Annotated in this window: 46 protein-coding genes, 3 tRNA genes and 5 pseudogenes (1 of these 54 running past the window's edge); 21 read left to right on the plus strand and 33 right to left on the minus strand. The window is 67.0% G+C overall.

All coding sequences use genetic code 11. The annotated features are described in order from the left end of the window. Both BN4348_RS45890 and lipQ read right to left on the minus strand, forming a co-directional pair. Positions 1-202: wax ester/triacylglycerol synthase family O-acyltransferase (locus tag BN4348_RS45890; protein WP_235852762.1), on the minus strand; the 202-nt coding region annotated here is incomplete at its 3' end. Between the two features lie 139 nt (positions 203-341). Further along, positions 342-1,589: an esterase LipQ gene (gene lipQ / locus BN4348_RS45895; protein ID WP_066914262.1), complete on the minus strand. Its 1,248-nt coding sequence runs from the start codon at positions 1,587-1,589 to the stop codon at positions 342-344. A gap of 183 nt (positions 1,590-1,772) precedes the next feature. On the opposite strand from lipQ, the gene BN4348_RS45900 reads away from it, so the two are divergent. Beyond that, a tRNA-Arg gene (locus tag BN4348_RS45900) sits at positions 1,773-1,846 on the plus strand. 92 nt (positions 1,847-1,938) lie between these two features. On the opposite strand, the gene BN4348_RS45905 is transcribed toward BN4348_RS45900, so the two are convergent. Further along, complete coding sequence (locus tag BN4348_RS45905; RefSeq protein ID WP_084454259.1) at positions 1,939-3,870, minus strand: PE domain-containing protein; 1,932 nt, start codon at positions 3,868-3,870, stop codon at positions 1,939-1,941. Positions 3,871-4,479: 609 nt separating this feature from the next. On the opposite strand from BN4348_RS45905, the gene BN4348_RS45910 reads away from it, so the two are divergent. Next, the gene (locus BN4348_RS45910; protein WP_084454260.1) at positions 4,480-6,210 is read left to right on the plus strand and encodes a SulP family inorganic anion transporter; all 1,731 of its coding nucleotides are present in this window, start codon (positions 4,480-4,482) and stop codon (positions 6,208-6,210) included. Between the two features lie 111 nt (positions 6,211-6,321). Here BN4348_RS45910 and BN4348_RS45915 read toward each other — a convergent pair whose 3' ends face one another. Next, the gene (locus tag BN4348_RS45915; protein ID WP_142308718.1) at positions 6,322-6,660 is read right to left on the minus strand and encodes a hypothetical protein; all 339 of its coding nucleotides are present in this window, start codon (positions 6,658-6,660) and stop codon (positions 6,322-6,324) included. A gap of 132 nt (positions 6,661-6,792) precedes the next feature. Here BN4348_RS45915 and BN4348_RS45920 point away from each other — a divergent pair, with 132 nt between their 5' ends. Both BN4348_RS45920 and BN4348_RS45925 read left to right on the plus strand, forming a co-directional pair. Further along, positions 6,793-7,080 (plus strand): hypothetical protein, encoded by a 288-nt coding sequence (locus BN4348_RS45920; protein WP_142308719.1) that lies wholly within the window; start codon positions 6,793-6,795, stop codon positions 7,078-7,080. Positions 7,081-7,227: 147 nt separating this feature from the next. Further along, positions 7,228-7,659, plus strand: coding sequence for an Hsp20/alpha crystallin family protein (locus BN4348_RS45925; RefSeq protein ID WP_066914272.1), 432 nt, complete (start codon positions 7,228-7,230; stop codon positions 7,657-7,659). 24 nt (positions 7,660-7,683) lie between these two features. Here the strand turns inward: BN4348_RS45925 and BN4348_RS45930 are convergent, their stop codons facing one another. Together BN4348_RS45930 and BN4348_RS45935 are read right to left on the minus strand one after the other, a co-directional pair. Further along, positions 7,684-8,028 (minus strand): hypothetical protein, encoded by a 345-nt coding sequence (locus BN4348_RS45930; protein WP_066914274.1) that lies wholly within the window; start codon positions 8,026-8,028, stop codon positions 7,684-7,686. Positions 8,029-8,473: 445 nt separating this feature from the next. Further along, on the minus strand, positions 8,474-9,118 hold the full coding sequence (locus tag BN4348_RS45935; RefSeq protein WP_066914276.1) for a TetR/AcrR family transcriptional regulator: 645 nt from the start codon (positions 9,116-9,118) through the stop codon (positions 8,474-8,476). A 72-nt stretch (positions 9,119-9,190) separates the two neighbouring features. On the opposite strand from BN4348_RS45935, the gene BN4348_RS45940 reads away from it, so the two are divergent. Both BN4348_RS45940 and BN4348_RS45945 read left to right on the plus strand, forming a co-directional pair. Beyond that, positions 9,191-10,606, plus strand: a complete 1,416-nt coding sequence (locus BN4348_RS45940) for an ABC1 kinase family protein (RefSeq protein ID WP_235852763.1) — start codon at positions 9,191-9,193, stop codon at positions 10,604-10,606. After that, positions 10,593-11,774: a cytochrome P450 gene (locus BN4348_RS45945; RefSeq protein WP_066914277.1), complete on the plus strand. Its 1,182-nt coding sequence runs from the start codon at positions 10,593-10,595 to the stop codon at positions 11,772-11,774. Before BN4348_RS45940 ends, BN4348_RS45945 begins: the two co-directional genes overlap by 14 nt. Positions 11,775-11,777: 3 nt before the next feature. On the opposite strand, the gene BN4348_RS45950 is transcribed toward BN4348_RS45945, so the two are convergent. The 6 genes and pseudogenes from BN4348_RS45950 to BN4348_RS45965 form a co-directional block, all read right to left on the minus strand. Beyond that, on the minus strand, positions 11,778-12,509 hold the full coding sequence (locus tag BN4348_RS45950) for a DUF732 domain-containing protein (RefSeq protein ID WP_066914279.1): 732 nt from the start codon (positions 12,507-12,509) through the stop codon (positions 11,778-11,780). A 266-nt stretch (positions 12,510-12,775) separates the two neighbouring features. Beyond that, positions 12,776-16,099: an SDR family NAD(P)-dependent oxidoreductase gene (locus BN4348_RS62185; protein ID WP_066914282.1), complete on the minus strand. Its 3,324-nt coding sequence runs from the start codon at positions 16,097-16,099 to the stop codon at positions 12,776-12,778. Beyond that, positions 16,081-16,923 carry an SDR family NAD(P)-dependent oxidoreductase gene (locus tag BN4348_RS61620; protein ID WP_235852764.1) on the minus strand — a complete coding sequence of 281 codons (843 nt, stop codon included), beginning with the start codon at positions 16,921-16,923 and terminating at the stop codon, positions 16,081-16,083. The genes BN4348_RS62185 and BN4348_RS61620 overlap by 19 nt, the downstream gene beginning before the upstream one ends. Positions 16,924-17,009: 86 nt before the next feature. Beyond that, positions 17,010-17,291, minus strand: a pseudogene (locus BN4348_RS63130) (SpnB-like Rossmann fold domain-containing protein); the annotation flags it as partial. A 45-nt stretch (positions 17,292-17,336) separates the two neighbouring features. After that, positions 17,337-23,045 (minus strand): annotated as a pseudogene (locus BN4348_RS61625) (fatty-acid--AMP ligase); the annotation flags it as partial. Between the two features lie 180 nt (positions 23,046-23,225). Then, positions 23,226-23,792: a TetR/AcrR family transcriptional regulator gene (locus BN4348_RS45965; RefSeq protein ID WP_066914288.1), complete on the minus strand. Its 567-nt coding sequence runs from the start codon at positions 23,790-23,792 to the stop codon at positions 23,226-23,228. A gap of 63 nt (positions 23,793-23,855) precedes the next feature. Between BN4348_RS45965 and BN4348_RS45970 the strand changes: the two genes are divergently transcribed. Then, positions 23,856-24,284, plus strand: a complete 429-nt coding sequence (locus tag BN4348_RS45970; RefSeq protein ID WP_066914290.1) for a nitroreductase family deazaflavin-dependent oxidoreductase — start codon at positions 23,856-23,858, stop codon at positions 24,282-24,284. 9 nt (positions 24,285-24,293) lie between these two features. On the opposite strand, the gene BN4348_RS45975 is transcribed toward BN4348_RS45970, so the two are convergent. Further along, complete coding sequence (locus BN4348_RS45975; RefSeq protein ID WP_066914292.1) at positions 24,294-24,539, minus strand: hypothetical protein; 246 nt, start codon at positions 24,537-24,539, stop codon at positions 24,294-24,296. Between the two features lie 130 nt (positions 24,540-24,669). On the opposite strand from BN4348_RS45975, the gene BN4348_RS45980 reads away from it, so the two are divergent. After that, positions 24,670-25,440 (plus strand): enoyl-CoA hydratase, encoded by a 771-nt coding sequence (locus BN4348_RS45980; protein WP_066914294.1) that lies wholly within the window; start codon positions 24,670-24,672, stop codon positions 25,438-25,440. An 89-nt stretch (positions 25,441-25,529) separates the two neighbouring features. Here BN4348_RS45980 and BN4348_RS45985 read toward each other — a convergent pair whose 3' ends face one another. The 4 genes from BN4348_RS45985 to pdhA all read right to left on the minus strand — a co-directional run bounded on the left by BN4348_RS45985 (position 25,530) and on the right by pdhA (position 29,479). Further along, on the minus strand, positions 25,530-26,030 hold the full coding sequence (locus BN4348_RS45985; protein ID WP_235852765.1) for a DUF4189 domain-containing protein: 501 nt from the start codon (positions 26,028-26,030) through the stop codon (positions 25,530-25,532). A gap of 193 nt (positions 26,031-26,223) precedes the next feature. After that, positions 26,224-27,363 (minus strand): dihydrolipoamide acetyltransferase family protein, encoded by a 1,140-nt coding sequence (locus tag BN4348_RS45990; RefSeq protein ID WP_066914296.1) that lies wholly within the window; start codon positions 27,361-27,363, stop codon positions 26,224-26,226. Further along, the gene (bkdB, locus tag BN4348_RS45995; RefSeq protein WP_066914298.1) at positions 27,360-28,391 is read right to left on the minus strand and encodes a 3-methyl-2-oxobutanoate dehydrogenase subunit beta; all 1,032 of its coding nucleotides are present in this window, start codon (positions 28,389-28,391) and stop codon (positions 27,360-27,362) included. Before bkdB ends, BN4348_RS45990 begins: the two co-directional genes overlap by 4 nt. Next, positions 28,388-29,479, minus strand: a complete 1,092-nt coding sequence (gene pdhA, locus BN4348_RS46000) for a pyruvate dehydrogenase (acetyl-transferring) E1 component subunit alpha (protein ID WP_066914299.1) — start codon at positions 29,477-29,479, stop codon at positions 28,388-28,390. Before pdhA ends, bkdB begins: the two co-directional genes overlap by 4 nt. 386 nt (positions 29,480-29,865) lie before the next feature. Here pdhA and BN4348_RS46005 point away from each other — a divergent pair. Beyond that, positions 29,866-30,282, plus strand: a pseudogene (locus BN4348_RS46005) (IS110 family transposase); the annotation flags it as partial. 1 nt (position 30,283) lies between these two features. Here BN4348_RS46005 and BN4348_RS46010 read toward each other — a convergent pair. From BN4348_RS46010 to BN4348_RS46045, 8 genes and pseudogenes are all read right to left on the minus strand, one after another. Next, positions 30,284-30,808, minus strand: a pseudogene (locus tag BN4348_RS46010) (HpcH/HpaI aldolase/citrate lyase family protein); the annotation flags it as partial. Further along, complete coding sequence (locus tag BN4348_RS46015) at positions 30,808-31,326, minus strand: MaoC family dehydratase (protein WP_096866162.1); 519 nt, start codon at positions 31,324-31,326, stop codon at positions 30,808-30,810. The pseudogene BN4348_RS46010 and the gene BN4348_RS46015, both read right to left, overlap by 1 nt. Beyond that, the gene (locus BN4348_RS46020) at positions 31,308-32,474 is read right to left on the minus strand and encodes an acyl-CoA dehydrogenase family protein (protein WP_066914303.1); all 1,167 of its coding nucleotides are present in this window, start codon (positions 32,472-32,474) and stop codon (positions 31,308-31,310) included. Before BN4348_RS46020 ends, BN4348_RS46015 begins: the two co-directional genes overlap by 19 nt. Further along, positions 32,471-34,453 (minus strand): acetyl/propionyl/methylcrotonyl-CoA carboxylase subunit alpha, encoded by a 1,983-nt coding sequence (locus BN4348_RS46025; RefSeq protein WP_066914305.1) that lies wholly within the window; start codon positions 34,451-34,453, stop codon positions 32,471-32,473. The genes BN4348_RS46020 and BN4348_RS46025 overlap by 4 nt, the downstream gene beginning before the upstream one ends. Positions 34,454-34,457: 4 nt before the next feature. Beyond that, on the minus strand, positions 34,458-36,044 hold the full coding sequence (locus tag BN4348_RS46030) for a carboxyl transferase domain-containing protein (protein WP_066914308.1): 1,587 nt from the start codon (positions 36,042-36,044) through the stop codon (positions 34,458-34,460). Then, positions 36,041-36,685, minus strand: coding sequence for a 3-oxoacid CoA-transferase subunit B (locus tag BN4348_RS46035; protein ID WP_066914310.1), 645 nt, complete (start codon positions 36,683-36,685; stop codon positions 36,041-36,043). Before BN4348_RS46035 ends, BN4348_RS46030 begins: the two co-directional genes overlap by 4 nt. After that, positions 36,682-37,428 carry a CoA transferase subunit A gene (locus BN4348_RS46040; RefSeq protein WP_066914312.1) on the minus strand — a complete coding sequence of 249 codons (747 nt, stop codon included), beginning with the start codon at positions 37,426-37,428 and terminating at the stop codon, positions 36,682-36,684. Before BN4348_RS46040 ends, BN4348_RS46035 begins: the two co-directional genes overlap by 4 nt. A 91-nt stretch (positions 37,429-37,519) precedes the next feature. Then, on the minus strand, positions 37,520-39,163 hold the full coding sequence (locus tag BN4348_RS46045) for an AMP-binding protein (protein ID WP_084454265.1): 1,644 nt from the start codon (positions 39,161-39,163) through the stop codon (positions 37,520-37,522). A gap of 70 nt (positions 39,164-39,233) precedes the next feature. Between BN4348_RS46045 and BN4348_RS46050 the strand changes: the two genes are divergently transcribed. Together BN4348_RS46050 and BN4348_RS46055 are read left to right on the plus strand one after the other, a co-directional pair. Further along, a complete protein-coding gene (locus BN4348_RS46050; RefSeq protein WP_066914315.1) occupies positions 39,234-39,875 on the plus strand; it encodes an SACE_7040 family transcriptional regulator in 642 nt (213 codons plus the stop codon). A gap of 70 nt (positions 39,876-39,945) precedes the next feature. Continuing rightward, a complete protein-coding gene (locus tag BN4348_RS46055; RefSeq protein ID WP_066914318.1) occupies positions 39,946-40,743 on the plus strand; it encodes an MmpS family transport accessory protein in 798 nt (265 codons plus the stop codon). Positions 40,744-40,852: 109 nt separating this feature from the next. Here BN4348_RS46055 and BN4348_RS46060 read toward each other — a convergent pair whose 3' ends face one another. After that, on the minus strand, positions 40,853-42,169 hold the full coding sequence (locus BN4348_RS46060) for an MFS transporter (RefSeq protein ID WP_066914320.1): 1,317 nt from the start codon (positions 42,167-42,169) through the stop codon (positions 40,853-40,855). Between the two features lie 43 nt (positions 42,170-42,212). Here BN4348_RS46060 and cmrA point away from each other — a divergent pair, with 43 nt between their 5' ends. After that, on the plus strand, positions 42,213-43,019 hold the full coding sequence (gene cmrA, locus BN4348_RS46065; RefSeq protein WP_066914327.1) for a mycolate reductase: 807 nt from the start codon (positions 42,213-42,215) through the stop codon (positions 43,017-43,019). Positions 43,020-43,022: 3 nt separating this feature from the next. Here cmrA and BN4348_RS46070 read toward each other — a convergent pair whose 3' ends face one another. Beyond that, on the minus strand, positions 43,023-44,579 hold the full coding sequence (locus BN4348_RS46070; RefSeq protein ID WP_066914329.1) for a helicase HerA-like domain-containing protein: 1,557 nt from the start codon (positions 44,577-44,579) through the stop codon (positions 43,023-43,025). Between the two features lie 101 nt (positions 44,580-44,680). On the opposite strand from BN4348_RS46070, the gene orn reads away from it, so the two are divergent. Further along, a complete protein-coding gene (gene orn, locus BN4348_RS46075) occupies positions 44,681-45,328 on the plus strand; it encodes an oligoribonuclease (protein ID WP_066914331.1) in 648 nt (215 codons plus the stop codon). Between the two features lie 53 nt (positions 45,329-45,381). Further along, a tRNA-His gene (locus BN4348_RS46080) sits at positions 45,382-45,457 on the plus strand. Here the strand turns inward: BN4348_RS46080 and BN4348_RS46085 are convergent. The 3 genes from BN4348_RS46085 to BN4348_RS46095 all read right to left on the minus strand — a co-directional run bounded on the left by BN4348_RS46085 (position 45,446) and on the right by BN4348_RS46095 (position 48,057). Further along, positions 45,446-45,772 carry a hypothetical protein gene (locus BN4348_RS46085; protein ID WP_066914333.1) on the minus strand — a complete coding sequence of 109 codons (327 nt, stop codon included), beginning with the start codon at positions 45,770-45,772 and terminating at the stop codon, positions 45,446-45,448. The two genes, BN4348_RS46080 and BN4348_RS46085, sit on opposite strands and share 12 nt — an antisense overlap. 62 nt (positions 45,773-45,834) lie before the next feature. Beyond that, positions 45,835-47,034: a L,D-transpeptidase gene (locus BN4348_RS46090; protein ID WP_084454261.1), complete on the minus strand. Its 1,200-nt coding sequence runs from the start codon at positions 47,032-47,034 to the stop codon at positions 45,835-45,837. A gap of 120 nt (positions 47,035-47,154) precedes the next feature. Further along, positions 47,155-48,057, minus strand: a complete 903-nt coding sequence (locus BN4348_RS46095; RefSeq protein WP_066914338.1) for a DMT family transporter — start codon at positions 48,055-48,057, stop codon at positions 47,155-47,157. Between the two features lie 251 nt (positions 48,058-48,308). On the opposite strand from BN4348_RS46095, the gene BN4348_RS46100 reads away from it, so the two are divergent. Both BN4348_RS46100 and BN4348_RS46105 read left to right on the plus strand, forming a co-directional pair. Then, positions 48,309-49,547 carry a GNAT family N-acetyltransferase gene (locus tag BN4348_RS46100; RefSeq protein ID WP_066914341.1) on the plus strand — a complete coding sequence of 413 codons (1,239 nt, stop codon included), beginning with the start codon at positions 48,309-48,311 and terminating at the stop codon, positions 49,545-49,547. A 112-nt stretch (positions 49,548-49,659) separates the two neighbouring features. Beyond that, positions 49,660-49,732 (plus strand) — tRNA-Lys (locus BN4348_RS46105). 73 nt (positions 49,733-49,805) lie between these two features. Here the strand turns inward: BN4348_RS46105 and BN4348_RS46110 are convergent. Together BN4348_RS46110 and BN4348_RS46115 are read right to left on the minus strand one after the other, a co-directional pair. After that, positions 49,806-52,742, minus strand: coding sequence for an MMPL/RND family transporter (locus BN4348_RS46110; protein WP_066914343.1), 2,937 nt, complete (start codon positions 52,740-52,742; stop codon positions 49,806-49,808). Continuing rightward, positions 52,739-53,161 carry an MmpS family transport accessory protein gene (locus BN4348_RS46115; protein ID WP_211145735.1) on the minus strand — a complete coding sequence of 141 codons (423 nt, stop codon included), beginning with the start codon at positions 53,159-53,161 and terminating at the stop codon, positions 52,739-52,741. Before BN4348_RS46115 ends, BN4348_RS46110 begins: the two co-directional genes overlap by 4 nt. A 516-nt stretch (positions 53,162-53,677) precedes the next feature. Between BN4348_RS46115 and BN4348_RS46120 the strand changes: the two genes are divergently transcribed. Continuing rightward, positions 53,678-53,896 (plus strand): ferric uptake regulation protein, encoded by a 219-nt coding sequence (locus BN4348_RS46120; protein ID WP_066914418.1) that lies wholly within the window; start codon positions 53,678-53,680, stop codon positions 53,894-53,896. Between the two features lie 176 nt (positions 53,897-54,072). Next, entirely contained in the window at positions 54,073-55,833 is a 1,761-nt protein-coding gene (locus BN4348_RS46125; protein WP_066914347.1) for a DUF3556 domain-containing protein, read from the plus strand. Here the strand turns inward: BN4348_RS46125 and BN4348_RS46130 are convergent. Beyond that, positions 55,820-56,047 (minus strand): DUF3618 domain-containing protein, encoded by a 228-nt coding sequence (locus BN4348_RS46130; protein ID WP_066914420.1) that lies wholly within the window; start codon positions 56,045-56,047, stop codon positions 55,820-55,822. The two genes, BN4348_RS46125 and BN4348_RS46130, sit on opposite strands and share 14 nt — an antisense overlap. Before the next feature lie 94 nt (positions 56,048-56,141). On the opposite strand from BN4348_RS46130, the pseudogene bcp (BN4348_RS46135) reads away from it, so the two are divergent. The 3 genes and pseudogenes from bcp (BN4348_RS46135) to bcp (BN4348_RS46145) all read left to right on the plus strand — a co-directional run. Then, a pseudogene (gene bcp / locus BN4348_RS46135) lies at positions 56,142-56,507 on the plus strand (thioredoxin-dependent thiol peroxidase); the annotation flags it as partial. Between the two features lie 41 nt (positions 56,508-56,548). Then, the gene (locus tag BN4348_RS46140) at positions 56,549-57,205 is read left to right on the plus strand and encodes a hypothetical protein (RefSeq protein ID WP_142308721.1); all 657 of its coding nucleotides are present in this window, start codon (positions 56,549-56,551) and stop codon (positions 57,203-57,205) included. Beyond that, positions 57,202-57,504, plus strand: the 5' portion of a protein-coding gene (gene bcp / locus BN4348_RS46145) for a thioredoxin-dependent thiol peroxidase (RefSeq protein ID WP_066914352.1). 171 nt of this gene lie beyond the right edge of the window; 303 of the gene's 474 nt are visible here — the first part of the coding sequence; it begins with the start codon at positions 57,202-57,204; the stop codon falls past the right edge of the window. Before BN4348_RS46140 ends, bcp (BN4348_RS46145) begins: the two co-directional genes overlap by 4 nt.

The raw sequence follows: 57,504 nt of genomic DNA on the forward strand, positions 1-57,504 counted from the left end.
CGACCTTCTGCCGCAGCCGCAGCACCCGCCGCGAGGCGTTTTCGAATCGGGTGCGAAACCGGTCCCAGTCCGGCGTCGAATCGAGTAGTTCGAGCGCCATGATCCCCGACCGGGTGCGGGGATTCGCTTCACCCCGATGCATCAGATAATCGACGGGTCCGAGCTCGTCGGACAACTTAACGGCCCCGACGGACTCAGCCATGATGAACTCGACGCGCCAACGTTGTCACCGCCGACCAAGCCTCCTGCCTCGGAGCCGCGAACCGGATTGCAAACCCAACGCTAGTCGGGATGCCGCGGCGGTGAAAGGCGCGATCCGCCGCGCGAAACTTGGCGCCCGCTCAGCTAGCGGACGTTGCCGGCACCGGCACCGAATCCATCAGCGGGTAGGCGCGGCGCCCGTAGACGACGCCGAGGAAGTCGGCGACGGCGTCGGCGGCCAGCTGCGATCGGACCGTCGGGGTGATGTCGAAGGCATGGTGCGCGTTGGCGAGTTCGGCGTAGGCCACCGTGGCGGCCCCGGCGTCGCGCAGCGCCGCGGTGAAGGCGCGGGCCTGGCCGCTGGGCACCAGTTCGTCCTTCTCGCCGTGCAGCACGAAGAAGGGCGGGGCCTGGTTGTGCACGTAGGTGATCGGCGACGCCGACCGGAACCGGTCGGGGTTTTCGGTGTAGCGGGTCTTCAGGACGAAGTGCTCGAGGAACGGCAGCATCAACTCGTGCATGTTCTCGGCGTCGGTGAAGTCGTACACGCCGTAATACGGCGCGACCGCCTGGACACTGGTGTCGGCGCCCTCGAAGCCCGGTTGAAACGTCGGGTCGTTCGGGGTGAGTGCGGCCAGCGACGCCAGGTGCCCGCCCGCCGATCCGCCGGTGATCGCGATGAAGTCGGGGTCGCCGCCGTAGTCGGCGATGTTCTCGCGGACCCACGCGATCGCCCTCTTTACGTCGATGAGGTGCGTCGGGAACGTGCAACGCGGGCTTCTGCTGTAGTTGATCGAGACGCAGATCCAGCCGAGTTCGGCCATGTGGCTCATCAGCGTATAAGCCTGATGCCGTTTTCCGTTGACGGACCAGGCGCCGCCGGGGACCTGGATCAGGACCGGCGCACGGCGTCCGGGCGCCATGTCGTGACGTCGCCAGATGTCGAGCAGGTGTTCGTCGCCGCCCGGACCGTAGGAGATGTCGGAGGTTTGCGCCGCGTAGCGGCGGTGCGGCCCGGGCCTGCGCAGGAGGCCCCCGCGCGAGGCGCACTCGGACTGGGCGCACGCCGGGTGGCGCACCTGGTCACGGAAGTCCGGGCCAAAGCACCCCTCGAGCGCGGCGGTGAGGGCCTGGTCGGCCTTCTGCGCGGCCCACGAGGCGCCGACGCGGCCGATGGCCGGCGGCGTGACCCGGGACAACGCGTGGCCGGTCACCACGTGCGGGGGAAACTCCGTGGAGAGCCAGCCGGCGACCCAGCCGACCGCCGACGGCGAGCCACGCAGCAATAATGCGCCGGCTCGGCAGGTATCCCTGGCGTCGGCGGCCAGGCGTAGTGCCTGCGCACCGGCCTGCGAACACCGCGAAGTCAAGTTCAAGGCCACGCTCATCAACGCACCCCTCGACGTTATGCACACGCTTCGTTGCGGTTAACGGCTGCTTATCAACCGGTGTTGTCCGTGTGTCGAGGCTCACACGATAACCGATAAGCGCTCCGCTGTAAGACTTTTCGGGCGCGTCGCGCTCGGCGAGTCCTTCGGGCGTGTCGCGTTCGATAGACTGACCTGCACATTGCCTCCGTAGCTCAGGTGGATAGAGCAAGGGCCTTCTAATCCCTAGGTCGCACGTTCGAGTCGTGCCGGGGGCACTTGTCGGTGTGTATGACCTCGCCTGATGCTGGACATTTTGGTTCCAGGCGCCCGGCTTCGGCGGCGGCAATATGTGGCACAAATCGGCGTCTCACGAGCGGAAGAAACCCGACAACCCCGTGCCCGTGTTGAAACCGCCCGAATTGCCGATGCTGGTGCCTGAGGTGTTGTTGTTGTCGAAGCCGGTGTTGTAACCGTCGCCGTAGTTCCCGAAACCTGTGTTGAAGCCGCCGGCGCCCGAGTTGAAGAAGCCGATGTTGGTGCCGCCGTCGCCTCCGTTGTCGAAGCCAACGTTGCTGCCGCCGCTGCCGTAGTTCCCGTAGCCCACGTCGCCGGAGCCGCTGCCCGAGTTGAAGAAACCTGTGTTGTAGGTGCCGCTGCCCGAGTTGAAGAAGCCCTCGTTGTATCCGACGTCGCCGAAGTTCCCGTAGCCCGAATTGAAGCCGCCGGCGCCGGAGTTGAAGAAGCCCGAGTTGCCATCGCTCGAGTTGAAGAATCCCGAGTTGCCCGTGCCGGTGTTCCCGAAACCCGAGTTGCCGCTGTAGCTGCCCGTGCCGCCAAAGCCGGTATTGACGTTGCCGGAGTTCCACAGGCCGGTGTTGGTGTTGCCCGAGTTGAACAAGCCCGTGTTCGCCGAACCCGAGTTGAAGAACCCGGTGTTGCCGGCCAGCAGCCCCGCCGTGGTGGCGCCGCCGCTGTTGCAGCCGCCGGTGTTGCCGACGCCCGCGTTGGCGAAGCCGAGGTTGTCGGTGCCCGCGTTGGACCAGCCCATGTTTAACGTGCCCGCGTTGGCGAAGCCCACGTTGTCGGTGCCCGCGTTGAACAAGCCCGTATTTTCGTCGCCCGCGTTAAAGAAGCCCGTATTGCCGGACAGGGTCACCCCGTCGAAGTTGGCGCCGCCGCCGGGGTTGAAGCCGCCGGTGTCGTAGTTGCCGGCGTTGAACACGCCGGTGTCGAACACGCCGGTGTTGAACATGCCGGTGTCGGTCGTACCCGAGTTGGCAACGCCCCAGTTGTGACTGCCCGTGTTGAACACGCCGGTGTTGCCGGTGCCCGAGTTGAACAGCCCGGTGTTGCCAGTGCCCGAGTTGAACAGGCCGGAGTTTCCGGTCCCCGAATTCCAGCCGCCGAAGCCCACCTGGTTGTCGCCGGTCAGCCCGATGCCGATGTCATGGCTGCCGGTGTTCGCCAAGCCGATGTTGCCGTCGCCGGCGTTGCCGAAGCCGACATTGAAGCTGCCGTTGTTGCCGAAGCCCAAGTTGAAACCCGCACCGTTGGCGTTCAGCCCGCCCAAACCAATCTGGTTGTTGCCCGTCAGCCCGATGCCGATATCACCACTGCCCTTATTCCCGACGCCTATGTCGTAGTTGCCGAGGTTGCCGAGGCCCACGTTGTAGCTGCCGGAGTTGCCCACGCCCACGTTTAGGAAGGACAGGTTGCCGCGGGCAGCTGCGATCGTTTCTCCGTTGCCGAAGCCGATGTTGCCGCCCCCGACGTTGCCGAAACCGAGGTTGAACATCCCGATGTTGCCGTTGCCCACGTTGAACGAGGACAGGCCCGCCGAGCCCGCATACGCGTTTCCGTTGCCGGCGCCGAAGTTGTAGGAGCCCCAGTTGCCAAAGCCCACGTTGAGGTTGCCACCGCTATTGCCGCCGCCGAAGTTGAAGCTGCCGATGTTGCCGCCGCCCACGTTGCCGTTGCCGATGTTTCCGATGCCCAGGTTGGGTAGGTGCTGCAGCACGTTGGCCGCCTCGGTGTTCGCATACGAGGCCGCGCCCGCCACCAAGTTCTGGACGAACTGCGCATGAAAATCCGCCGCCTGGGCGCTAAGCGCCTGATACGACAGGCCGTGTGCGTTGAACAGCGCCGTGATAGCCGTCGAAACCTCATCGGCGGCCGGCGCAAGAACCTCCGTACTGCCGGCCGCCGCCGCCGTCGTTGCCGCGATGATGTTCGATCTAATGCTCGCCAAATCTGTCGCCGCCGCAGCCACCACGTCCGGCTGCGTACTAACAAATGACATCGCCTGTCTCCCAACGTCTCATGACAACCCACGGTGACCCGGCGGTCTCGGGGGGTTCCAAGAGCCGGACGCGACGAGAAGGCTAGCCTAGCCTAACTAGAATGAGCAAATATTCTGATGCGGGCGGGTCGCAAATGTCGATTGTTCCTTGAAGCTTAAAGTCCGCTGTGAATACAGCACTAATGTGCTGGGAATGCTGGCCATTGTGGCCGCACGATGCGCCCAGATCCCAAACAATCTTGCCCGAACGGCGCTGACGGTCTTGTAACCCCAGGGTGGCCAAGCGCCAACAAGCGGGAGCTGTGCATGTCAACTCGTGTATTCGGCAAGGGCCACCGTGATAGCCGCGATGACTATCAAGCTGATGCCTTCGCGAGCCGGGTTGGGGTTAATCGTCGTAGCGGCCCCGCAATTCGGCATCCACACTTGCGGCGCGGATTTCATGGCGACCGCGGAGAAGTGGAGCACGCCGCTGTAACGACTGTCATGCGATAGTCCGTTCCGCACCCGTATTTCCGTCCTCCTGTCATGGAGTCGGATCCATGCTGCACGAATTTCCGGCAGCACTTCACCCCAAACGCTTCAAGCCGCTGTTGAGAGGGCTGACCCATGCAACAGAACCTGACCGTTCCGACCGAAAAGCCCCGCAATGGCCTGGCCGGTCTCAAGTACTGGCGCTATGACCTTCGCTCGGGTTTCACGGTGGCCATGATCTCACTGCCGTTCTCGATGGGAATCGCGATCACCTCAGGTGCGCCGCCGATCTGCGGGATCACCTCAGCGATCATCGCCGGATTTATTCTCCCGTTCCTGGGCGGCTCGTATGTGACGATTAGCGGCCCGGCCGCGGGACTGGCGCCGGCGCTGTTCGCTGGCATGGTCACACTGGGAGCCATCCGCCTGGGCGGGGGCACCTCGAAATCCGAGTTGCTCGCAGTGGGATACCCCTTGGTTCTGGTTGCCATCGCCTTCGCGGGCGTGTTGCAAGTGATCCTTGCCAAGTTGAAGGTGGCGCGCCTCAGTGCCATCTTCCCGGCTGCGGCCATCCAGGGCATGCTGGCCGCGATCGGCCTGATGATCATCGCCAAGCAAATCCCTCTCTTCATGGGCGTGAAGTTCGAGGCCCACGAATTCTGGGCGATCCTCGGCGAAGTGCCCCGCCATGTCCAGTCGATGAACCACCAGGTCGTTGCCCTCGGGATCGGTTCCCTGGCAGCGCTTTTCGTGCTGTCGGCCCTGCCCGGGCGGCTGCTCAAAGTCATGCCGCCCCCGGTCTGGGTTTTCGTCGTCGGCACGGTCATTAGCGCGTTGGCCCTGAAGCTGGACAAGCAGCATCTGATCAACGTGCCCAGTTCGCTCAGGCACGGGGTCGTCTTCCCACAGTTCGGTGATGTATTCAGCCATGCCGAACTGTGGCTTCCCCTCGCGTATCTGGTCGTCACCCTGCTATTGATCGACGGGACCGAGTCCCTGGCGACGATCGCGGCCGTGGACAAAATCGACACCTTTCGCCGCCGCTCCGACCCGGACCAGACCTTGCTGGCCATGGGCGTTTGCAACGTTGCCTCCAGCGTGCTCGGTGGCCTGACCATCATCCCCGGCATCGTCAAGAGCACGGCGAATATCCTGGGAGGTGGGCGGACCCAATGGGCCAACTTCTACAACGCCTGCTTCCTGCTGGCGTTCGTGCTGCTCGGCAGCGACCTGATCGACATGGTCCCGCTGACGGTCCTGGCCGCGATCCTGGTCTTTATTGGCTACAAACTGTGCAAGCCGGCGGTATGGCGCAACGTCGCCCGGGTCGGGACGGAGCAATTCGTCGTCTTCACCACCACCTTGCTCGTGACCGTCACGACGGACCTGCTCATCGGCATCGCCGCCGGCATCATCTTGGAATTGGTACTGAACCTGTGGTACGTGGGCCTGTGGCACAGCCTGCGCGACGGCGCGGAATCCGCCAAGCCGAATCTAGGCGTCCGCTTCCTCAGTCTCTTCCGCAATCCGGTGTCGCAGCGGGAATTCGATAACGGCGCCTACCATCTGTACTTGGATGGTCCCCTCGTGTGCTTCAACCTATTTCACGTGATTCGGGAGCTGAGGCAGCTTCCGACGGATACACGGGAGGTGCATCTGCACTTGAGCTCGCGCGTGCCCCTCGTCGATCACACGACAGGTGAGTCCCTCCGTTATTTCCTCGAGGAGTTCAGCGGCCAAGACCAGAGTCCGACGCTGGTGGTCGAGGGATGGGACCATATGCGGCCCCTGTCTAAGCACGAGACGAGCACGCGGATCGCTCTGGCCAGCCTTGAGGAGTTAGGGAGCCCTCAACCAACGGATTGACGGCCGGCCCACGCAAATTTGAAGTGATGCACCGATTCGTAAAGACCGCACGTTCGAGTCGCACCGGAGTCGATGAGTTCGCTCTCGCGCAGGCTCACTGTGGCGAGCAAGTCACCCGTCGGCGGCGTCTGCGGCGGCGATCAACGCCCTGCCCAGCTTGCGCGCTTCGGTAGCCGTGATGACCGGGGTACAGGCGCCGTCGATGATGATGGCGCGCTCGGCATGCCCATCGGCGTATTGCCGCCCGATGACGGACACCACGATATCGCCCGTATCGGCACAGCGCCCGTGGTTGGCGACGTGCCTGATTCTCCACTCCGGGCCGTCGAACACCCTGAAGGCTGCCCCGATGCTCTCCCACTCGTCGACCCAGGTTGCCCCGGTGGGCGCTGCAAGGTCGAGTTCCATGGCTAGATCGTTGACGCGATCCCGTGCGCGGGCTGTCGTCATGGTTGTTCTCCTAGGGTGGTGTAGTCAGTTGACTACACCACACCCCATGTAATGTAGTCAACTGACTACACCGGAGAAGCGTCCGATGCGTCCGTGATTGTGGTCACGCTGCCGCGAGGGAGAATGGCGGCCATGAACGAAACCGAGAACCTCGGCATCGATGTTTCCCTCTTCTGCCCGGCACAGCATCACGTCGGCAACCTCAGGCAGTTTGCGGCCGAGATCGGCTACCAGCCCAGGGGTGGACAGCTCGGCGCGTGGCCGCCACACCGGTCGGACTCGTGGTGGGAAGTCCGGTGCCCCGACGGCTGCCCCGGCGTGTTGGGCGGCGCCGTTGATCCCATCCGCCAAGAGGTGAAGAGGCTCGCCGACGACCCCAAACGGACGATTGCCCACTACACGCTGAAGCGGGTGGGCTGAGCAAGCCGACGGTGGCTGGGTTCGGACGCAGCCGAGGGGTTTAACTCCCAACGAATCTCTTGGCAACATCGACGCACGGTCTAGCACCGGCGGCGGCACAGTGGTTCGATCGAAATCGAAAGGGATGCAACGATTTCAGGAGAATTCATGGCAACTCTGCCAGTCCAGCGTCAACCCAGAACCCTGGTGCCCGATCTCGCCGAGCTCTTCAGTGGCACTCCCCTGTTGGCGGGCCTGCGTCCGCTCTTCGACCGCAACCTCCTGCGCGTCGAGGACGAGATGGATGACGGCCGCTACCAGGTGCGCGCCGAAATTCCCGGCGTCGACCCCGCGAAGGACATCGACATCACCGTGCACGACGGGATGCTCACCATCAAGGCCGTGCGCAGCCAGGCCGTCGAATCCCGCGGCCGGTCCGAATTCAGCTATGGGGCTTTCGCTCGCTCCGTCCCGCTGCCCGCCGGAGCCGACGTCGACGACGTCCACGCCACCTACGAAAAGGGCATTCTGGCGATCTCGGTGCCGGTGCCCAACGGAGCGCCGACGGGGAAACGGATTGAGGTCGAAACTCGGGAGTGATTCCGCGGCCGCTGCGCCGCGGGGTCAGGTCGGGGGCGGGGGAGGTTGGTCGCGCGGAATCGCCCCGTCGCAGCCACCGGGCGGTGGCGGCCCCGGGAGAGGTTCGTCGCCGCCGACACAGTCGTAGTAGAACTGAGGGCCGACGATCCAGGTCTTCATCCACTGGTGCCAAAACGACCCGTCGGGATACTTCTCGCCGTCGCACACGGCCAAATTGCCGTAGCCCCATCGACCACCCGGGCAGAACCCCTTCGTCATGTCCGGCTGGTGCGGGTCGGGCGGGTCAGCGGTGGCAACCGCAGTGGAAAACACACACGCCGCGGCACAACCCGCTAACGCAGCGCCAAGGCGGGTAAGCGTGAACTTCATTCCGACTCCCTTAAACCGTTGAATCAACACAGCCGAGATGCTGATGACGTAGTTGGATGGAGCTTCCCGAGGAAATCTAAAGTTCGCTTCGTTCTGATCAAGAGCTGACACTTTTTCGTTAGCTGACGACCTAGTTTTCGATAGTTTACGACGCGACGGATTGACGATGTCAACTCGAAAACGTGTGTGCTCAGCGTCGGTTAGTGGTTGGCGGATCTATTTCGATTGCTCCGTGACATTTTGTCGGATTGGCTCTCAAGCCACCTCGAGAGGCTTCCATCGACAAAGGCAGTTCGCCGGAATCCGCCGGCGCCGCATGACCAAGTCAAATGCGTTATCTCCGAACGGATTAGAAAACCCCCATTCGAGTCGCGCCGGAAGCATCGAGGCAGATCCGACCGACATCTCCGCATGTGGTCACGATCACCACGACGCTTTCAAAGTCTCACTGGGCCCGTTCCGCGGGTCGCTCCGGAGGGGGCGGGTCGGGGGTTGAAAGCGACTGAATTCGAGCGGTCAGGACGGCTGTCCATTCGCTGAGATATCCGTCGTCGGGTATTTGTGCCTGGGGCTGGCGGAAGAGGCTGGTCGCAAAGCGTGCTCCGAGAATGCCGTTGACCCCGAGCGCCGCCAGGACGCTGCGATCTTGTGGGGCCACTTTTGGCGCCCAGGCGCCGATCCAATCCGCCAGTTCCGCATTGAGTCCATCGATGAGCGCGGCATAGGCGGTGTCGAGGCGAGCCGATTGGCCGGCCGGTGTCCGGGCGGCGATCTGCAGCAATTGGATCTCCTCGTCAATGACGCTGAGCAGATACCGGCCCAACACGGTCAGTTCGGCGTGTAAGTCGCCGAGCCCTGCGAACAGCGCACGAATATCACGCATGGCGTGGCGCCGGTCGAGCTGACGGTCAATCCCGGCGTCCAGCAATGCATCCTTTGATCTGAAGTGGCGGTACAGGGCTCCCGAGCCCGCGGCCAGTCCTGCCGCGGCTTCGATCTGGGAGACGCTTGTGGCCTCAAACCCCTTGGCGCTGAACAGCCGCATCGCTTCGGTGACCAGGCGTTCCCGGGTCGAAACGGGTGCAGTCATTGACCTCTCCAAAGTGATCACTTACATTTGGCAAGAGCTTACTACATCCAGCGGGTTTTGTGGGAGGGCCAGATGCCGCAGCACGACAAGCCTGTGCCGCAAGGGCGTGTCCGCCGGACGATGCCGTTGGCCGGTTTTGCTGCCCGCGCCGCAGGAGGCCGGCTGATCGCCGGATTGCGAGAGCGGACCGGCGATTATGGCGCGGTCGAGCGATTCCACGAACGCACCGCGGACCGCTACACCGACCTGCTGGGTCACTCCAAGGGTGTCCTGATGAAAGCCGGCCAGATTCTGTCGATGGTCGACGCCCGGGCCGTGGGCACCGGCGGATACTGGCCCTACCAGAAGGCCCTGGCGCGACTACACGCTGACGCGCCGCCAATGCACCCAACGCTCGTCCATAAGATCCTTCAGGACGAGCTGGGCTCGGCCGTTCGGCACTTCGCCGAATTCTCCGATGAGCCGATGGCCGCGGCATCGGTAGGCCAAGTACACCGCGCGGTGCTGTCCGACCGCCGCGAGGTAGTCGTCAAGATCCAGTATCCCGGTGTGGCCCAGGCGATCCGAGACGACCTGGCGAACACCGAGCTGCTGGCGACGTTCCTGCGGTTTGTCACCGCGGCGTCGGGGATCAAGGTCGATATTCGCGCACTGGCGTGCGAAGCCGCGGCGCGCATTGGCGAGGAGGTCGATTACCGTCATGAAGCGGCCACCATGACCACGTTCAGCGAGCTCTACCGCGGCCACCCCTTCATCCGCATCCCTGAGGTCATACCTGAAGCTTCCGGCGATCGAGTGCTAACGATGAGCTATCTAGACGGCATGGACTACCCGGCCGCGCAACTGGCCGATCAGGATCTGAAAAACGCTTGGGCCGAGGTGATCACACGGTTTATCAATGGCAACTACCGCCACGCCAACCTCGTGCACGCCGACCCCCACCCCGGCAACTACCGATTCAACCCCGACGGCAGCGTCGGCTTCCTGGATTTCGGCTGCGTCCAAAAATTCCCCGAGAAGCAGCGGCGGCTCTGGGTGGCAGCCATACGCGCTTCGATGGAGGAACGAAAGCGCGACTTTCGTGACCTGTTGGTTCAAGTAGGGGCGGTCAGCGCGGAATCGTCACTGACCGCCGACGATCTGCAGCAATGGATCGTAGAGACAGCAGCCGTGGACTACACCGCGAACGAGCCAGTGACGTTTATGCCCGACGCCACGGGACGCACGATCAGCGGGATGTTCGACATCCGTGACTCCAATCATGTGGTGGCCCGCATGTCGGCTCCGCCGTGGTTGGTTTTTACCAGTCGGATCGAACTCGCTTGGGCCAGTGTGGCTGTCGGATTGCAGGCGACGCTGCCTATCCGAGCCATCATGGACGACCTTGACGGTGTCGCCGAACCGAGCACCGAGTTGGGCAAGCTGCACCATTCCTGGGTGCGCGAGCGTGGTGTGCCCGGAGCATTCGACCATCATGACCACCCCTGACGTCCGTTCCAGTGTTCGGCTGCCATGGGATGCCGCAGACCCCTACCCGTTCTATGAGGAGTGTCGCCACGAAGGCGACGTGGTGTGGAACGACAGTGCCGCGGCCTGGCTGATCCTCGGCTACCACCCTGCACGAAAGGTCTTGGGCGGGCATGGCTGGACGAGCAACCCACTGGCGAACCCCAACATTACGGTCGGCTTGCCTGCAACGGACCCAGATACCCTGCGCCACAACATTTTATTCACCGATGGTGTGGACCACCTGCGGCTGCGCAGCTCGGTTCGAGACATCTTCACCCGGCCTTTCATCGCGGGGCTGCGTGACGGTATCGCCACAATCGCCGCCGACACGATTGATTCCATTCCCGCCGGATTCGAGTTCGACTTCGTGACCGAGATCGCACAAAGTCTGCCTATCGCGGTCGCCGCTGCTTGGATGGGATTAGACATCGACACCGCCCGACTGCTTCGCGAGGAATCTCCCGCAATCACCCGAATGCTCAGCGACTCAAGCGACATTGCCGCCATCGAAAACGGCGCAGAAGCGCTGGCCACGCTTCTCACCGAATTCCTACCGCTGGCCGCGGACCGTCGCCGCCATCCCGGAGATGACCTGCTCAGCTTCATTGCCGCAGATATTGATCTCGCACTCGACGACGTCGTCACCACCGCGATCGTCATTGCGGTTGCTGGCCATGAAACCACCGCAAACCTGCTCGGCAACATTATGATTCGTCTCTTCACACCGACGCATCACCATGCCCGACCAATCGATAAAATCGACACCCTCGACGATCGATTGGTCACCGAGCTGCTCCGCCTCGACGGCCCCGTCCAAGCCGTAGCACGCACCGCCACAAAGAACCATGTCCTTGGCGACGTGATCATCGACGGGGGCGAACCTGCCCTCGTCGTACTTGCCGCCGCCAACCGCGACCCGGCCGTCTTCAACGAACCCGACCAACTCCAAACGAACCGGCCCGGGCCGGCGCCACTGACCTTCGGCTACGGGGCCCACTACTGCTTGGGAGCAGCATTAGCCCGCCTCGAAACCGCTACAGCACTACAACATGTCCTGGCTCGCCACCCCACACTCTGCGGCAACCCAACATGGCGGGACAACACCGCCATCCGCGGACCGCAGGCCCTTCGGTGTGTCTTTCATTGACGCCTAACGCTTGTGACCAATCGGCTGAGCGAATAGTTGCCTNCCGCCGGGGCCACCCGGCTGAGGACCGACTGCAGGAGGCGGCGGCTCTTGTGGCGGCTCCGCTGCCTGTTGCGGTGGCGGCGGCGGCTTTTGGGCTGGAGGCGGCGGCTGTTTTGGTCGTGGCGGCGCCGCCACCGGCTGGCGTGGTGTGCGGATCTGCGCCGCCGGGGGCGGTGTCGCCGGAATCTGTGGCGGTTCGGGATCGGTGATCTCTCCAGACGGAAGCGACCCGATCAAGGTTGCCAGCCGTGCCTGCCGCGGCTCCCGCACATCGCTTCGCGTCGACCCATTCCATCCCGTGCGATTGGTTCGGATCGAAGCGATCTTGCCCTGGTCTTGGGGGCAGTACGCCCCCACTGCCGCGGTGATGAAACGGGCCTCGGTGCGCGCGAGGCGGCCAGGGGCGTATTCGCGCTCGGCCGGGTCGATGCCGAACGCATTGTTCACCATCGCGTCCACGAGTCCGGCCGCCGGCATGCCGGCGTCGAGAGTGCGACAGACGTCATGGGCCGTGTCGATGAGGTTCGGCACACCCTGCAGGGCAGGGATGCCCTCTTGATCGAGCAGCGCCAAGAAGCGGTCGTCTTGACTTTGGTCGGCCGCGGCTGTGCCACCGCGCAGAATTGCAGCGCCAGCGAGCAACGCGATTGCGGTTATCAGGGCACCGGAGCGGCCGGTGGTGCCGATGAACATGGAAGGGCATCCGTTCTGGATAGGGCCGTCATCGACGGGCGAATTGGCATTTGAACCGCGTACGTGCGCCGCCCCTCCGGTTCCACAGCGCACTGCTACACCTTGAATCCGTTTACCTTGCGTTCACCTTTTGTTCATCATTCATTTTCCATGATAAATCAACACGATTTCGCCGTAAATAGCCGATTTCGCCGGCCTCGTCGGCTCAGCCCAAACACACTGTGGTGCAGGAGAAAACAGCCCAGCTAAGGCCGGTTGCTACACGCTCAGCAGTCGATCTCGACATTCAAATCGAATTCGGCGAACGCGGCCGAAACGTTCTTGCGCAGCTCTTCTTTCGTATTCGGTCGGTCGAGCAGATAGGCAGAGATCCTGATGAACATCTTCCCTTGGCCGCGCCCCGATCCCAGGAACAGTTGCCCGCCCATGGCCTCGAGCGTGCTCATCTTGATGTCGGGCTCGAGGTTTCTCAGGTACGCATAGTCGGCGTCGGTGCCGTCGGGCCGGTTCGCCGCCGGGGACAGATCACCGACATTGGAGCACGTGACGGGAAGGGTGGAGCCGCCGGCTGCCATCCCCGCTACCTTTCTGGCCGCCCACACCGGTGTCAGCGCGGCGAGCGGCAGCGGCGCCAACCACTCGTTGTCGGGGTCCTCCATCGCGGCGAGGATTCCTTGCGTGATCGTGGCTTGCATGTCCCCGAGGTCCGTCGCCGCGCGCGTGGGATCCACCGTCACGTCGACGCTCGTGAGCGCATTGCCGCGGGTATCGTCTTCGGTCCTTAGCGACACCAGGAATCGCAGGGTGACCGTTCCGTCGTCCTGGACGCGCCCGACCCGCACCGCGAGCCGGCACGCGATTCCCGCCACCAGCGAGTTACTGCTTGCACCAAGACTCTTCGCGCGCGCATCCCATTCCGCCAGGTCGATGTACGCGGTCAGGGCCGGCACCTCTACCGTCTGATCGCCGTTGGACGTTTTCGGAGACGGTGGCGCGGCCTTCATCGACGATCTGAGCTCTTGGCGGTCGCGCCGGGCCCTTCGCGCCACGGCGCCCAACGCGTGCGCCACGTCGGGCAGGTCTTTGACGGTCTGCCGGAGATCCTCGCGCAACGCCCGGCGCAGCGTGCGCGATCCCGCAGGCGGATAACCGAATTCGCGCGTCCTGCCCTCGGCGGCGTCCTCGATCGCCCGGCCGAACGCGATGGCGTCGACGATCGTGTGTGACGCCACCAGACTGACCGCGGTCCCACCGTCCTCCAGCGGAAGCACCCCGAGATGCCAGCCGGGTCCCCACTCCGGGTCAAGAGGCAGACGCGCCCGCTCGTCGGCCCAGGCGTTCACCTCGGCGCGCGGCCGCGGCGTCGCGGCGAAATCCATGTCGGCCGACGCCGGAGCCATGACCCAGCGATCACGCGCGAACGGCAGCGCGGACCGTTCGATCCTGCGTCCCAACAACCCGCGTCCGAGATTGCGGTGAAAACGCCGTAATCCCTGGACGTCGACGGGGCGGTTGTAGATCCACGTGACCTGAATCAGAGCGCCGTGCACCGCGCGCAGCGCGAGAAACGCCGCTTGGTCCAGGTACGCGAGCCTATCGTCCACCGGCGCAACGCCATTCGTGCTGACCTGCGCCGCCGCGACGGCGGCTGCGGTGGTGTCGGTGAGCAGGTCGGCCAGGTGGGCGGCGAGCGCCGCGGGGCTCGGGTGGTCGAGGGCCACGGTCGCGGGCAGGACGAGGCCGGTGTGTTGGTTGAGGGTGTTGCGCAGCTCCAGGGCGGTCAGCGAGTCGATGCCCAGGTCTTTGAAGGGAAGGTCGGGATCGAGCGCGGCCGGGTCGGGGTGGGCCAACACGGCGGCGGTGGTGGCGGTGACCATCGCGGTGAGTATGTCGAGCCGTTGCCGGGGAGTTTCGGCCGCCAACCGGGCGGCCAGGGTGCGGGGGCTGGCGGTGGCGGCTTGGGGACGGATGTGGGTCAGGGCGGACAGGATCGGGTCCAGCGTGTTGTGACGCGCCTGCCGCGTCAACGCGCCAGTGTTGAACGGGGTGGCGACCACGTTGGGCCGCTGACTGCTGAGTGCGGCGTCGAACAGAGCCAGGCCGTGCTCGCTGGTGATGGGGGTCAGACCGGTGCCGGCCAGCCGGGTCAGGTCGGCAGTGGTGAGGTGGGCCGTCATGCCGGACGGGGTTTGCCAGTAGCCCCAGGCGACGCTGGTGGCCGCGCGTTGGGTGTGCTGGCGGCGGCGGGCCAGCGCGTCCAGGAAGGCGTTGGCCGCAGCGTAATTCGCCTGCCCGGGGCTACCCAAGATGCCCGCGGCCGAGGAGAACAACACGAACGCGGCCAGGTCGCGGTCGGCGGTCAGTCGATCCAGCTGCCAGGCGGCATCGGCCTTGGCGGCAAGGACGGCGTCGAGTTGTTCGGGGCTGAGGTCGGTCACGACGGCGTCGTCGAGTACGCCGGCGGCGTGGATGACCGCGGTCAGCGGGTGGGCGTCGGCGACGGTGTCGAGCGCCGCGGCCAGCTCCGCGGGATTGCCGGTGTCGCAGGCGATGAGAGAAACCCGGGCGCCCAGCTGGGTTAGGCGCTGCTGAAGTTCCGCCGCACCAGAGGCGGCCGGGCCGCTGCGCGACAGCAGCAGCAGGTGCTTGATGCCGTGGTGGGTGATCAGATGCTCGGCGAACAGCGCGCCCAGCATCCCGGTGCCCCCGGTGATCAGCGCGGTGCCCTCGGGGTCCAGCACCGCCGGCGGGATCAGGACGATCTTCCCGGTATGCATCCCTTGGCTCATGTCGCGGAAGGCTTGGGGCGCGTTGATTAGGCCGTAGCTGGTGGTGGGCAACGGCTGCAGCGCACCGGCGCCGAACAGCGTCAGCAGGGCCGCCCACGCCGGCCGCAGCGATTCCGGTGGGGCACTGGACAAGTCGTAGACCCGGTAGTCGACCCCGGGATGGGCCGCGGCGATGTCGCCGGGCACCCGGATGTCGGTCTTGCCGATTTCGACGAAACCGCCGCCGCGGGGCAGCAATTGCAGCGAGGCGTCGACGAAATCCCCGGCCAGGCTGTTGAGCACGACGTCCATGCCCTGCCCGTCGGTGGCGGCCTTGAAGGTGTCGACGAAATCCAGCGTGCGCGATGACGCGATGTGGGTCGGGTCGACCCCCAGCCCGCGCAGCACATGCTGTTTGTCGGGGTGCGCGGTGGCGAACACCTCGGCACCGAGGTGGCGGGCGATCTGGATGGCGGCCTGCCCCACCCCGCCGGCGCCGGCGTGGATGAGCACCCGCTGCCCGGCCGACAGCCCGGCGATCTCGACCAGGGAGATGTAGGCGGTCAGATACACGATCGGCGCGGAGGCGGCCTGGGTGAACGACCAGCCGGCCGGAACGGGTACCACCATGGCCTCGTCGGTGATCGCGGTGGGCGCGAACGCGTTGTGCGGAAACAGCCCCATCACCGCATCCCCGGGACGCACCGACGTCTCGGGCCCGGCTTCGAGGACCACCCCGGCGGCTTCGCTGCCCATGCCGTCGTCGGCGATGGCGCCCAGCGCCACCACCACGTCACGGAAGTTCAGCCCCGCGGCGCGCACCTGAACGCGGATCTGCCCAGGCGCCAGCGTGTCTGGCGCANCGCGGCCAAGACCGCATCGAGTTGGTCGGCGGTCATGTCGCTCACCGCGGCGTCCTCCAGCAGCCCGGCGGCGTGGACGACGGCGGTCACTGGATGCTGAGGAGGAACACCGTCCAGCGCTGCGCTCAGGTCGGTGGAGTTGGCGGTGTCGCAGGCGGTGATGGTGACGTGAGCGCCCAGCTGGGTCAGGCGCTCCTGAAGTTCCGCCGCACCAGAGGCGGCCGGGCCGCTGCGCGACAGCAGCAGCAGGTGCTTGATGCCGTGGTGGGTGATCAGATGCTCGGCGAACAGCGCGCCCAGCATCCCGGTGCCCCCGGTGATCAGCGCGGTGCCCTCGGGGTCCAGCACCGCCGGCGGGATCAGGACGATCTTCCCGGTATGCATCCCTTGGCTCATGTCGCGGAAGGCTTGGGGCGCGTTGATTAGGCCGTAGCTGGTGGTGGGCAACGGCTGCAGCGCACCGGCGCCGAACAGCGTCAGCAGGGCCGCCCACGCCGGCCGCAGCGATTCCGGTGGGGCACTGGACAAGTCGTAGACCCGGTAGTCGACCCCGGGATGGGCCGCGGCGATGTCGCCGGGCACCCGGATGTCGGTCTTGCCGATTTCGACGAAACCGCCGCCGCGGGGCAGCAATTGCAGCGAGGCGTCGACGAAATCCCCGGCCAGGCTGTTGAGCACGACGTCCATGCCTTGGCCGTCGGTGGCGGCCTTGAAGGTGTCGACGAAATCCAGCGTGCGCGATGACGCGATGTGGGTCGGGTCGACCCCCAGCCCGCGCAGCACATNCCGGCCGGCCGCGCCGCCGCGACGGCCGACAGCTTGCCCGCGCTGGCCGCGCAGTCATCGGTGTCGAGCAACGTGATCCGGTCGGGATGCTCGTTTTGGGCGGTGTGGATCAGCGCCCACGCCGCGGCATGGGCCAGATCGGGCACACCGTCAAAAGCGTTCACGCTGACCGCATGGCGGGTCACGACCACCAGCTGGGTATGGGCGGCGTCGGACCGAGCCAACCAACCCTGCAACTGAGCCAACACATCGCGGGTCAGGCCGTGCACCTGCCGCAGCGGATCGGCCTCGTCGGCGTGCGGCAGCGGCCAGATCACCAACGCCGGGGGCTCGGTCGCCGAGGTGAGATCGCCAACGACGGACACCGCCGGCGGTTGGCTCCCCGAGGGACCGGCTAGCTCGGGCGCCGACGGCCAGGTCAGCTCGAACAGGCTGTCGGATAGCCCGGCCATCGAAGGCCGGCCGATCTGGTCGGAGACCGCCCGCAACGTCAACGCGCCGATGGTGATCACCGGCGCGCCGGTGGGATCGGTGGCGCGCAGCTCGAACGTGTCCTCGCCGGTGCGGGTCAGCTGCACGTGCAGCTGACTCGCGGCGGTGGCATACAGGGTGACCCCGGTGAACGCGTACGGCACCCGCAGCGACGCCGGGTCGGTGTCGTCGGTGCGGTCCAACACGGCGGCCAGCGGGTGCAGGGCGGCGTCGAGCAGGGCGGGATGGATACCGAATCCGGCGACATCCGTCCCGGCGGGCAACGCCACCTCGGCGTAGACGACGTCGGGCCGCGCCGGGTCGGTGCCGACGCCCCGCACCGATCGGAACGGGCCGCCGTAGCGGTAGCCCCGCTCGGCCAGCCCGTCATAAAAGTCGTCCTGGTCGAGCGCCTCCACCCCCGGCGACGGCGTGGCCGGGACGCCGGCGGCGGGCTGATCGGCGCTCAGCGCGCCGCTGGCGTGCAACGTCCACACGCCGCCAGGCTGACCGCCGGTGCGGGAGTGCACGGTGAACGGGCGCCGCCCCTGCTCGTCGAGCGGTTGCACCAGGATCTGCAGATCGGCCGGAGCCTGCTCCGACAGAGTCAGGGCGGTATGCAGCACCAGCTCGTCGATCACCGGGCAGTCCGCCAGCTCGCCGGCCCGCAGGAGCACCTCGACGAACCCCGCGGCCGGGAACAGCACGGTGTCGTTGACCTGATGGCCGGCCAGCCAGCCCTGGGTGCCGGTCGACAGCCGCCCGCTGACCATGACCTGGTCTTGGTCGGCCAGCCCCACGACGGCGCCCAACAAGGGGTGTTCCGCGCGGTCCAGGCCGAGCCCGCCGGCGTCGCCGCTCGGGGCGGGGGCGAGCCAGTAGCGGCGGTGGTCGAAGGGGTAGGTGGGCAGCTCGACGGTGCGCGCGTGCGGGTACAGCGCCGACCACGACGGGCCGTGGCCGTGATTGTGCAGCTGCGCCAGCGCGGTGGCCAGGCTGTCTTGGTCGGGGCGGTCGCGGTGCAACGTGATGACCACCGACGATTGCGTCCGCCCCGCGACCAGGGCCAAGGTGTCGGTGATCGCCGGGGCCAACACCGGGTGCGGGGACAGCTCCACGAACGTGCACTCGCCGGCGGCCAGGCGCTCGAGCACCCGGTCGTGGAAGGCGACCGGCTCGCGCAGGTTGCGATACCAGTAGTCGGCGTCCATGGTGGTGGTGTCGAGCGGGTCAGCCGAAAGCGCCTGTCCCACTGTGGAATACAGCGGGATGCGCGACGGTACCGGAGTCAGGCCGGCCAGCCCGGCCAGCAGGCGCTCGCGTGCCGGTTCCACCTGAGCGGAGTGCGAGGCGTAGTCGACCGCGATGTGCCGGATGTGCAGACCGTCGCGTTCACCGGCGGCGGTGAACTCCTCCAGCGCGGTGGGGTCGCCGCTGATGATGGTGTGCGAGGGGCCGTTGATCGCCGCGATGCTCAGCGCCGCGCCCCAGGGTTGCAGGCGTGGCTGCAGTTGCTCGGCGTCCAGCAGGACCGACGCCATGCCGCCGCTGCCACGCAGGTCGCTGAGCGCTTGGCTGCGCAGCGCCACCACCTTGGCGGCCTCGGGCAACGGAAGCACACCGGCGATGTACGCCGCGGCGATCTCGCCCTGGGAGTGGCCGATCACCGCGTCGGGGACGATGCCGTAGCTGGCCAGCACCTCCGCGAGCGACACCATCATCGTGAACAGCACGGGCTGCACCACGTCGACGCGGTCCAGCGCCGGCGCCGACGGGTCCTGGCGCAAGACGTCGCGCACCGACCAGTCGGTGAACGGGCGCAACGCGTCGTCGCAGGCGTCGACGGTGTCGGCGAAGGCGCGGTGGTGTTCGTAGAGCTCACGTCCCATGCCGGGGTATTGGGCGCCTTGGCCGGGCAAGACGAACACCGTCTTACCGCGCAGGTGGGCCAGGTAATGGTGGCTGGTCAGCTGCGGGTGCGGTTGGCCGGTGCGCAGGGCGTCCAGCGCGGCCAGCAGGTCATCGCGCGGGTCGGCGCCCGCCACCGAACCCGTGATGACCGCCCGGTGGGAGTGATGGGTGCGGGTGGCGCCCAGGCTGTAGGCGACGTCGGTGAGGTCCAGGTCGGGATGGGAGACCAGGTGTTGGCGCAGCCGGTCGGCCTGCGCGCTCAGCGCCGCCGGGGTGCGCGCCGACACCGGCCACATCAACAGCCCGAACTCGGCACCGTCGTCGGTCCGCTCGTCCGGTGCGGCGGCCGGGGCCTGTTGCAGGATCACGTGCGCGTTGGTGCCGCTGATCCCGAACGAGGACACCGCCGCGGTGCGGGGATGGTCGGTGTGCGGCCACGCCACCGGCTCGGTGAGCAGGCGCACGGTGCCGGCCGACCAGTCGACGTGCGGGCTGGGCCGATCGACGTTCAGCGTCGGGGGCAAGGTGTCGTGGTTGAGCGCCTCGATCATCTTGATCAGTCCGGCCACCCCGGCGGCGGCCTGGGTGTGGCCGATGTTGGATTTGATCGAGCCCAGCCACAGCGGGTGCTGCGCGTCGCGCGCGGTGCCGTAGGTGGCGATCAGCGCGCCCGCCTCGATCGGGTCACCCAGGGTGGTGCCGGTGCCGTGGGCCTCGACCACGTCGACCTGATCGAGCGCGATGCCGGCGTTGGCCGCGGCCTGGGTGATGACGCGTTGTTGGGCGGGCCCGTTGGGGGCGGTCAAACCGTTGGAGGCGCCGTCCTGGTTGATCGCCGAGCCGGCGATCACGGCCAGCACCGGGTGGTTGTTGCGCTGGGCGTCGCTGAGCCGCTCCAGCACCAGCACCGCGGCCCCCTCACCCCAGCCGGTGCCATCGGCGTTGGCGGAGAACGCCTTACACCGCCCGTCGGCGGCCAGCCCGCGCTGCCGGGCGAACTCGGTGAACACCGACGGTGTCGTCATCACCGTGGCACCGCCGGCGAGGGCGAGAGCCGACTCGCCGTTACGCAGGGACTGACACGCCAAATGCGTTGCCACCAGCGACGACGAGCAGGCCGTGTCGACGGTGATGGCGGGGCCCTGCAACCCCAGCGCATAGGCCACTCGGCCGGAGGCCACGCTGGTGGACAGGCCGGTCAGGGCGTAGCCCTCGACGCCGTCGGAACCGCCCGCGCCGTAGGTCTGTGACCACGCCCCGACGAACACCCCGGTCGCCGAACGCCCCAAGCCGGCCGGGTCGATTCGGGCGGTTTCCAACGCTTCCCAGCACACCTCCAGCAGCAACCGCTGCTGCGGGTCCATGGTTTGGGCCTCGCGCGCCGAGATCCCGAAGAACTCCGCGTCGAACTCGGCCGCCTCCGCTAGAAACCCTCCCACGCGGGTGTAGGTCTTGCCCACCGCATCGGGATCGGGATCGAACAACTCCGCCAGATTCCAGCCCCGGTCGGCCGGGAATTCCCCGACCGCGTCGACGCCGCCGGCCACCAAATCCCACAGCGCCGCAGCCGAATCCACCCCACCCGGGAACCGGCACGCCATCCCCACCACCGCGATCGGCTCGTCCGGCTCCGCCCGCAACCCCGCCTGCGGAGCCGCCGCGACCGATCCGCTGAGCAGCAGGCCCAGGTGCGTGGCCAGCTCGTCCGGGGTCGGGTAGTCGAAGGCCAGCGTGGGTGGTAATGCCAGCTTGGTTTCGGTCTTGAGCCGGTCGAGCAACTCGGTCGCTTTCACCGAGTCGAACCCCAAGTCCTGGAACGGGCACTCGGGATCGATGTCCTGGGGGCTGGAATTGCCCAACACCGTTGCCACCTGCGTGCACACCATGCCGACCAGCAGGTCATGTTGCTGCCGGCGCAGCGTTCCCAGGCGTTGCGCCCAAGCCGAGTCGGGCTCGGCGCCCGTACCGGTGTCCTCGGCCACGCGCGGTTCCGGCCGGCGGGTCGGCTCGTCCCAGCGGGTGAACTCGTTGCGCAAATACCGCTGCAGGGAATCCCGCCGCCTGACTTTGCCGCTGGTGGTGAGGGGAATCGAATGAGGCGGCACCAGAACGAGATCCGCGACGCTGAGCTCATGTGCCCTCGATATCGCGGCGGTGATTTGACGCCGCACCGCACCCAGCCGGTTCGCGGCCTCTTCGGGATCGTCGCCGGCCTTGAATTCGACGACGGTGACCAGCTTTTCGACGCCGTCGTCGTCGGGAACCGCGATCGCCACGACGCGGCCCGCGGTGATTTCCTGGATCGTCGCCTCGATGTCGTCGGGAGCGTGGTTGCGCCCGTACACGATCAGGAGGTCCTTGATGCGGCCGACGATGAACATCTCGTCGTCGGAGAAGAAGCCGAGGTCTCCGGTTCTCAGCCACGGCGCTTCGGGCGTCCCGGCCGACGGATTGACAAGCGTTGCGCCGAAGGTTCGTTCGCTCTCTTGCGGTTTCTGCCAGTAGCCGGAACAGACGTTGTCGCCGTGCACCCAGATCTCACCGACCGTTCCCGGCGGACATTCGACGCTGGTCTCGGGGTCGACGATGCGCACCGTCTGCGTCGTCGGCATGCCGTAACTGACCAGCGGGATGCCTTCCCCGCTTGCGCACCGCTGCGCGTCGCCGGCGGTCAGCTTTTCGGATTCGAAGAAAACGGTCGCCGGTGGCAGACCGGTTTCCAGTGTGGCCACCAAGAGCGTGGCTTCGGCGAGACCGTACGAGGGCCGCAACGCCTCGGGGCGAAGGTTGAACCGGGCGAACCGCTCGGCGAAGCGCCGCAGCGTCGGGGGGTTGACGCGTTCGGCGCCGTTGAGGATGTTGCGCACGCCCCCGAGGTCAAGCCCGGCCAGGTCATCGTCCGATGTTTTCCGCGCCGCCAATTCGAAAGCGATGTTCGGCCCGGCCGAAAAAGCGTGCGGGTTGCTGGCCAGCATCTGCATCCAGCGCGCCGGGCGCTGCAGGAACGCCGGCGGGCTCGTGAGCACGGTGCGAAATCCCGCCATGATCGGGAAACAAATGCTCAGGACCAGGCCCATGTCGTGGAAGAACGGCAGCCACGACACCACCGTGGTGTCCGGCGGAGCGATCCCGTCCTCGTAGAAGGAGGACATGATCTGTTGACAGTTGACCTGAATGTTCTTGTGCGAGACCACGACTCCCGCGGGCGTGCGCGTCGAGCCGGAGGTGTATTGCAGATGCGCAACGCTCGGCAGAGTCTCGGCCTCGGTGGCGGATCCTGGCTCCGAGTCAAGGTCCAGCAGATCGACCTCGACGAGCGATGGCGCGCGCTCGCCGGGCTTCGACTGGATGTACTCGGCGATGTCGCCCGCCACGGGCGAGGTCGTCAGGATGGACGACGGCGACGCGTCCAGCAGGACCGAGCTGACCCGCTCGTCGCCCGCGCCCCGCAGCGGAAGCGGCAGCGGGACCGCGATCTGACCGGCCTGCAGGGCGCCCAGGAACCCGAGTAGGTACTCGAGCCCTTGCGGCGCCAAAATCACGGCGCGGTCGCCGTTCGACCCGCAGGCTTTGAGCGCCCCTGCGACGTTCAGCGTGCGCCGGTACAGCTGCGACCAGGTCAAACTCTCCGCGACGCCCGCCGGGTCCTGCTCGTAATCGACGTAGGTAAACGCCGTCTCGTCGGGCCGCAGCAGGGCCCGCTCGCGCAGCACAGCGGGGATCGAAGACTCAACCACAGCGCTTGACGATACCCATGAACCGGCAGGGCGTCGGCGAAACCGACGCAGCCGAGAAGACGCCGCCGTCGGGAAGCCCCGCCGCGGCGTGACATGGCGCCGAATATGGCCGTTTTCGCAACGTCGTGTTGTGTGGGAAGGATGCGTTCATTCGACATCAAACACCTTGCAGTACAAGGGTTACCGGTCCGGAAGGTGGAGGTTGATGACCTCGATCAGGTGACGCCCGACATCGTCGAGCGCGGCCGTCGACTGGGTCGCGAGCGCAAGGAGGACGGCGCCTTCGATGGCGGCGACGGTCAATGTCGCCAGCGAGCGAGCGCTGTCACCATCGGCACCCGACTTGACCAGCCGGTCGGTGAGGATCGTCTGCCACTGATCAACGGCCCCACGGGCCGCCTGGGCGGCCGCCGGCGCATCATGCCGACCGAGGATCGCTGCGACGATCGGGCAGCCCGCTTGCATCTGCGTCCCACTCAGCTGCGCCTTCCATTCATCGATGAAGGTTTGGACCGCCTGGGCGGGGTCGCCCCCGTCGTCCGCTGACCGGATCACCGCGGTCAGCTCCTGTCCCGCCAGGCGGGTGGCTTCGGCGATGAGCTCCGCTTTGCCGCCGGGAAAGTTCAGGTAGACGGTTCGGCGGGCGACTCCGCTGTCCTCCAGCAGCGCATTGAGGCCGGTTCCGGCCACACCCCGCCGTCGCACCAATCCCGTGACACTGGCGATGAGGGCATCCCGCGCCGACATATTCGCCGCCTTTCGTCGCGTTCCAGGGTTGAACTATACCAATCGGTCTACTAGCCTGAGGCCATGAGGAGCACCAACGAGCAAAAGACGCTGCGAAAGTTCCGCAGGGAACGTGCGATCGGGCGCTATCTGCTCAACCCGGCCGTGAAGGGGTTGAGCGCACTCGGGGTGCGCACCACCATGGCCACCGAGCTGGAAACCGTCGGCCGCAAGACCGGCCAGGCACGCCGGGTCCCGGTGTCGGCTCAATTCGACGACGGCGGCGCGTGGGTGATCTGCCAGCACGGCACCCGCTCGGGGTGGGGTAGAAACATCACCGACAACCCGAAAGTCCGTATGCGACAGAGCAATCAGTGGCGCGCCGGGGTCGCGACATTCAGGCCGGACGACGACGTCGTCGCGCGCGCCCGCAAGTTCGGACGACTCGCGGCCAGGATGGTCAAGGCACTGGAAACGACCCCGGTGTCGGTGCGGATCGACTTCACCGTCTAGGACCCGCTACTACGAGCCCGCTGCGTACTGCCAGACGACGCCCTCGCCGCCGGCCCCCGGATTGCACCACATCGTGCGCCCGGCGGCGTCGCGGGCCGTGGCGTTCCGCACGGAGCACGGGTGGCCCGCGGCCGGAAGGTTGAAGTAGGCGACTGCCATACCGATCGCGATGATCATCGCGGTGGCCGATGAGACCATCGCCAACCGGAGGAATCCGAGTTTCGTGTTCGCTTTCTTCTCCGCCGTGGTGCGCATAAGCGCTCCTCCCGTCAGTTGCCGCATCGATCTGCTCGTGAACTGAGCTTCGGCAGGAGGGCTTGAGGGATTCTCAATGGATCCTTGGCGGGCGTTTGGGCCGGTGAGCGCGCCAAGTACCGTTACCCGGATGAGCGAGTCCGACCCCGTCCTGTACCGCGTCGACGCTCGCGTCGCGCTCGTCACCGTCAACGACCCGGATCGGCGCAACGCGTTCACCGACGAGATGTCGGCGCGGCTGCGCGAGGCCGTGGAGCGGGCGGAATCCGATCCCGAGGTGCACGCCGTCGTGGTCACCGGCGCGGGCAAGGCGTTTTGCGCCGGCGCCGACCTCAGCGCCCTGGGCGCCGCCGGTAGCGGCGCGGCGGAAACCGGGCTGCGGCGCATCTACGACGGCTTCATGGCCGTCGGCAATTGCCGGCTGCCCACGATCGCCGCGGTCAACGGGGCGGCCGTCGGCGCGGGCCTCAACCTGGCGCTGGCGGCGGACGTGCGCATCGCGGGGCCCGGCGCGTTGTTCGACGCCCGTTTCCAAAAGCTGGGGCTCCATCCCGGCGGGGGCGCGACATGGATGCTGCAACGCGCGGTGGGTCCTCAGGTCGCACGCGCGGCCCTGCTGTTCGGGATGCGCTTCGACGCCGAATCGGCCGTGGGGCACGGGTTGGCGCTCAGCGTCGCCGACGACCCCGTCGCCGCGGCGTTCGAGCTTGCCGCCGGTCCCGCGGCCGCTCCCCGCGAGGTGGTGCTGGCGACCAAGGCGACGATGCGCGCCACGATCAACCCGGGGTCGGTGGACACCGAACAACACGACCTCGCCATGCGCACGGAGCTCGGCCCGCAGGCGTCCTCCATCCAATCACCGGAATTCGCAAGCAGATTGGCCGCGGCGCAACGGCGTTAGATACGAGCTGAGCGCGACACTGCCACCATGCACGCGACGCGCCGTCGGCGTCGCCGTCGCTTATGTCTCGGCGAGCACTGCGCCGGCCGTTAGCTCGCGGGATCACCCGCGCAGTGGGTGTGGTCTTTCAGGACCGTTCCTCCTCCGGAGTTGGCGGCTGCGGCCGCCTCCGCGTCGCCACGTGTGGGACCCCAACCGCCGAAGTATTTGGTGTGCGCGGGAGGCATGGCGATGGCGACGCAACCGCCTTGCCCGCTGGCCAACAGGCGACAGTCGCTGATTGTCTTGCGGCACGCCGACATCACATTTTTTTCTGCGTCGCCTTGGCTGGTTCCTCCGGCGACCTGGATCTGGCCTGTGGAGTCCGATATCGCCATCGCGATCCATGGGTCGTCGGCCTTGGCGAACGGCGTTGCCGCAAATGTGATGCCGATCGCGATCGCCGCCGCTGCCGGTGTCTTCATGGCGCCTCCCCGCCCTATGCCTTCGCGCTGCGCCGCAGTGGCGCAGATCAACGCGAAGAAACGATTCTCCCCCGTCGCCGCCTCCGGCGCGACAGCAACCACGCGACCGCCCTCGCTGACCTGCACCAATGCCACCGAGAACCGGCGCCAAATCGCGGTGAGGCGGACCTGGGGCACACCAACATGGTCAATGGGGACCGGACACTTTCAACAATCAAAATTGCGCCGACGGAACACCTACATCGCGCCGGCCCGCGGCCACCCGCCGGGACACCGAAACCGACCAGATCCGGATCAACCAGGCTTCATCTCCTGACGCCTACAGATCCAGCAGGGCGGTCTCGGGCGACTCGATCAGATCCCTCAGCTCGCAGACGAACCGGGCCACCTGGGCGCCGTCCGCGACGCGGTGATCGAACACGCACGTCAGCGCCATCGTCGACCGGACGGCAACCTCGCCGCCGATGACCACTGGGCGCGGCCTGATCGCTCCCATGCCCAGGATGGCCGCCTCCGGATGGTTGATCGCCGGTACTCCGTCGTCCAACCCAAGCGCCCCGAAGTTCGACACGGTGAACGTCGAGCCCGTCAGTTCGACCGGCGTCAGGGTGCCCTGGCGCGCGCCTTTGATCAATTCGGCCGTCCGGCAGGACAACTCGCGCGTGGTCATCTTCTGCGTGTCGGCGATCACCGGCACCAGCAGCCCGCGTTCGGTGGCCACACCGAACCCCAGATGCACACCCCGATGGACGTGCACCTGTGGGCCTTCGGGCGAGTCGACCCATGTCGAGTTGAGAATCGTGTTGTGGCTCAGGGCGATAACGAGCAGCCGAAGCGTGAGCGCAAACGGCGTGATGTCAGGGTCCGCGGCACGTTCGCTCAATCGCAGCAGCGCGGTGCAATCCACGTCGACGCCGGCTTTCGCGGCCGGGATCTCCCGGTGCGACAGTGCCATCTTCTCCGCCATCCTGGCGTGCACGCCGCGGACCGGCCTAACGTCGTCCGCCGTGCCGTGAGCGGCCGCCAACACGTCCGCGCGGGTGATCACCTCGTCCCGGTCGCGCCGCAGCGAGGCGAGATCGACCGCAAGCTCCTTGGCCAGCTTGCGCACCGGCGGGGCGGCGAGCGGACGGCCGGTCCGCCGGCTGGCGTCGATGCCCGCGTCGGCGCCGTAGCCGACCAGCGTGGGCACGATGGCCAGGCCGGGTGTGGTGTCGATGCGGACCAGCACCGCACCGACCTTGAGCACATCGCCTTCGGCGCCGTTGGTTTCGACGATCCGCCCGGCATACGGGCTCGGGATCTCCACCTCGGCCTTGGCCGTCTCCACCGAACACAACACCTGGTTGAGCTCGACGTCGGTGCCGACCTCGACATACCAGCACGACACCGTCACCTCTTCGAGCCCCTCGCCGAGATCGGGAACCCGGAACGACATCGCCCGGTCGTCGCTGGTCATGGCATCCCCAGCGCGCGCTCGACGCAGTCCAGCAGCCGGTCGGGCCCCGGCAACCACAACCCCTCCAACCGCGCCGGCGGGTATGGCGTGTCAAAACCGCAGGCGCGCAACACCGGCGCCTCCAACTCGTAGAACATCTCCTCCTGGATGCGCGCGGCCAGGCCGGCCCCGTAGCCCAGGCTGCGCGGCCCCTCGTGCAGCACCACGCAGCGGCCGGTCCGGTGAATCGAGGCGGCGACGGTGTCGAAGTCCAGCGGGACCAGCGACCGCAGGTCGATGACCTCCAGGCTCCAATCCCGTTGGTGCTGCGCCTGTTCCGCGGCGGCGACGGCGGTGTTCACCAGGCTGCCGTACGTCACGACGGTGACGTCGCGGCCGGGCCGGCGCACCATGGCCTGCCCGATGGGCGGTTCGGGACGCGCGGTGTCGACCGCGCCGCGCCTCTGGTAGCGCCGCTTCGGCTCCAGGTACATCACCGGGTCGGGGCAGGCGATGGAGTGACGAAGCAGCCAGTAGGCGTCGGCCGGGCTGGACGGCACCACCACCTTCAGACCGGCGGTGTGCGCCCAATAGGACTCGGTGGAATCCGAATGATGTTCGGCCGCACCGATTCCCCCGAACGACGGGATCCGAACGGTGACCGGCATGTTGATCTCGCCCCGGGTGCGGGTGCGGTACTTCGCCAAATGGCTGACCACCTGATCGAAGGCGGGGTAGGAGAATCCATCGAACTGAATCTCGGGCACCGGCACGAAGCCGCGCAGCGCCAGGCCGACCGCGATGCCGATGATGGCGGATTCGGCCAGCGGCGTGTCGAAACACCGTGCCTCACCGAACGTTTCGGCCAGGCCCTCGGTGACCCGGAACACCCCGCCCTCGACCGAGACGTCCTCTCCGAACACCAGGACGCGATCATCGGCGGCCATCGCGTCGTGCAGCGCGCGGTTGAGCGCCTGCACCATGGTCAACGGTTGTGCGACGGGCGCGTCGCGAACCGGCGTCGCCGGGCGGTCTTCGAGCTGGGTCATTCGAGCCGCCCCAGCTCGGCCAGCAGCTGCTGGCGCTGCGCCTGCAACCCGGGCGTGATCTCGGCGTACACCGTGGTGAACACCTCGTCGACGTCGAAGTCGGGCGCGTCGAACACCGCGTCGCGCAATTCGGCCCGCATCCGCTTCGCCCGCGCGGCGATGCGCTCCTCCAGCCGTTCCGACCACAGCCCCTGCGCCTGCAGGTAGGCGCGGTAGCGCGGGATCGGGTCCAGGGCCGCCCACCGGTCCACTTCGTCCTGCGTCCGGTAACGGCTCGGATCGTCGGAGGTGGTGTGCGGGCCGAGCCGGTAGGTGACCGCCTCGATCAACGTCGGACCGCGCCCGTCGCGGGCGCGAGCGGCGGCCTCGGCCATCACCGCGTAGCACGCCAGCACGTCGTTGCCGTCCACCCGGATCCCGGGCATTCCGTAGCCAATCGCCTTGTGCGCGAGGGAAGGTGCGGCGGTCTGTTTGGACACCGGCACCGAGATCGCCCACTGGTTGTTCTGCACATAGAACACGCACGGCGCGACGAACACCGCCGCGAAGTTCAGCGCCTCGTGCACGTCGCCCTCACTGGTGGCGCCGTCGCCGAGGAAGGCCACCGTCACCGAATCCTCGCCCAGGCGTTGCGCGGCCATCGCCGCGCCGACGGCGTGCAGGGTCTGCGTGCCGATCGGAATCGACATCGGGGCGCAGCATTTCTTGGTGAAGTCCACTCCGCCGTGCCACGTCCCGCGCCACGCCGCCCCGACGTGCCCGGGCGGAATGCCGCGCACCAGATACGCGCCCAGCTCTCGGTATTGGGGAAACAGCCAGTCCGTCTTGCGCAGGCAGGCGGCGGCCCCGACCTGGGCGGCTTCCTGCCCACGGCAGGACGCGAACAGCGCCAATTGCCCCTGGCGCTTCAGGTTGACGAACTCGGTGTCCAGCTCGCGGGTGATCACCATCATCTCGTAGAGCCAGCACAGGGTCTCCGGCGGAAGGCCCCGGCCGTAACGGCTTTCGGATGTGGGCGTGCCGTCGGCGGCGATCAGTTGCACCGGATCGAGGTCGACGGTCATCGGCGTCTGAGACACATCCGCCATACCGCCTCCTTGGCGATCGCCAGCTACCCGAAAGTCGCTCAGCGCGAGACTGGCGTATCCCCCATTATGCGCCCAAATGCGAAGACGCCGCGTTGATCACGGCCGAGGCGAAAACGTGTCGCGCCCTAATGGGAGTTGATCGGCGAGCCTCGAACGGATAGTGATCCGGTAGCGGGACGCTGGTCGCCGAGCCGCCGGTCGGTGAGCACTTCCGCGCCCTGGAGTGATGTTCGATTCCTACGGCTAGACCGTGCCCCGGCCGGTTGGTGAGGCTTCCCATAGCGCTGATGGGGTGTCGTGCCGATTCGAGCACTGATCCATTAGGTCGCCGCCGGGTTGCCTTGGGCTCGAACAGGTTCCACCCGTTTCGGCAGAGGAGGTGATCGATGATCTTCGTCGGCGACGATTGGGCCGAAGATCATCACGACATCCACGTGATGGACGACAACGGCACCCGGCTGGCCTCGCGCCGGCTGCCAGAAGGGGTCCCCGGCATCCGCGGATTGCACGACATCGTGGCCACCCACGCCCAAGACCCCCGACAGGTCGTGATCGGCATCGAAACCGATCGAGGTTTATGGGTCAACGCGCTGGTCGCGGCCGGTTACCAGGTGTATGCGGTCAACCCGCTGGCGGTCGCTCGCTACCGCGACCGCCACCATGTCTCCGGAACTAAATCCGATGCCGGCGATGCCAAACTGCTGGCCGACCTGGTGCGCACCGACCGCCACAATCATCGCCCGATCGCTGGGGACAGCGCCGACGCCGAGGCGATCAAGGTGCTCGCGCGTGGGCACCAGAACNGCGGTCGAACGCCGCCGCCGCGAGCAGCGTCGCCGATCGGACGTGGCGGGCGACGTCGCGGTAGGTGCCGTCGGCCAGCCGGCTGGAGCTGCCGCCGAGCGTGGCGACCAGGTCCTCGGCGCCCCACATCAGGGCGGCGGTGCCCTCGGCCGCGGCGATTTCGGCGACGAACACCGCGCCGCGCGGGGTCTCGATCAGCGCGACGACGTCGCGGGGGGCCAGCGCGCTCACCTGCGCGGCCGATTCGGTCTTGGAGAGCATCACCGTCGTATACGTTGTGTCGGCCAGGGCCTCCAGGTCGCGGGCGTGCTCGTCGGTGTCCGCCGCGTTGATCCGCACCACGGTGCGCTCGGGATCAAGCGGCGTCTCCCGCAGCGCCTTGCGGGCGGCGGGCTTGTCCGCCTCGGCCACGCCGTCCTCGAGGTCGAGGATCACCACGTCGGCGGCCGCGGCGGCCTTGGCGAAACGCTCGGGGCGGTCGGCCGGGCAGAACAGCCAGCCAGGCCCGGCGGCGCGCAGGTCCATCACGACTCCTCTGGGCTTGTTTGCGAGGCGGGCCGCTTCTGCACCAGCGTGGTCCGCACCGCGCGCGCCACCACGTCGCCGTGCTGGTTGCGGCCGGTGTGCTCGAGGGTGACGATGCCTTCGCCCGGCCGGCTCTTCGACTCGCGCTTGTCCGTGCACACGGTCTCGGCGTACAGGGTGTCGCCGTGGAAGACGGGCTTGGGGAACGACACCTCGGAAAAGCCGAGGTTGGCGACGATGGTGCCGAGCGTCAGCTGCGCCACCGACAATCCCACCAGCGTGGAGAGGGTGAACATCGAGTTCACCAGCCGCTCGCCCCGAAATCCCGGCTGCTGCGCGGCCCACGCCGCGTCGAGGTGCAGCGACTGGGTGTTCATCGTCAGCGTGGTGAACAACACGTTGTCGGCCTCGGTGACCGTGCGGCCGGGCCGGTGCAGATAGGTCGTGCCGACCTCGAACTCCTCAAACCACAAGCCGCGCTGGATAACCGCCTTGCCGGTCACGAGAGTCCCAGCGATCGCGCGATGAGCATCAGTTGCACCTCGGTGGTCCCTTCCCCGATCTCCAGGATCTTGCTGTCGCGGTAGTGGCGCGCCACCGGATACTCGTTCATGAAGCCGTAGCCGCCGTGGATCTGGGTGGCGTCGCGGGCGTTGTCCATCGCGGCCTCGGAGGACACCATCTTGGCGATCGCCGCCTCCTTCTTGAAGGGCTTGCCCGCCAACATCTTCGCGGCGGCCTCGTAGTACGCGGTGCGGGCCACGTGCGCGCGTGCCTCCATCCGGGCGATCTTGAAGCTGATCGCCTGGTAGGAGCCGATCGGCTGGCCGAACGACTGACGTTCCTTGGCGTACTTGACGCTTTCGTCGACGCAGCCCTGCGCGACCCCCGTCGCCAGCGCGGCGATCGCGATGCGGCCCTCGTCGAGGATGGACAGGAAGTTCGCGTAGCCGGTCCCGCGGGCGCCCAGCAGGTTCTCCTCGGGGACGCGGGCGTCGGCGAAGGTCAGCGGGTGGGTGTCCGACGCGTTCCAGCCGACCTTGTTGTAGACCGGTTCGACGGTGAAACCCGGTGTGCCACTGGGCACGATGATCGTCGAGATCTCCTTCTTGTCGCCCGCGAGGCTTCCGGTGACCGCGGTGACCGTGACCAGTGAGGTGATGTCGGTGCCGGAATTAGTGATGAATTGCTTGGTGCCGTTGATCACCCATTCGCCGTCGTCGAGGCGCGCGGTGGTGCGGGTGGCGCCCGCGTCCGAACCGGCCCCCGGTTCGGTGAGCCCGAATGCGGCGAGCGCCCGGCCGGCGGTGAGGTCCGGCAGCCATTTCTGCTTCTGCTCCTCGGTGCCGAACCGGTAGATCGGCATCGCGCCCAGGCCGACGCCGGCCTCCAGCGTGATCGCCACCGACTGGTCGACCTTGCCGAGCTCCTCGAGCGCGAGCGCCAGCGCGAAGTAGTCGCCGCCCATGCCGCCGTACTCCTCGGGGAAGGGCAGCCCGAACAGGCCCATCTCGGCCATCTTGGCGACGACCTCGTACGGGAAGCTGTGCTCCTCATCGTGTTTGGCCGACACCGGCGCGACGACGGTGCGCGCGAAGTCGGCCACCGTGTCGCGAAGGTCCTCGTATTCCTTGGGCAGCGTCCCCGCGGTGATGGATGTCGTCATGTCTCGTCCTTGCTTTCTTCACTCAGCCGGGCCAGCACCTGGTCCACCGTCACCTGGTCGCCGACGGAGACCAGCACCTCCACCCGCCCCGAAACCGGTGCGGCCAGCGAATGTTCCATTTTCATCGCCTCGACGACCACCACCACGTCGCCTTCGGAGACCTCGGCGCCGGATTCGGCCTGGACGGCGATCACGTTGCCGGGCATCGGGCTGACGATCTCGGCCTGGCGCGCCCCCGTCCCCCGGTGGATCTTGTGTTCCTCGGCCTCGCGCAGGTGCCAGGTTCCCCGCTCGTCGGCGATCCACAGGTGCCGGTCGGCCTCGGCCCACCAGTATTCGCGGCGCAGGCCGTCCAGCGTCACGCTCATCCGCGCGCCGTCGAGTTCCGCGCTGACGGAGCCGATCTCACCGCCTCCGACCTGCACCCTGGCCGCGTCGGGCGGCCCCCACACCGACACCGTTTCGCTGCGCAGCGGAGTCTGCATGTCGGTGCGCACCGGGGCGGCGCGACCGCCGACCCGCCATCCGCTCGGCGCCGCCCACGGGTCGCCGAGAGCGCGCCCCGCCAGGGCCCCCTGGCGGTAGAGGCCGCCGGCGGCGAGCACGTCGTCGGGTGCCGGCATCGGCGCGAAATCCGCCAGCCGCTCGTCCAGCAGCGCGGTGTCCAGGTCGCCGGCGCGCACGCGCTCGTCGGCGAGCAGGAACCGCAGGAATTCGACGTTGGTTTGCACGCCCAGGATCACCGTTTGCGCCAGCGCCCGATCGAGTTTCGCAAGAGCGTCGTCGCGATCGTCCCCGTGGGCGATCACCTTGCTCAGCATCGGATCGTAGTCGCTGCCGACCAGCGTGCCGGCCAGCAGCGACGAGTCCACCCGCACACCGGCGCCGGACGGTTCGAACACTTGCAGCACCCGCCCGCCGGTGGGCAGGAACCCGCGTGCCGGGTCTTCGGCGTAGACGCGGGCCTCGATCGCATGCCCGCGCAATTCGACGTCGTCCTGGGCGAATCCGAGCTTTTCACCGGCCGCGACCCGCAGCTGCCACTCCACCAGGTCCAGGCCGGTGACCGCTTCGGTGACCGGATGTTCCACCTGCAGGCGGGTGTTCATCTCCATGAAGAAGAACTCGTCGGGACGATCCGCGGAGACGATGAACTCCACCGTGCCGGCGCCGACATAGTCGACGCTGCGGGCGGTGTTGCAGGCGGCGGCGCCGATCCTTGCGCGCGTCTCGGCGTCGAGCAGCGGCGAGGGCGCCTCCTCGATGACCTTCTGGTGGCGGCGCTGCAGGCTGCACTCGCGCTCGCCCAGGTGGACCACGTTGCCGTGGGCGTCGGCGAGCACCTGCACCTCGATGTGCCTGGGCCGCAACACAAACCGCTCCAGGAACAGCGTGTCGTCGCCGAACGAGGAGCCGGCCTCGCGGCGGGCGCTGACCAGCGCCTCGCGCAGCCGCGCCGGGTCGTCCACCAGCCGCATGCCCTTGCCGCCGCCGCCGGCCGACGGCTTGATCAACACCGGGTAGCCGATCTCGTCGGCCGCCGCGACGAGGTCGTCGTCGGTCAGCCCGGGCTTGGCCGCGCCCGGCACCACCGGGACGTCGAAGGCGGCGACGGCGTTCTTGGCGGTAATTTTGTCGCCCATCACCTCGATCGCCCGCGCCGGCGGTCCCAGGAACACCACGCCGGCGCGTTCGCAGGCCGCGGCGAAATGCGCGTTCTCCGAGAGGAATCCGTAGCCCGGGTGAATCGCCTGGGATCCGGTGCGTGTCGCAGCATCGATGACCTTGTCGATGTCGAGGTAGCTCTCGCGCGCCGCAGCGGGGCCCAGGCGCACGGCCGTGTCGGCCTCGAGCACGTGGCGCGCGGTGGCGTCGGGGTCGCTGTAGACGGCGACCGATCGGATGCCCAGGCGGCGCAGGGTGCGGATCACCCGCACGGCGATCTCGCCGCGGTTGGCCACTAATACGGTGTCGAACATCGCCTCACATCCGAAATACGCCGTAGGAGACCGGTTCCAGCGGCGCGTGGGCGCACGCCGAAAGGGCCAGGCCCAGAATCGTTCTGGTGTCGGCCGGGTCGATGATGCCGTCGTCCCACAGCCGCGCCGTGGAGTAGTACGGATTGCCCTGGTCCTCATACTGCTGGCGGATGGGCGCCTTGAACGCCTCCTCTTCGTCGGCTGACCACGGCTTGCCGGCCGCGGTCAGCTGCTCGCCGCGCACGGTCGCCAGCACCGACGCGGCCTGTTCGCCGCCCATCACCGAGATCCGGGCGTTGGGCCACATCCACAGGAAGCGCGGGGAATACGCCCGCCCGCACATCGAATAGTTGCCCGCGCCATAGGATCCGCCGATCACGACGGTCAGCTTGGGCACCCGCGCGCAGGCCACCGCCGTGACCATCTTGGCGCCATGCTTGGCGATGCCGCCCGCCTCGTAGTCGCGGCCGACCATGAACCCGGCGATGTTCTGCAAGAACAGCAGCGGGATCCTGCGCTTGTCACACAGCTCGATGAAATGCGCGCCCTTCAAAGCCGATTCGCTGAACAGCACGCCGTTGTTGGCCACGATGCCGACGGGATGACCGTGGATGCGGGCGAAGGCGGTCACCAGCGTCTTGCCGTAGTTGGCCTTGAATTCGCGGAATTCGCTGCCGTCGACCAGCCGCACGACGACCTCGTGCACGTCGTAGGGGACGCGCGGATCCGGCGGCACGACGTCGTAGAGCTCGGACTGCGCGTGCTTGGGCTCGATCGAGGGCTGCACCTCCCATTGGGAGGGATCACGGGGACCGAAGGTGGCCGTGATCGAGCGGACGATGCGCAGCGCGTCCTCGTCGTCGTCGGCGAGGTGGTCGGTGACGCCGGAAACCCGCGAATGCAGGTCGCCGCCGCCGAGATCCTCGGCCGAGACGATCTCGCCGGTGGCGGCTTTGACCAGCGGCGGGCCGCCCAGAAAGATGGTGCCCTGCTCGCGGACGATGACGGCCTCGTCGCTCATCGCCGGCACATAGGCGCCCCCGGCCGTGCACGAGCCGAGAACCGCGGCCACCTGCGGGATTTCCCTGGCGCTCATGGTCGCCTGGTTGTAGAAGATCCGCCCGAAATGCTCGCGGTCGGGGAAGACCTCGTCCTGGCGCGGCAAAAAGGCGCCCCCGGAGTCCACCAGGTAGATGCACGGCAGCCGGTTCTGCAGCGCCACCTCCTGGGCGCGCAGGTGCTTCTTGACCGTCATCGGGTAGTAGGTGCCGCCCTTGACGGTCGCGTCGTTGGCGACGATCACGCACTCGCGCCCCGACACGCGGCCGATTCCGGTGATGATCCCGGCCCCCGGCGACTCGTCCTCGTACATGCCGCCCGCGGCCAGCGGGGACAGCTCCAAGAACGGGCTGCCCGGGTCGAGCAGTCGATCCACCCGCTCGCGGGGCAGCAGCTTGCCGCGGCTGACGTGGCGTTCCCGCGCGCGCTCGTTGCCGCCCAACGCCGCGGCGGCCAGCTTGGCGTTCAACTCGGCGACCAGTCGCCGGTGCTCATCGGCGAACGACGGCGCGGTCCTGATGGCGGTGCTCATGTGTGCCTCCCGGTCAGCGCAAGGGGCGGTTCGGTTTTGGCCAGCACCTCGTCGACGGAGACATCCGGGGCCGTCTCGACGAGGTGCAGGCCGTCGTGACACACGTCGATGACGGCGAGGTCGGTGATGATGCGGTTGACACAGCCCACGCCGGTCAGCGGAAGGGTGCACCGCGCAACCACTTTCGGCGTGCCGTCGCGCGCGGTGTGCTCCATCATCACGATCACCTTACGGGCGCCGTGCACCAGGTCCATCGCTCCGCCCATGCCCTTGACCATCTTCCCCGGGATCATCCAGTTGGCGAGGTCGCCGGTGGCCGAAACCTGCATGGCCCCAAGGACCGCGACGTCGAGGTGCCCGCCGCGAATGATCCCGAACGAGGCCGAGGAGCCGAAGAACGCCGCGCCCGGCATCGTCGTGACCGTCTCCTTGCCAGCGTTGATCAGGTCCGCGTCGACGTCCTCGGACCGCGGATACGGCCCGACACCGAGTATCCCGTTCTCCGAGTGGACGACAACGGTGACGTCGTCGGGGATGTGGTTGGGGATCAGGGTGGGCATGCCGATGCCGAGGTTGACGTATTGGCCGTCCTCGAATTCGGCGGCCACCCGGGCGGCCAGGCCATCCCTCGTCCAGCTCACGGGCGCACCGTGACCTTCTCGATCGGCTTGGCGGGATCGGGCACGTGGACGACCCGGTGCACGAAAACGCCCGGGGTGTGCACCGCGGCCGGGTCGATCTCGCCGGGCTCGACGAGGTGCTCGACCTCGGCGATGGTGATCCTGCCGGCGGTCGCGCAATCGGGATTGAAGTTGGCGGCGGCCGCCCGGTAGACGAGGTTGCCGTGCCGGTCGCCCTTCCAGGCATGCACCAGCGCGAAATCGGTGCGGATCGCGCGCTCGAGAACGTAGGTCACGCCGTCGAACTCGCGGGTCTCCTTCGGGGGCGACATCACCGCCACCGCACCGGAGGCGTCGTAGCGCCACGGCAGCCCGCCGTCGGCGACCGGGGTGCCGACCCCCGCGGGCGTGTAGAACGCCGGGATCCCCGCTCCACCGGCGCGCAGCCGCTCCGCCAACGTGCCCTGCGGGGTGAGCTCCACCTCGAGTTCACCGGCGAGGAACTGACGGGCGAACTCCTTGTTGTCACCGACGTACGACGCGATGGCGCGGCGAATTCGCTTGTGGTGCAACAGCGCTTCCAGCCCGACCCCGTAGCCGCCGCAGTTGTTGGACACCGTCTCGAGGTCGCGGGCGCCGCTGTCGACCAGCGCCGCGATCAGCGCCTCGGGGATGCCGCAGAACCCGAATCCCCCGACCGCCAAAGACGACCCGTCGGCTATGTCGGCGACCGCTTCGGCGGCTGTCGCCACCACCTTGTCCATCGCCGCAGCAGCCTCCAATTTCAGTTAATCTTGATTAACTGGGCCGAGAATACCATCGCCCACACCGCCGAGTCCAGGGCGCCGGCGGCGCTCAGTCCTGGTCATGCAGGTACTGGAGTGCTTGCTCGCGCATCTCGGTCTTGCGGACCTTGCCGGTGACCGTCATCGGGAATTCGTCGACGATCCGCAGGTAGCGCGGAATCTTGAAGTGCGCGATCCGACCGGCGCAGAACTCCCGCAGGCCCTCGAGGGTCAGCGCCGGCGACGCGCCGCGCAGCATGACCACCGCCATGACCTCCTCGCCGTAGCGCGCGTCGGGCACCCCGATCACCTGGACGTCGACGATATCGGGGTGGGTGTGCAGAAACTCCTCGATCTCGCGCGGGGAGATGTTCTCGCCACCGCGGACGATCAGATCCTTGATCCGGCCGGTGATCTGGACGTAGCCGCACTGGTCCATGACGGCCAGATCGCCGGTGTGCATCCAGCCGTCGGCGTCGATGACCTCGGCCGTCCGCTCGGGGTCGTTCCAATAGCCCGCCATCACCGAGTAGCCCCGCGTGCAGAACTCTCCGGCCACCCCGCGCGGCACGGTCCTGGCGCCGGCCGGGTCCACCACCTTGACCTCCAGATGCGGACCCGCCCTGCCGACGGTGCCGACGCGCCGCTCCACCGGGTCGTCGCTGCGCGTCTGGGTGGACACCGGGCTGGTTTCCGTCATGCCGTAACAGATCGAGACGCCCGGCATGTGCATGCGCTCGATCACCTTGCGCATCACCTCGACCGGGCAGGGCGAGCCGGCCATGATGCCGGTGCGCAGGCTGCCCAGGTCGTAGTCGTCGAATTCGGGCAGGGCGAGCTCGGCGATGAACATCGTCGGGACGCCGTAGAGGCTGGTGCACCGTTCGGCCTGCACCGCGCGCAGGGTGGCGGCGGCGTCGAAGCCGGGCGACGGGATCACGATGCAGGCGCCGTGGCTGGTGGCCGCCAGGTTGCCCATCACCATGCCGAAGCAGTGATAAAACGGCACCGGGATGCAGATCCGGTCGCGCGCGGTGTACTCGAGCAGCTCGCCCACCAGGTAGCCGTTGTTGAGGATGTTGCGATGGCTCAGCGTCGCGGCCTTTGGGTAACCCGTTGTGCCCGAGGTGTATTGGATGTTGACCGGATCGCGGCGATCCAGGGTCGCCGCGATCTGCGCCAGCGCCGCGGGGTCGGTCTCGGCGCGGGCCAGCTCCTCCCAGCGTTCGCCGCCCAGTACCACCACGTCGCTCAACGCGGGGCAGCGCGGCGCCACCTCGTCCAGCAGGGCGGCGTAGTCCGTGTCCTTGAACTGCCGGGCCGCGATCACCATCGCGACACCGGATTGCGTCAGCGCATATTCCAATTCCCGCGCCCGGTAGGCGGGGTTGAGGTTCACCAGGATGGCGCCGATCTCCGCGGTCGCGTACTGGACGAGCACCCACTCCCACCGGTTGGGCGCCCAGATGCCGACCCGATCCCCCACCCCGATCCCGGCTCGCACCAACCCCGTCGCCAGCCGCCGCACGGCGACCAGCAGTTCCGCGTAATTCCAGCGCCGCCCCGTGACGACGTCGACGAGAGCGTCGCGCTGCGCGTGCTTCGCGGCCGTGGCCGCCAGGTTGGCCCCGATCGTCGTCTCGAGCAGCGGAGGCTCGCTCGGACCTCGCTCGTACGAAAGGTTTGCCACGGCGCCTCCGGCTGGTTCGCTTATCAACCTAAACCACGAACGACCCGTGCTAAGTTAGTGGCGATTAACCGAACGGGGGAGTCGGAGGGCGGCCATGACCACGTCCGCGTCGGAGCCCGATCCGCCAAATCGCCGCAGCCGGTTGAAATCCGACCGGCGCCTGCAACTCCTGTCGGCCGCCGAGCGCCTGTTCGCCGAGCGCGGTTTCCTCGCGGTGCGCCTGGAAGACATCGGCGCCGCCGCGGGTGTGAGCGGTCCGGCGATCTATCGCCACTTCCCCAACAAGGAGTCGATGCTGGTCGAGTTGCTCGTCGGTATCAGCACCCGGCTGCTCGCCGGCGCCCGGAATGCGCGGGCCCGCAACGCCGACGCGACCGCCGCTCTGGACGAGCTGATCGACTTCCACCTCGACTTCGCGCTGGGCGAACCCGACCTGATCCGCATCCAGGACCGCGACCTTGCGCACCTGCCCGAGTCCGCCGCGAAGCAGGTGCGCAAGGCGCAGCGCCAATACGTCGAGGTCTGGGTGGGCGTGCTGCGCGAGCTCAATCCCAAGCTGGCCGAAGCCGACGCCCGGCTGACGGCCCACGCGATATTCGGGCTGCTCAACTCGACGCCGCACAGCATGAAGTCCCCCGACGATTCGCGCGCCAAGTCCGCCGGTGCCGAGCGATCGCGTGCCGTCATGCGGGCGATGACGGTTGCCGCGCTGACGGCCGGCAATCAGTGCCCCTGAGTCGCGCCCCTTAAGGTGAGTCCCCGCTCGGGCGCCCGGCTTAGGTACCCTTGCAACCCATGAGGTGGACATGAGCGATCCACGTCGAACCGAGCGGTTTAGTCCCCCTCTACCGGGATCGGGACCGGCCGGGCCGCAGGGTTTGCCGTATCCGCCGCCCGCCGACCCGGCATACGCCGACCAGGCCGGACCTTATGCGCCGACCTACGGCGGATACGGCCCGCAGTGGGCGTCCAACCTCAACGACACCAAACAGCTGCCGCCGTACTGGCAGCAGCAGCTGCCGCCGTCGGGCGAAGCGCCGCCCGAGGGCCCCACTCCGCCGCCCCCCGGCGGGCCGAAGTCACCGCGCTGGCTGTGGTTGGGCGCCGGGGCCGCGGTGCTCCTGGTCGTCGCGCTGGTGATCGCGCTGATCCTGGCGAACGACGCGATCAAGAACCAGACCGCCGTGCCGCCGCTGCCCGCCATGCCCGGGTCAAGCGAGGAGCAGACCCCGACGCCGACTCCGTCGACGCGGACGTCCCCACCGTCGCGCACCTCCCGGCCGTTGCCGCCGCCGACCGCTTCGGGGCCGCCCACCGAGACGACCGGCCCGGGTGTGATGCAGGACGTGGTCTACAGAGTCACCGGCGAAGGCCGCGCCATCAGCGTCGTCTACATCGGCACCGGCGACGTCGTGCAGACCGAGTTCAACGTCGTGCTGCCCTGGACCAAAGAGGTCAGCCTGTCGAAGTCGGCGCTGCACCCGGCCAACGTCACGGTCGTCAACTTCGGCCACAACGTCTCCTGCTCGGTGACCGTCGACGGGGTTCAGCTGAGCCAGCGCTCCGGGGAGGGCCTGACGATCTGCGACGCGCGGGGTTCGTGACGGTCGCGGGAGGGCCGAGTAGCCCGCCGCGCCGAACGTGCACGTACGGCGGAAAACCGGTCGAAATTTCGCCGTGAGAGCACGTTGGGCGACGTGACGTCGCCCGACACTAAGCCTGCGCGGGCTGTTCGGCGCGCGCCGGCACCCGAACCACCAGCATCGCCAGCAGGCCGGCGATCAGCACCAGGCAGATGCCGGCGACGCCGGCGCGCACGGCGCCGAACACGTCGACGAAGACCGAGAACAGCCATGGCGCCACGAACGCGACGGCCCGTCCGGTCATCGTGTAGAGGCCGAACGCGACGCCTTCCCCGCCGTCCTTTGCCAGCTGCAGCAGCAGGGCGCGCGACGACGCGAGCGACGGGCCGACGAACACGGCCAACAACAGCCCGCATGCCCAGAAGGCGTGCGCACCGGACACCGCCATCAACGTGACCGACACGGCGACGAGCGCGACCAGCGATCCCACGATGACCGGTTTGGATCCGATCCGGTGGTCGACGAACCCGCCGATGACCGCGCCCATCGCGGCCACCACGCTCGCCACCACGCCGAACACCACCACGTCGCCCTGGGACAGGCCGTACACGTTGACGCCGAGCACGGCGCCGAAGCCGAAGATGGCTGCCAGCCCGTCGCGGAACAGCGCGCTGGCCCCCAGGAAGTAGACCAGGTTGCGGTTGCGGCGCCATTCCGCGCTCACCTCTACCCACAGCTTGCGATAGCCGCCCAGCATGCTCACCGGAGGCGATGCCTCCCCGGAGTGGGGCAGCCGGTGCGCGACGAACAGCAATGGCAGCGCCAGCACCGCAAACCACGCCGCGGTCAGCAGCATCGCCGCCCGGACGTAGAGCCCGTCGTGGACCGGCACGCGCAGCAACCCGCGCACCGGGCCGCTGCCGGAGATGAAACCGAAATAGACCAGTAGCAGCAGGACCACGCTGCCGGTAAAACCTGAGGCCGCACCCAGGCCGGAGATGCGCCCCGCCGTCTGCGGCGTCGAGACCTGACGCAGCATCGCGTTGTAGGGAACACCGGCGAGATCACCACACGCGGCCGTGACCGACAGCAGCACCAGGCCCGCCCACAGATAGCTGGGATCGTCGCGGATCAGGAACATCGCGCTGGTCGACGCGACCGCGAGAGCGCTCAAGACCGTCAACACCACCCGCCGACGGTGCGGGGCCTCCACCCACACCCCCACGACCGGCGCCAACACCGCGATGGTCAACCCCGCGACCGCGAGCGAGCGACCGAGCCAACTCGCGGGTGACGTACCACCGGACACGCCCGCCCCCACGGTGCCGGTCAGGTAGACGGAGAAGACGAAGGTCGCCACGATGGCGTTCATGCCGAGCGAGCCGCAGTCCCACAGCGCCCACGCCGCCACCTGCGATGGCACGGGTGTGGCCGGGCGCTGACTCATGCCCGGCACTCTATTGGGTGCGAGGCTGTCTACGATTGGCCGCATGCCGGTACCAGCTCCCAGTCCCGACGCGCGCGCCGTCGTCACCGGGGCTTCGCAAAACATCGGCGAGGCGCTGGCCACCGAACTGGCCGCGCGCGGGCACAGCCTGATCGTCACCGCGCGGCGCGAAGAGCTGCTCAACGACCTGGCCGCGCGGCTGACCGACAAGTACGGGGTGGCCGTCGATGTGCGGCCCGCCGATTTGGCCGATCCGGCCGAACGGGCGAAACTGTGCGACGAATTGGCCGCCCGACCCATCTCGATCCTGTGCGCCAACGCCGGTACCGCGACGTTCGGTCCGGTCACGGGCCTCGACCCGGGCGCCGAAAAGGCTCAGGTGCAGCTGAATGCCGTTGCGGTGCACGACCTTACGCTGGCGGTGCTGCCGGGCATGGTCGAGCGCAAGGCCGGCGGCATCCTGATTTCCGGTTCGGCGGCGGGCAATTCGCCGATCCCCTACAACGCCACCTATGCGGCCACCAAGGCGTTCGCCAACACCTTCAGCGAATCGTTGCGCGGCGAGCTGCGCGGCTCGGGCGTGCACGTCACGCTGCTGGCGCCGGGCCCGGTGCGCACCGATCTGCCCGATGACGCCGAGCGGTCCCTGGTCGAAAAGCTGGTCCCGGACTTCCTGTGGATCTCGACCGAGCACACCGCCCGCATATCGCTGGATGCGTTGGAGCGCAACAAGATGCGTGTCGTCCCGGGCCTGACGTCCAAGGCGATGTCGGTGGCCAGCGGGTACGCCCCGCGCGCCATCGTCGCGCCGATCGTGGGCAGCTTCTACAAGAAGCTCGGCGGCGGGTAGGCGTTACTTCCGGCGACCACGGCCGCCACCGCCGAACTTGGCCTTGATAATTTCGCGTATCCCCATGTTGACGGCGCTTTGCACCTCGCGATCGTGCCACAACCTTTCTAACAAGCTTGGCCCCTTCGGCTCCGCCGGCTCGGCCGGCGCCGGCATCGGCGGGGGCACCGAGTCCGCCGGCACCGGCGGATAGCCGGACTGGGCCTGCGGAACTTGCGGGACGGCCTGGGGCTGTGCCGGTTGCTGGACCGTCTTGCCGTACTTCGCTTGCAGCGGACTGGCTTTGGCCGCGGCGGAGATCGCGTCGGTGCCGATCGACGCCATCAGCGAACGGGGCACCCGCATGCGGGTCCACGCGACGGGCGTCGGCGCGCCCTTTTCGGAGAGGACGGTGACGACGGCCTCACCGATCCCCAGCGAGGTCAGCGCCGACTCCAGGTCGTACACATCGGTTTTGGGATAGGTGCGGACGGTCTTGGACAGCGCGGCCTGGTCGTCGGGGGTGAAGGCCCGCAGCGCGTGCTGGATGCGCGCGCCCAGCTGGGACAGCACGTCGTTGGGGATGTCGGTGGGCAGCTGCGTGCAGAAGAACACCCCGACGCCCTTGGAGCGAATCAGCTTGACGGTCTGCTCGACCTGCTCGAGGAAGGCCTTGGACGCATCGGCGAACAACAGGTGTGCTTCGTCGAAAAAGAAGACCAGCTTGGGCCTGTCGACGTCGCCGACCTCGGGCAGTTTGGCGTACAGGTCGGCCAGTAGCCACATCAAAAAGGTGGAGAAAATTACGGGACGCACCGACTGACCGCTGAACTCGAGCAGCGAGATGACGCCGTGCCCGTCGTCGACGCGCAGCAGATCGTTCGGGTCGAGCTTCGGCTCGCCGAAGAACGTGTCGCCGCCCTCGCCGGCAAGGTTCACCAGCGCCCGCAGGATCACGCCCGCCGTCGTCGACGACACCCCGCCCAGGTCTTTCAGATCGGCCTTGCCCTCGTCGCTGGCCAGGTGGCTGATGACGCCGCGCAGATCGCCCAGGGTGACCAGCGGCCGCCCGGCCTGTTGGGCCCAGTGGAAGATCAGCCCCAGCGTCGATTCTTGAGTGGCGTTGAGTCCCAACACCTTCGACAACAGGACGGGGCCGAAGCTGGCCACGGTCGCGCGCACCGGCACGCCCACTCCCCCGGTGCCCAGCGACAAGAACTCCACCGAAAACCCGGTCGGCTCCCAGTTGTCGCCGGTATCTTTCGCGCGCGCGGCGGTCTTGTCGTTGGCCTCGCCGGGGCGGGCCAGGCCGGACAGGTCGCCCTTCACGTCGGCCATCAGGACCGCCACGCCCGCGGCGCTGAGCTGTTCGGCGATCAGTTGCAGCGTCTTGGTCTTGCCGGTTCCCGTGGCCCCGGCCACCAGGCCGTGCCGGTTGATGGTCGCCAGCGGGATGCGGATCTGGGCGGTCGGGTCCGCGACGCCCTCGACGACGACCGTGCCCAATTCCAGCGCCTGACCTGCGACGGCGTAGCCGCTCGCGATTCGCTGTGCGGATGTCGCCGCTGATTCGGTGGTCATCGCGCTCGCCCCTCTTCCCCAGTCGCAACGCTCACACTACTTCCCCAGACCAGGCGGGGGCAGGGCTCGCGCGGGCCCGGCGCACGCATACGCTGAGCGCTGTGCGCGACGAATTGGTGTGGATCGACTGCGAGATGACCGGGCTCGATCTGAGCTCGGACAAGCTGATCGAGATCGCGGTCCTGGTCACCGACGCCGAGCTGAACGTGCTCGGCGACGGGGTGGACGTGGTGATCCACGCCGACGACGCCGCGCTGTCGTCGATGATCGAGGTGGTCACCGAAATGCACTCGCGCTCGGGGCTGATCGACGAGGTCAAGGCCTCCACCGTCGACCTGGCGACCGCCGAGGCGATGGTGCTGGACTACATCACCACGCACGTCAAGCAACCCAAGACCGCCCCGCTGGCGGGCAACTCGATCGCCACGGATCGGTCCTTCATCACCCGCGACATGCCAAAGCTGGACTCCTACCTGCATTACCGGATGATCGACGTCAGCTCGATCAAGGAACTGTGCCGGCGCTGGTATCCGCGGATCTACTACGGCCAGCCAGTCAAGGGCCTCACGCACCGCGCGCTGGCCGACATCGGAGAATCCATCCGCGAACTGCAGTACTACCGGCGGACCGCGTTCGTGCCGCCGCCGGGTCCGTCCACCAGCGAAATCGAGATCGTGGTCGCCGATCTTGCAGGCCCACAGAACGCAACCGGAACAATCGATTCGGACACCGAGCCACCCACCGGCTAGTATCGGTGATCGCCGCTCGTTGGCCCAGCTATGGATGCCGGCTCGCGGCAATGGTGGCTGTAGTTCAGCTGGTAGAGCACCAGGTTGTGATCCTGGATGTCGCGGGTTCGAGCCCCGTCAGCCACCCCACTGGTCCGCGGACCTTTCGGCGCTCCGTCCGGGCGCCAGCGGCCGTTTCAGGGTGCAGACGATGCTCCACTCGAAATAGTGATCCCCGCCTTCGTCATACTCCTTGAACCGGCGGGCGACCTGACTGCGCTGCACCGAGGAGCCCACGATCTCCCAGCCCTGTTCCCCGTAGGCTTTCGACTGACGACTCGCCTCGTCGATCACTGCCGGCAGGGACTCGTTCGTGTAATGGACGAACCGGGTTTCCCACCGCGGCGGATACCAGTTGCCATCGGAGGCCAGCCACCACCCCGGCCCGGGCGAAGGAGTATTCATGGGCCGGCACCCTACGCCACGCACTTCGCGCTCAGATGAATGAAAAGTGACGGGCGTCGTGCCTAGCTGATGTTGGCGTTGCCGGCCTTCCACACGGGCCAGGGGACGTTCCAGTCGCCGAGCCCCTCGGTGCCCGGCAGCGTCGGCCCCACGGTGTGGACGACCTCGACGATGTCGCCGCTCTTGCTGTGGTCGTAATACCACTCGGCGTTGCTGGGGCTCACGTTCAAACAGCCGTGACTGGTATTGGTGTGGCCCTGGGCGCCGACCGACCAGGGCGCGGAATGCACGAACACACCGCTATAGGAAAGCTGCGTGGCCCATTCGACGTCGGTGCGATACCCGTTGGGCGAGTTGACCGGAACCCCATAGGTCGACGAGTCCATGATGATGTGCTTGAACCGCCCGCCCACGATGTAGATCCCGTTGGCGGTCGGGGTGCTGTCCTTGCCCATCGACGTCGGCATGGTCTTGACGACTTCCCCGTTGACCCGCACGGTCACCATCTTGGTGGTGTCGTCGGCGGTGGAGATGACCTCGTCGCCAATGGTGAAGTGCGCCTTGACATTGTCCTCGCCGAACATCCCGTCGCCCAGATCGGCGCCGTAGGTGTTCACGGCCACATCAACGGCGGTGCCGGGCTTCCAGAAATGCTCTGGGCGCCAACGTACTTCGCGGTTGTTCAGCCAGTAGAACGCGCCCTCGACGGGCGGGTTGGTGGTGATGACGATCGCCTTCTGGGCCGCGGCGCGGTTGGCGATGTTCTCGTCGAATCGGATCGCCACCGGCTCACCGATGCCGACCACCTCGCCGTCGCCCGGACTGACGTAGGGCATCGTCAGGTGGGCCGGCGAACTGGTCTGGAAGGTCATCTGGCGGGTGGCCGCGCCGCCCAGCCCCAGCGCCTTCACACTCAGCGTGTAGCGCCTGTTGTAGCCTAGCTGCTCGGTCGTCGACCAGCGCAGCCCGTCGGGGCTGAGCTGACCGCCGATCGAGCGCCCATTCTCGTTGACCATGGTGACCGACCCGAGCACGCCGTCGGCGACGCTCACCGTCACCGGCGCGTCCACGGTGACGCCGACGGCGCCGTCGTTCACCGAGGAGGTGAGCTTGGGGACCAGCAGGTCGGCGAACGGCGTGCCCTTGTCGAAGATGACCTTCGCCGGCGCGGCGGTGTGGCTGCCGCTGCAGGCAACGCCGACGACAGCAAACACGACCATGGCGGCAACCAGCCACGGTCGGCGTCCATGCAAAGGCGTCATCAAGTCAACTTCCACATTCGATCGGCATAGTTTGGTCACCGCTGACCAGAAACAGTGGAAGCATTCTAATGGGTTTTTGGCCGCCCACGATGCGACATCGGCGAGGCGGCCGTCCGGTGTCTACGCCGGTTGGCCCACCGCGGTTCGGCGCCGTGCCTCGACCCCATCACGTGTTGCGGCGGCCTCGACGCGCGCGAGTTTGACGATGGCCGCCGTCGCCGCCAGCCCGGCCGTCGCCAGCGACGTCATCCCGGCGCGACCGGTGTTCAGCGTCTCGCCCAGGACGACGACACCCAGCACCGCCGCCACGACGGGCTGCGACACCTGCAAGGTCGGCATCGACGCGGTCAAGGGCCCCGCCCGAAATGCCGCCTGGCTCCACACCACACCGCCCACCGCGGCCAGCACGCACGCGTAGAGCTCGGGGGTTCGGGCCACCGCCCAGCCACCGTCGCCGGGCCGGGCGACGACCTCCTTGGTCAGCACCGCGAACACCCCCCACAGCGCCCCCGAAACGAACGCGAACAACGCGGCGGCCGCGGCGCCGCCCCGAACTCGGCCGGCGACCACGCACGTCACCAACAGCGGCGCCAGCACGACGGCCACGGCCAGCCAGGTGCCCACCGATGCGCCGGACCGCCCGGCCTGCGGGTTGCCGACAACGACGATCACGATGACCGCGGCGGTCAGCAGTCCGGCCCAGATCCACTCGCCGCCGGTCACGGTGCGGTGCCACACCCTGGCATTGATGGGCAACGCGAACAGCAGCGACAGCATCAGCAGCGCCTGCACCAGCAGCACCGAACCCCGCTGCAGCGCGGCCGCCTGCAACGCGATGCTCGCCATCAGCAGCAGCCCGCCCCACCACCAGCGCCGGTCGCGCAGCAGTCTGGCGAACAATTCGACGTGGCCGACGGACCCGTCGGTGATGCAGTGCGCCGCCCGTTGCTGCAGCACGTCACCGAGGGCGATGCACAGCGCGGACGCCAACGCCAGCAGAGCGGCGAGGTATATGCCGACCATCAACGGGCCCGTAACAGGGGCAATACCGCGACCACGCCACACGGCGCGGCGACGGCAAGCCGAGTGATTTTTCGCAGCATCGCGTATCCCTATACCCGAAAGTCCCGGCTTGAACGCCCCACGTCGCCGGGCTCACCAGGGCAAAGTTTGGCGATCCGACACCCGGGTATCGAAACCAAAACGGCGCTTCAGCAGGTGGATTCGGCGCGCCCGGCGCCGCCGGGCTGCGCCAACGGCGGATTGGATGAGCGATGAACACGACGGACGACGCCATCACGATCAGACATCCAACCGAAAACGACTGGCAGGCGGTCTACGAGAAGCAGGCTCGCACGTTTGGGGATCCGGTGGACCCGCGCGCCGTGGAAGCCTGGAAACGCCGGGTCGAACTCGAGGACATCCTGGTCGCCGAGGACGTTTCCGACCCGCAGCATCCGGCCCTGGTGGGAACGTCCATCATCTATCGGGCGCGGCTCACCGTGCCCGGCGGTGGCAGCCTACGGGCCGCGTGGCTGACGATGATCGCGGTCGCGTCGACGCATCAGGGAACCGGGATATGGGCGCAGCTCAGCGCCCAGGGCCTGGGCAAGCTGCTGGAGCGCGGCTACCCGATCGTCTGTGGCGTCCCGACCCAGGCCGCGATGTACGACGGCTTCGGCGCCGGCGTGGCGAGCTACACGCACTCCTACTGCATCGACCGCCGCTTCGCGAAGCTGCGCGACGCTCCGAGTGGGAACCGGGCGCGCGAAGTCAACGCCGACGAGGCAAGGCGCCTCCTACCCGACATCTACCAACGATGGTGCGCGGCAACCAGCGGCGCGGTGCAGCGCGACGAGGCGTGGTGGGCCGACTTTTTGGAGGACAGGCCCACGCAGCGAGGCAGTGGATCCGCGCTGAATTTCACCGTCCATCCGGACGGCTTCCTGGCGTACCGCGTCATCGGCGCGGGTAAACACGCGTTTCGGCCGCCGTTCGGCTCCCTGCTCGTGGAGGACTTTTTCGCCATCACCGACGAGGCCCACAGCGAACTGCTGCAGACCCTGCTGGCGTTGGAAATGTTCGACAACATCGAGATCGACGTGCCGGTCGACGATCCGCTGCCGCTCAAGCTGCGTGACCAGCGCGCCGCGCAAACGACCGGGATGAGTGATTTCCTGTGGGTCCGGATCAACGACGTGCCCGAGGTCCTCGGCGCGCGGGTGTACGCGGCCGACACCGACGTAGTGCTCGGCGTCACGGACCCGCTCAACCTCGCCGGCGGACGGTTCCTGCTCCAGACCCGTGACGGCACGGGCAAGTGCACCCCGCACGACGGGCCCGCGGACGTCGAAATCGGTCTGGCCGAATTGGCGACGCTCTACATGGGCGCGCACCGCGCTGCCCAACTCTTACGGGCCGGTCGCATCACCGAACTGCGCCCCGGCGCGCTGCGCGACCTGGATACCGCCTTCGCGACCGAACGGGCGCCCTACTGCGGGACGCTTTTTTGATAGCCCCGTACAGAAATCGCTCGTCGCTCGACAGCTACTCTGGAAGACATCGGGATTTCGCTCCGCGGCAAGGCGCCTGTTATTGTCGCGTACGCGGTCTCGGCCGTACACGGCGCCGTTAGCTCAGTTGGTAGAGCAGCTGACTCTTAATCAGCGGGTCCGGGGTTCGAAACCCTGACGGCGCACTCACAGCTGAATGGGTGCACTTCACCGCCGCGCCACGACCTGTAATCGGCGGGCGGCGTCCTGTGCCGGTTGCTACGTCTGCGGGCCCGGGCCGACCGCGTGTCGCGGCTGGTGGAGCAGTGCACGAACCAGTGGGCGCGGTCCGACGGAGCGAAGCATCTGGCTGGCTGGGCGGACCCGTACCCGCTTGGGCCACCAGAACCAGCGGCCCATCACTGTCATGATCGAGGGCGTGATGAGCGATCGCACGACGAAGGTGTCGAACATCAGGCCGAGCCCGATCGTGGTGCCGAACTGGCCGATCGCCCGCAGATCGCTGGTGATCATCGTGGCCATGGTGACCGCGAACACCAGACCGGCGGCGGTCACCACCGGGCCGGTGAGACCCATGCCGCGGATCAGTCCCGTTTTCAGGCCCGCCCCGATCTCCTCCTCGATTCGCGACACCAGCATCAGGTTGTAATCCGATCCCACGGCCAAGAGTACGATTAACGCGAATTCGGTTGCGACCCAGTGCAACTGGAAGTGAAGCAGGTGCTGCCAGATCAGTGTCGAGAACCCGAAGGCGGCTCCCAGCGACATCACGATCGTGCCGACGATCACGCCCGCAGCGACCAAGGCGCGGGTGACGATCACCATGATGATGAAGATGAGCACGATCGAGGCCACTGCTGCGATCAGCAGGTCGTACTTAGCGCCGTTGGCGATGTCGTAAAACGTTGCGGCCGTGCCGCCGAGGTAGATGTCGGCGTTTTGCAGCGAGGTGAGTTTCAGTGCCTCCTTGGCCGCATTGCGCTCCTTATCGACCGACGAGATCCCTTCCGTCGTCGCCGGATCCACCGAGTGAGTGATGATGAAGCGAGCCGCCTTGCCATCCGGCGACACCATCAAGCTCAACCCCAGTTGGAAGTCGGGGTTCTGGAAGATCTCGGGCGGCAGGTAGAACAGGCTCTCGATCTGAGAGTCGTTGAAGGACTTGCCCATCACGGCGTTCGTGTCGGTCAGTCGGTCGAACTGATCGACCAGGTTGTCGAACGTGCTGTAGATGGTCAGAGTCGTATCGCGTATCGCCTTTGTGACGGCGATATTCTCAGGGATGATCGCCAGCAATTCGCGCGTCGCTGTAGCCGTGTGGTTGAGGTCGCCGGTGAGAGCGTGAAACTTTTCGGCCAGTTGATCGAAACCGTCGAGGGCGTCGAACAGGCTTCGTAGCGACCAGCAAATGGGGATGTCGTAGCAGTGCCTCTCCCAGTAGAAATAACTGCGAATCGGTCTCCAGAAGTCGTCGAAATCCGCGATGTGGTCCCGGATTTGGTCCGTGATGGCCGCCGTCTCCCCCGTCGTTTTCGAGCTGTCGTCCGCGGCGTCCGCGAGTTTCTGGGTCACCGCGTACTGGCGCTCCAACAGGGTGATCTGGGTGTCGAGGAAGCCGGTGATCCTCTTGATGTCGGCGACGCGGTCCTTGAGGTAGTTCAGGTTGCTGCGGATCGGTGCGGTTTGCACACTGAGCTGGAACGGAACAGAACCATCTTGAATCGGCGGCCCAAGAGGTCTGGTGATGCTCTGCACCCGTTCGATGCCGGGCACCCGGAAGATGGCTCCGGCAATCTTGTCCAGGACCAGCATGTCGGTGGGATTGCGCAGATCGTGGTCCGATTCGATCATCAACAGGTCTGGGTTCAGCCGGGCCTGGGTGAAGTGTCGATCGGCCGCGTCGTAGGCCTGGACCGAGGACGCACTCTTCGGGAGGTAATACAGGTCGTTGTAGCGCGGGTTGAAGCCCGACAATCCCAGGGCGCCGACCATCGCCAGGATGACGGAGGTGGCCAGGATGGGTGCCGGCCAGCGCACGATGGCCGTCGCCAGGCGGCGCCACCGGGTGTAGTTGAACTTTCGCTTCGGATCGAATAGACCGAAGCCGCTCGCGAACGCGATCAGCGCCGGTGTAAGGGTCACCCCGGCGGCCACCACCACCAGCAGACCGATTGCGCACGGATACGCCAGCGAACTGAAGTAGGGCAGCCGAGTGAAATGCAGACAGGCCAGCGCCCCGACGATCGTCAAACCCGAACCTAGGACGACCTTGGTGACCCCGGCGAAGGTGTCGTAGTAGGCGGCTTCGCGGTCCAGCCCCCGCTCGCGACCCTCCTGGTAGCGGCCCACCATGAAGATCGCGTAGTCGGTCCCGGCCGCGATGGCCAGCGCCGTCAGCAGGTTGACGGCGAACGTCGACAACCCCATGATCCCGGTGTCGCCCAGCAGCGCCACCACGCCCCGGCCGGTGGCCAGGCCGACGAACAGAATTACCATCGTCAGCAGCACGGTGCCGATGGACCGATAGACGAACATCAGCATGATCGCGATGATGATGATCGTGATGATCGTCATCTTGAATAGGCTCGCGTTGCCGACCACGATCGTGTCGTCGGTCAGGGCTCCCTGACCCGCGACGTAGGCCTTCACCCCCGGCGGTGGCTTCGAGTCCGCGACGATCTTGCGCACCGAGTCAACCGACTTGTCGCCGACGGCCCCGCCCTGGTCGCCGCGCAGGTTGACCTGGACGTAGGCGGACTTGTGGTCGTAGCTCTCGACACCTGAGGCCGTAAACCGCTGCCCCCAGAAGTTGAGCGCATGCTCGACGTGTTTGGTGTCCTGCTTCAGCTTTCTGACCAGATCGTCGTAATACCGATGTGCATCCCGGTCGAGAGGTTTCTCACCGACGAGGGTCACCAGGACGAGGTTGTCGGAGTCGTACTCCTTGAATTTTTCCCCGATGTGCTTCATCCCGGTCACCGAAGGCGCGTCGGATGGCGAGAGCGGCACCGAGACGTCCTCGGCAACCTTCTCCAACTGGGGGACGAAGACGTTGACGCCGACCGCGATCAGCAGCCAGACCAGGATGATCGGCAGCGCGAGGACGCGCACGGTGTGGGCGACTCGCGGTTTACGCTGGGCTTCGGTGCGCTGCGGGACGGGGATTTCGTCCGTGTCGCTGGTGTTGTCGGTCACGCCGATTTGTCCAAGCAGGAGACCTGCGCGTCGCGCGTGTTGACCTGTTGTTGATCGACCAATTTGCCGTCGACGGTGATCCGGCAGCCAATGGCGGGGGCGTCACCTTGGGCGACGACATAAGCGAAGATGCCGGGCATCTCGGCGACGATTGTCTGCGACCATGGCAACGTGGTGAAGTTGGCCTTCTGCGGTTGTGCGTCCGCATCCATCCAGTTGACGACGCCGGTCGTCCCGGGCGGTCCCAGGATTTCGTAGATGGCGGTCTTGGCCGCGTACGGCGGGGTGGCATCCCGGGGATCGGGCTTAGGCAGCCCGGGTCCCGGGAAGACGCCGTTGAGTCGGTCCACCGCAACGCCGCCGATGATCAGTGCCACGATGACCACCAGCGGAACCCATGCCCGCTTGAGAAGCGTCAACACCGTCCCCCCGACTAGGAATGTGCGACGAACCTAGGGTAACGGAGCGAGTCTCGTCGCGCTTGCCGTCGCTAGCCAACGCCATGACTGCCGAGTTAATTCCTGCGGTGCGCGGTCGCCTCGGCGCCGCGCGTCGGCCCCAGCCGCGACTGCACCATTCGTGTACTCACGCGCGTGGACCGCACTGAACAACGCTCGGCAGCGCGATACGCACGACCGCATTGTAGGGCGAAAGCCCCCGGAGACGATTGTTCGAGTCGGAGACATGGAAGCGTTATGCACTACAAGCGATTTCGCTGCGAGGCTTCGATTTGCTTTCCGCTGACCTCATGCCCATCAACCTCGTTGAGATGACCGCGCGGTCGCGTCGAACTGTGGCGATGGCGAGGGCCGCAACGACTGAATTAGTTTTATAAGTTAATTAACTCATGGGCGGAGATGTCTTGCGAGATGTCGGTTGTTCAAACGGTCTGAAACCTGCACCGATTCAGAGCCATGGCGCGTACCCTGACCGACATGGCTACCAAGACCAAGGTCAAGACCTGCGTGCATTGCGGCCACACGTTCGATCCGAACGACCGACGGCGTGATCTGTCCGATCCGGACTGGCTTCCGGCCGCATCAATTTATTGTTCGCATGAATGCAGTGACCGGTTCCATTGCGATTTGGCACATTCCTGCTCGACCCACGTGAAAGAAAAGGCTCGTCGCGAAGCCGCCAAGGCCGCGCGATAATCCGTCCTTCCACCAAATCTGTAGACGCGCCAATTCCTGTGACGAATTGGCTATTCGAGGCGTAATTGCTGCAAGCGGGAGGTCCGGGGTCCGTAACCCTGACGGCGCACCGATCCCATATGCCCCCGCGATAGCGGCCCCTGCCGGTAGTTTCTTCTGCGTCGAAGGAGCTGCACATGGGGTTGATCCGTCCCAACTTGCCTGTCGTCGACGTGGCCGAGTGGAGCAAACGGCCGCGCGCCGAGCGGATCGTGCCGATGGCGCGCCACATCGCCGAGAACGGGTTCGGCACCCCGCTGGTGATGCACCTGATGTACGGCGTCAAGATCGCGCTGTACGTTCTTGGCGGCTGGCTGTTCGCATGGTCGACGAAGGGCATCGGCGGCTTCACCGACGTGGGAGCGTGGTGGTCGGAGCCCATCGTGTTCCAGAAGGCCGTCCTCTACACCATGCTGTTCGAGGTCGTCGGCCTCGGTTGCTGTTTCGGGCCGCTGGCGGGGCGCTACTTCCCGCCGATGGGCTCGATCCTGTACTGGCTGCGGCCCGGCACCATCCGGTTGCCACCGTGGCCGGACCGGGTCCCGCTGACCAAGGGCCACGACCGAACCCCGTTCGACGCGTTGCTCTACGGCGCCCTGCTGGTGCTGCTCGTCGTCGCGCTGGTTTCCGACGGCGCCGGCCCGATCCCGGCCCTGGGCACGGCAATTGGCGTGCTGCCGCGGTGGCAGACCGTCGCGGTCCTGGCCGTTCTCGCGGTGATCAGCCTGCGCGACAAGGTGATCTTCCTCGCCGCGCGCGGCGAGGTGTACGGGCCGCTGGCGCTGGTGTTCCTGTTCTCCGGGGCGGACATCGTCGTCGGGGCCAAGTTCGTCTTCATGGTGATCTGGCTGGGCGCCGCGACTTCCAAGCTCACCCGGCACTTCCCGTTCGTCATCTCCACGATGCTGGCGAACAACCCCTTCATCCCCAGCGGATTTCTCAAGCGGTCGCTGTTCAAGCGCTATCCGGATGACTTGCGGCCCAGCGTATTAGCGGGCGTCATCGCCCACTTCTCGACCGCGGTGGAGGGGCTGGTGCCGCTGGTGCTGTTCTTCTGCCACGGCGGCTGGCCGACTGCCATCGCCGCGTTCGTGATGATCGTGTTTCACCTCAACATCCTGCTGGCATTCCCGATGGGCGTGCCGCTGGAATGGAACGTGTTCATGATCTTCGGGGTTCTATCCCTCTTCGTCGCCCACGCGCAGCTGGGGCTGTCGAGCGTCGACAACCCACTGCCCGTAGCCATTCTGTTCGTGGTGCTCGCCGGCACCGTCGTCGTCGGAAACCTGTACCCGCGCAAGGTTTCCTTCCTGCCCGGCATGCGGTACTACGCCGGCAACTGGGACACCACGCTGTGGTGCGTCAAGCCCTCGGCCGACGACAAATTCCGCGTCGGATCCCGGGCGCTGGGGCCGATGCAGCACCTGCAACTCGAGCGGCTCTACGGGTCGCAGGAAGAAACCCTGGTCCCGCTGCACCTGGCCATGGCGTTCCGCGGGATGAACACCCACGGGCGTGCGCTGTTCACCCTCGTGCATCGTGCGCTGGCGGGCTATGACGAGGACGACTACAACGTCTGCGAGGGCGAAGTGCTCTGCTCGATGGTGCTGGGATGGAACTTCGGCGACGGGCACATGCACAACGAGGGCCTCATCGAGGCGCTACAGCAACGCTGCGGGTTCGAGCCGGGTGACGTGCGGGTGGTGATCCTCGACGCGCAGCCCATCCACCGCCAGCGGCAGGAGTACCGGCTCGTCGACCCGGCGACCGGCGAGTTCGAGCGCGGCTACATCGACGTCGACGACATGGTCACCACCCAGCCCTGGGCCGACGACCTCCCCGTGCATGTCGCAAGCGCCGCCGCGGTCGACAGGGCTCGAAAGGTCAGCGGTCCCTGACCCGGCGCACCACCACGATCACCACGACCGACGAGATCCCGACCAGCGACGCGATCACCACGGGCTTCTTCACGAATTCGACCGCCCGCGCCCGCAGGTCGTCGGCGAGGCGGCGAGGGTTGGCGCGCTCGGCGAGCGAATCGACGGTGGCCGCCAGCTGGTCGCGGGCGACGTCGATGTCCCGCTTGATGGCCTCGGGGTCCCGGTCCGCCACGTGTCTGTCCTCCAAGTCCGCCTATGCACCTGAGGCACTACCCTAGATCAGCCGGCGATAGCCCCGACGCGGCGGTGAACAGAAAGGACGCACCTTGACCGAGACCACGCGGCTCGCCCCCGGCGACAAAGCGCCCCCCTTCAGCCTGCCCGACGCCGACGGCAACAAGGTGTCACTGGCCGACTACAAGGGGCGCCGCGTCATCGTGTACTTCTACCCGGCCGCCTCCACGCCCGGATGCACCAAACAGGCCTGCGACTTTCGCGATAACCTCCGCGACCTCAACGACGCCGGCGTCGACGTGGTCGGCATCTCCCCCGACAAGCCCGAGAAGCTGGCCAAGTTCCGTGACGCCGAGCAGCTGACGTTCCCACTGTTGTCCGATCCCGACCGCAAGGTGCTCACGGCCTGGGGCGCCTACGGCGAGAAGCAGATGTACGGCAAGACCGTCACCGGGGTGTGGTGTGGGCTAATACCTACGTACTCGAAAGGACCATTGCGATGACCCATGGCGGGCCGGCACATCTGACGTTGCATGTAGCAAGCAAACACGTCGAAGACCTGACAACGACATTTGGTTGGGTCACCGAGACGATGGCCGACCTGGACTACCTGTACAACATCCTTGCTATCCCGGACCTAGTTCAGCAAGGGCGGCTAGCGAGTTCCAGCCTAGTAATGTTCAACGACTCATTAATGCAGTCAGGATTCGCCGTTCCACCCCAGACCATTAATTCGGCCATCCGCCGATTGGTTCCGTCAACCGAGCAGCCTCAGCTTGAGACGCTGCAAGTCGGGATGTCGTTCACTATCAAATTCACCGGGTTAGCGAAGGTTATCGATGCTCTTGCAAGGATCTTTGATCCTGCACGTCGAGCCGCTCAGAACGCAGCAGATCGCCATCGGGAAAGAATGAACCGTTTAGAGGAAGAGGACAGGCGGACCGAGGTCTTCTCGCGGCAGTTGGAAGTCATCGAACGATATATTGACGACCCGCGCTTCGATGCCGTTGTGAGAGCGGGCCTGGGGTTCGATCGCCCCTTAGCGGCGTTGAAAGACAACATGGTTCACGCGGCCGGGCCAATGATCGCGGACCTTGAGAGAAACGAAATTGACGTCATCGACGTGGAAGTGATTGACGAAGAGGAGTCGAATTGACCGAGACCACGCGGCTTGCGCCGGGCGATAAGGCGCCCGCCTTCAGCCTGCCCGACGCCGACGGCAACAAGGTGTCGCTGGCCGACTACAAGGGACGCCGCGTCGTCGTCTACTTTTACCCGGCCGCCTCGACACCAGGTTGCACCAAGCAGGCCTGCGACTTCCGCGACAGCCTGGCCGAACTCAACGAAGCCGGGATCGACGTCGTCGGCATCTCCCCCGACAAGCCGGAGAAGCTCGCGAAGTTCCGCGACGCGGAGGGCCTGACGTTCCCCCTGCTTTCCGACCCGGAGCGCAAG

Origin of the sequence: Mycobacterium interjectum, from assembly GCF_900078675.2 — a bacterium.
In the GTDB taxonomy this organism is placed as follows: domain Bacteria; phylum Actinomycetota; class Actinomycetes; order Mycobacteriales; family Mycobacteriaceae; genus Mycobacterium; species Mycobacterium interjectum.

Bases quoted from the DNA above. Each gene is read 5' to 3' on its own strand.
- BN4348_RS46040 (WP_066914312.1), bottom strand. From the start codon at position 37,428: ATGGACAAGGTGGTGGCGACAGCCGCCGAAGCGGTCGCCGACATAGCC.
- BN4348_RS45920 (WP_142308719.1), top strand. From the start codon at position 6,793: ATGAACGAAACCGAGAACCTCGGCATCGATGTTTCCCTCTTCTGCCCG.
- BN4348_RS45925 (WP_066914272.1), top strand. From the start codon at position 7,228: ATGGCAACTCTGCCAGTCCAGCGTCAACCCAGAACCCTGGTGCCCGAT.
- BN4348_RS46095 (WP_066914338.1), bottom strand. From the start codon at position 48,057: ATGGTCGGCATATACCTCGCCGCTCTGCTGGCGTTGGCGTCCGCGCTG.
- BN4348_RS46060 (WP_066914320.1), bottom strand. From the start codon at position 42,169: ATGAGTCAGCGCCCGGCCACACCCGTGCCATCGCAGGTGGCGGCGTGG.
- BN4348_RS45905 (WP_084454259.1), bottom strand. From the start codon at position 3,870: ATGTCATTTGTTAGTACGCAGCCGGACGTGGTGGCTGCGGCGGCGACA.
- pdhA (WP_066914299.1), bottom strand. From the start codon at position 29,479: ATGGCGGATGTGTCTCAGACGCCGATGACCGTCGACCTCGATCCGGTG.
- cmrA (WP_066914327.1), top strand. From the start codon at position 42,213: ATGCCGGTACCAGCTCCCAGTCCCGACGCGCGCGCCGTCGTCACCGGG.
- BN4348_RS45935 (WP_066914276.1), bottom strand. From the start codon at position 9,118: ATGACTGCACCCGTTTCGACCCGGGAACGCCTGGTCACCGAAGCGATG.
- BN4348_RS46100 (WP_066914341.1), top strand. From the start codon at position 48,309: ATGAACACGACGGACGACGCCATCACGATCAGACATCCAACCGAAAAC.
- BN4348_RS46090 (WP_084454261.1), bottom strand. From the start codon at position 47,034: ATGACGCCTTTGCATGGACGCCGACCGTGGCTGGTTGCCGCCATGGTC.
- BN4348_RS46055 (WP_066914318.1), top strand. From the start codon at position 39,946: ATGAGCGATCCACGTCGAACCGAGCGGTTTAGTCCCCCTCTACCGGGA.
- BN4348_RS46125 (WP_066914347.1), top strand. From the start codon at position 54,073: ATGGGGTTGATCCGTCCCAACTTGCCTGTCGTCGACGTGGCCGAGTGG.
- BN4348_RS46070 (WP_066914329.1), bottom strand. From the start codon at position 44,579: ATGACCACCGAATCAGCGGCGACATCCGCACAGCGAATCGCGAGCGGC.
- BN4348_RS46030 (WP_066914308.1), bottom strand. From the start codon at position 36,044: ATGAGCACCGCCATCAGGACCGCGCCGTCGTTCGCCGATGAGCACCGG.
- BN4348_RS46140 (WP_142308721.1), top strand. From the start codon at position 56,549: ATGACCCATGGCGGGCCGGCACATCTGACGTTGCATGTAGCAAGCAAA.
- BN4348_RS45940 (WP_235852763.1), top strand. From the start codon at position 9,191: ATGCCGCAGCACGACAAGCCTGTGCCGCAAGGGCGTGTCCGCCGGACG.
- BN4348_RS45975 (WP_066914292.1), bottom strand. From the start codon at position 24,539: ATGCGCACCACGGCGGAGAAGAAAGCGAACACGAAACTCGGATTCCTC.
- BN4348_RS45910 (WP_084454260.1), top strand. From the start codon at position 4,480: ATGCAACAGAACCTGACCGTTCCGACCGAAAAGCCCCGCAATGGCCTG.
- BN4348_RS45965 (WP_066914288.1), bottom strand. From the start codon at position 23,792: ATGTCGGCGCGGGATGCCCTCATCGCCAGTGTCACGGGATTGGTGCGA.
- BN4348_RS45930 (WP_066914274.1), bottom strand. From the start codon at position 8,028: ATGAAGTTCACGCTTACCCGCCTTGGCGCTGCGTTAGCGGGTTGTGCC.
- BN4348_RS46050 (WP_066914315.1), top strand. From the start codon at position 39,234: ATGACCACGTCCGCGTCGGAGCCCGATCCGCCAAATCGCCGCAGCCGG.
- BN4348_RS45970 (WP_066914290.1), top strand. From the start codon at position 23,856: ATGAGGAGCACCAACGAGCAAAAGACGCTGCGAAAGTTCCGCAGGGAA.
- BN4348_RS46025 (WP_066914305.1), bottom strand. From the start codon at position 34,453: ATGTTCGACACCGTATTAGTGGCCAACCGCGGCGAGATCGCCGTGCGG.
- BN4348_RS45980 (WP_066914294.1), top strand. From the start codon at position 24,670: ATGAGCGAGTCCGACCCCGTCCTGTACCGCGTCGACGCTCGCGTCGCG.
- lipQ (WP_066914262.1), bottom strand. From the start codon at position 1,589: ATGAGCGTGGCCTTGAACTTGACTTCGCGGTGTTCGCAGGCCGGTGCG.
- BN4348_RS45915 (WP_142308718.1), bottom strand. From the start codon at position 6,660: ATGACGACAGCCCGCGCACGGGATCGCGTCAACGATCTAGCCATGGAA.
- bkdB (WP_066914298.1), bottom strand. From the start codon at position 28,391: ATGACCCAGCTCGAAGACCGCCCGGCGACGCCGGTTCGCGACGCGCCC.
- BN4348_RS46020 (WP_066914303.1), bottom strand. From the start codon at position 32,474: ATGACGACATCCATCACCGCGGGGACGCTGCCCAAGGAATACGAGGAC.
- BN4348_RS46120 (WP_066914418.1), top strand. From the start codon at position 53,678: ATGGCTACCAAGACCAAGGTCAAGACCTGCGTGCATTGCGGCCACACG.
- BN4348_RS45945 (WP_066914277.1), top strand. From the start codon at position 10,593: ATGACCACCCCTGACGTCCGTTCCAGTGTTCGGCTGCCATGGGATGCC.
- BN4348_RS46085 (WP_066914333.1), bottom strand. From the start codon at position 45,772: ATGAATACTCCTTCGCCCGGGCCGGGGTGGTGGCTGGCCTCCGATGGC.
- BN4348_RS45990 (WP_066914296.1), bottom strand. From the start codon at position 27,363: ATGACCAGCGACGACCGGGCGATGTCGTTCCGGGTTCCCGATCTCGGC.